Annotated in this window: 46 protein-coding genes and 3 tRNA genes (2 of these 49 only partly in view); 24 read left to right on the forward strand and 25 right to left on the reverse strand. The window is 31.6% G+C overall.

The window, feature by feature from the left end:
• The 7 genes from DW006_RS09105 to DW006_RS09140 all read right to left on the reverse strand — a co-directional run.
• Positions 1 to 7,156, reverse strand: partial view of an RHS repeat-associated core domain-containing protein gene (locus tag DW006_RS09105; RefSeq protein WP_118000000.1) — the 5' portion only. The gene continues 746 nt to the left of window position 1, outside the view; 7,156 of the gene's 7,902 nt are visible here — the first part of the coding sequence; the start codon lies at positions 7,154 to 7,156; its stop codon lies beyond the left edge, outside the window.
• A gap of 185 nt (positions 7,157 to 7,341) precedes the next feature.
• Positions 7,342 to 8,040 carry a LytTR family DNA-binding domain-containing protein gene (locus tag DW006_RS09110; RefSeq protein WP_118000001.1) on the reverse strand — a complete coding sequence of 233 codons (699 nt, stop codon included), beginning with the start codon at positions 8,038 to 8,040 and terminating at the stop codon, positions 7,342 to 7,344.
• A 5-nt stretch (positions 8,041 to 8,045) separates the two neighbouring features.
• Positions 8,046 to 9,338 (reverse strand): GHKL domain-containing protein, encoded by a 1,293-nt coding sequence (locus DW006_RS09115; protein ID WP_118000002.1) that lies wholly within the window; start codon positions 9,336 to 9,338, stop codon positions 8,046 to 8,048.
• Between the two features lie 256 nt (positions 9,339 to 9,594).
• Positions 9,595 to 10,587: a hypothetical protein gene (locus DW006_RS09120; RefSeq protein ID WP_118000003.1), complete on the reverse strand. Its 993-nt coding sequence runs from the start codon at positions 10,585 to 10,587 to the stop codon at positions 9,595 to 9,597.
• 1,097 nt (positions 10,588 to 11,684) lie between these two features.
• The gene (locus DW006_RS09130; protein WP_118000004.1) at positions 11,685 to 12,383 is read right to left on the reverse strand and encodes a LytTR family DNA-binding domain-containing protein; all 699 of its coding nucleotides are present in this window, start codon (positions 12,381 to 12,383) and stop codon (positions 11,685 to 11,687) included.
• A 5-nt stretch (positions 12,384 to 12,388) separates the two neighbouring features.
• Positions 12,389 to 13,672, reverse strand: coding sequence for a GHKL domain-containing protein (locus DW006_RS09135; RefSeq protein ID WP_118000005.1), 1,284 nt, complete (start codon positions 13,670 to 13,672; stop codon positions 12,389 to 12,391).
• Positions 13,673 to 14,472: 800 nt separating this feature from the next.
• Positions 14,473 to 14,545 (reverse strand) — tRNA-Lys (locus tag DW006_RS09140).
• Positions 14,546 to 14,833: 288 nt separating this feature from the next.
• Here DW006_RS09140 and DW006_RS09145 point away from each other — a divergent pair.
• Positions 14,834 to 16,114, forward strand: coding sequence for an AI-2E family transporter (locus DW006_RS09145; RefSeq protein ID WP_118000006.1), 1,281 nt, complete (start codon positions 14,834 to 14,836; stop codon positions 16,112 to 16,114).
• Between the two features lie 71 nt (positions 16,115 to 16,185).
• On the opposite strand, the gene trmB is transcribed toward DW006_RS09145, so the two are convergent.
• Entirely contained in the window at positions 16,186 to 16,824 is a 639-nt protein-coding gene (gene trmB, locus DW006_RS09150; RefSeq protein ID WP_118000007.1) for a tRNA (guanosine(46)-N7)-methyltransferase TrmB, read from the reverse strand.
• Between the two features lie 288 nt (positions 16,825 to 17,112).
• Here trmB and DW006_RS09155 point away from each other — a divergent pair, with 288 nt between their 5' ends.
• The 11 genes from DW006_RS09155 (at position 17,113) to DW006_RS09205 (ending at position 28,005) form a co-directional block, all read left to right on the forward strand.
• Positions 17,113 to 17,436 (forward strand): hypothetical protein, encoded by a 324-nt coding sequence (locus DW006_RS09155; protein ID WP_022165207.1) that lies wholly within the window; start codon positions 17,113 to 17,115, stop codon positions 17,434 to 17,436.
• 3 nt (positions 17,437 to 17,439) lie between these two features.
• A complete protein-coding gene (locus DW006_RS09160; RefSeq protein ID WP_118000008.1) occupies positions 17,440 to 18,495 on the forward strand; it encodes a V-type ATPase subunit in 1,056 nt (351 codons plus the stop codon).
• Positions 18,495 to 20,417 carry a V-type ATPase 116kDa subunit family protein gene (locus DW006_RS09165; RefSeq protein WP_118000009.1) on the forward strand — a complete coding sequence of 641 codons (1,923 nt, stop codon included), beginning with the start codon at positions 18,495 to 18,497 and terminating at the stop codon, positions 20,415 to 20,417. Before DW006_RS09160 ends, DW006_RS09165 begins: the two co-directional genes overlap by 1 nt.
• Positions 20,418 to 20,443: 26 nt before the next feature.
• Positions 20,444 to 20,866, forward strand: a complete 423-nt coding sequence (locus tag DW006_RS09170; protein WP_118000010.1) for an ATP synthase subunit C — start codon at positions 20,444 to 20,446, stop codon at positions 20,864 to 20,866.
• A 32-nt stretch (positions 20,867 to 20,898) separates the two neighbouring features.
• Positions 20,899 to 21,207, forward strand: coding sequence for a V-type ATP synthase subunit F (locus DW006_RS09175; RefSeq protein ID WP_022165203.1), 309 nt, complete (start codon positions 20,899 to 20,901; stop codon positions 21,205 to 21,207).
• A 15-nt stretch (positions 21,208 to 21,222) separates the two neighbouring features.
• Positions 21,223 to 21,795: a hypothetical protein gene (locus DW006_RS09180; RefSeq protein WP_118000011.1), complete on the forward strand. Its 573-nt coding sequence runs from the start codon at positions 21,223 to 21,225 to the stop codon at positions 21,793 to 21,795.
• Between the two features lie 11 nt (positions 21,796 to 21,806).
• The gene (locus tag DW006_RS09185) at positions 21,807 to 23,573 is read left to right on the forward strand and encodes a V-type ATP synthase subunit A (RefSeq protein ID WP_118000012.1); all 1,767 of its coding nucleotides are present in this window, start codon (positions 21,807 to 21,809) and stop codon (positions 23,571 to 23,573) included.
• Positions 23,574 to 23,584: 11 nt separating this feature from the next.
• The gene (locus DW006_RS09190) at positions 23,585 to 24,967 is read left to right on the forward strand and encodes a V-type ATP synthase subunit B (protein ID WP_118000013.1); all 1,383 of its coding nucleotides are present in this window, start codon (positions 23,585 to 23,587) and stop codon (positions 24,965 to 24,967) included.
• Between the two features lie 16 nt (positions 24,968 to 24,983).
• Complete coding sequence (locus tag DW006_RS09195; protein WP_118000014.1) at positions 24,984 to 25,598, forward strand: V-type ATP synthase subunit D; 615 nt, start codon at positions 24,984 to 24,986, stop codon at positions 25,596 to 25,598.
• Between the two features lie 234 nt (positions 25,599 to 25,832).
• Complete coding sequence (locus tag DW006_RS09200; protein WP_118000015.1) at positions 25,833 to 27,230, forward strand: D-alanyl-D-alanine carboxypeptidase family protein; 1,398 nt, start codon at positions 25,833 to 25,835, stop codon at positions 27,228 to 27,230.
• A 19-nt stretch (positions 27,231 to 27,249) separates the two neighbouring features.
• A complete protein-coding gene (locus DW006_RS09205; protein WP_022165197.1) occupies positions 27,250 to 28,005 on the forward strand; it encodes a tyrosine-type recombinase/integrase in 756 nt (251 codons plus the stop codon).
• A gap of 192 nt (positions 28,006 to 28,197) precedes the next feature.
• Here DW006_RS09205 and DW006_RS09210 read toward each other — a convergent pair whose 3' ends face one another.
• The 3 genes from DW006_RS09210 to serS all read right to left on the reverse strand — a co-directional run bounded on the left by DW006_RS09210 (position 28,198) and on the right by serS (position 30,913).
• Entirely contained in the window at positions 28,198 to 29,208 is a 1,011-nt protein-coding gene (locus DW006_RS09210) for a 3'-5' exonuclease (protein ID WP_022165196.1), read from the reverse strand.
• Positions 29,209 to 29,428: 220 nt separating this feature from the next.
• Positions 29,429 to 29,502 (reverse strand) — tRNA-Arg (locus tag DW006_RS09215).
• A 127-nt stretch (positions 29,503 to 29,629) separates the two neighbouring features.
• Entirely contained in the window at positions 29,630 to 30,913 is a 1,284-nt protein-coding gene (gene serS / locus DW006_RS09220; protein ID WP_118000016.1) for a serine--tRNA ligase, read from the reverse strand.
• 183 nt (positions 30,914 to 31,096) lie between these two features.
• Here serS and DW006_RS09225 point away from each other — a divergent pair, with 183 nt between their 5' ends.
• Positions 31,097 to 31,834, forward strand: a complete 738-nt coding sequence (locus DW006_RS09225) for a phosphotransferase (RefSeq protein ID WP_118000017.1) — start codon at positions 31,097 to 31,099, stop codon at positions 31,832 to 31,834.
• A 234-nt stretch (positions 31,835 to 32,068) separates the two neighbouring features.
• On the opposite strand, the gene DW006_RS09230 is transcribed toward DW006_RS09225, so the two are convergent.
• The 14 genes from DW006_RS09230 to rpmH form a co-directional block, all read right to left on the reverse strand.
• Positions 32,069 to 32,899: a LiaF domain-containing protein gene (locus DW006_RS09230; protein ID WP_118000018.1), complete on the reverse strand. Its 831-nt coding sequence runs from the start codon at positions 32,897 to 32,899 to the stop codon at positions 32,069 to 32,071.
• Positions 32,896 to 33,357, reverse strand: a complete 462-nt coding sequence (locus DW006_RS09235; protein WP_118000019.1) for a LytTR family DNA-binding domain-containing protein — start codon at positions 33,355 to 33,357, stop codon at positions 32,896 to 32,898. Before DW006_RS09235 ends, DW006_RS09230 begins: the two co-directional genes overlap by 4 nt.
• Before the next feature lie 310 nt (positions 33,358 to 33,667).
• Positions 33,668 to 34,138 (reverse strand): DUF4446 family protein, encoded by a 471-nt coding sequence (locus DW006_RS09240; RefSeq protein ID WP_118000020.1) that lies wholly within the window; start codon positions 34,136 to 34,138, stop codon positions 33,668 to 33,670.
• Between the two features lie 137 nt (positions 34,139 to 34,275).
• Entirely contained in the window at positions 34,276 to 35,217 is a 942-nt protein-coding gene (locus DW006_RS09245; protein ID WP_118000021.1) for a ParB/RepB/Spo0J family partition protein, read from the reverse strand.
• A gap of 244 nt (positions 35,218 to 35,461) precedes the next feature.
• Positions 35,462 to 36,223, reverse strand: a complete 762-nt coding sequence (locus DW006_RS09250; RefSeq protein WP_118000022.1) for an AAA family ATPase — start codon at positions 36,221 to 36,223, stop codon at positions 35,462 to 35,464.
• Between the two features lie 744 nt (positions 36,224 to 36,967).
• Positions 36,968 to 37,495, reverse strand: a complete 528-nt coding sequence (locus DW006_RS09255; RefSeq protein WP_118000023.1) for a hypothetical protein — start codon at positions 37,493 to 37,495, stop codon at positions 36,968 to 36,970.
• Positions 37,496 to 37,505: 10 nt separating this feature from the next.
• Positions 37,506 to 38,225 carry a 16S rRNA (guanine(527)-N(7))-methyltransferase RsmG gene (gene rsmG, locus DW006_RS09260; RefSeq protein ID WP_118000024.1) on the reverse strand — a complete coding sequence of 240 codons (720 nt, stop codon included), beginning with the start codon at positions 38,223 to 38,225 and terminating at the stop codon, positions 37,506 to 37,508.
• Positions 38,226 to 38,534: 309 nt separating this feature from the next.
• Positions 38,535 to 40,415: a tRNA uridine-5-carboxymethylaminomethyl(34) synthesis enzyme MnmG gene (gene mnmG, locus DW006_RS09265; protein ID WP_243002606.1), complete on the reverse strand. Its 1,881-nt coding sequence runs from the start codon at positions 40,413 to 40,415 to the stop codon at positions 38,535 to 38,537.
• A 28-nt stretch (positions 40,416 to 40,443) separates the two neighbouring features.
• Complete coding sequence (gene mnmE, locus DW006_RS09270) at positions 40,444 to 41,823, reverse strand: tRNA uridine-5-carboxymethylaminomethyl(34) synthesis GTPase MnmE (RefSeq protein ID WP_118000026.1); 1,380 nt, start codon at positions 41,821 to 41,823, stop codon at positions 40,444 to 40,446.
• A 284-nt stretch (positions 41,824 to 42,107) separates the two neighbouring features.
• Complete coding sequence (gene jag / locus DW006_RS09275) at positions 42,108 to 42,752, reverse strand: RNA-binding cell elongation regulator Jag/EloR (RefSeq protein ID WP_022164594.1); 645 nt, start codon at positions 42,750 to 42,752, stop codon at positions 42,108 to 42,110.
• Between the two features lie 11 nt (positions 42,753 to 42,763).
• Positions 42,764 to 44,008: a YidC/Oxa1 family membrane protein insertase gene (locus tag DW006_RS09280; RefSeq protein ID WP_118000027.1), complete on the reverse strand. Its 1,245-nt coding sequence runs from the start codon at positions 44,006 to 44,008 to the stop codon at positions 42,764 to 42,766.
• 11 nt (positions 44,009 to 44,019) lie between these two features.
• Positions 44,020 to 44,274 carry a membrane protein insertion efficiency factor YidD gene (gene yidD / locus DW006_RS09285; protein WP_022164592.1) on the reverse strand — a complete coding sequence of 85 codons (255 nt, stop codon included), beginning with the start codon at positions 44,272 to 44,274 and terminating at the stop codon, positions 44,020 to 44,022.
• 131 nt (positions 44,275 to 44,405) lie between these two features.
• Positions 44,406 to 44,753 carry a ribonuclease P protein component gene (gene rnpA / locus DW006_RS09290; RefSeq protein ID WP_118000041.1) on the reverse strand — a complete coding sequence of 116 codons (348 nt, stop codon included), beginning with the start codon at positions 44,751 to 44,753 and terminating at the stop codon, positions 44,406 to 44,408.
• A gap of 57 nt (positions 44,754 to 44,810) precedes the next feature.
• On the reverse strand, positions 44,811 to 44,945 hold the full coding sequence (gene rpmH, locus DW006_RS09295; protein WP_021953614.1) for a 50S ribosomal protein L34: 135 nt from the start codon (positions 44,943 to 44,945) through the stop codon (positions 44,811 to 44,813).
• A 483-nt stretch (positions 44,946 to 45,428) separates the two neighbouring features.
• Between rpmH and dnaA the strand changes: the two genes are divergently transcribed.
• The 11 genes from dnaA to DW006_RS09350 all read left to right on the forward strand — a co-directional run.
• On the forward strand, positions 45,429 to 46,841 hold the full coding sequence (gene dnaA, locus DW006_RS09300; protein WP_022164590.1) for a chromosomal replication initiator protein DnaA: 1,413 nt from the start codon (positions 45,429 to 45,431) through the stop codon (positions 46,839 to 46,841).
• Positions 46,842 to 47,112: 271 nt separating this feature from the next.
• A complete protein-coding gene (gene dnaN, locus DW006_RS09305; protein ID WP_118000028.1) occupies positions 47,113 to 48,213 on the forward strand; it encodes a DNA polymerase III subunit beta in 1,101 nt (366 codons plus the stop codon).
• Positions 48,214 to 48,275: 62 nt separating this feature from the next.
• Positions 48,276 to 48,488, forward strand: coding sequence for an RNA-binding S4 domain-containing protein (locus DW006_RS09310; RefSeq protein ID WP_022164588.1), 213 nt, complete (start codon positions 48,276 to 48,278; stop codon positions 48,486 to 48,488).
• A complete protein-coding gene (recF, locus tag DW006_RS09315; RefSeq protein WP_118000029.1) occupies positions 48,488 to 49,576 on the forward strand; it encodes a DNA replication/repair protein RecF in 1,089 nt (362 codons plus the stop codon). The genes DW006_RS09310 and recF overlap by 1 nt, the downstream gene beginning before the upstream one ends.
• 16 nt (positions 49,577 to 49,592) lie before the next feature.
• Positions 49,593 to 51,527, forward strand: a complete 1,935-nt coding sequence (gene gyrB / locus DW006_RS09320; protein ID WP_118000030.1) for a DNA topoisomerase (ATP-hydrolyzing) subunit B — start codon at positions 49,593 to 49,595, stop codon at positions 51,525 to 51,527.
• Positions 51,528 to 51,539: 12 nt separating this feature from the next.
• A complete protein-coding gene (gyrA, locus tag DW006_RS09325) occupies positions 51,540 to 54,068 on the forward strand; it encodes a DNA gyrase subunit A (RefSeq protein WP_118000031.1) in 2,529 nt (842 codons plus the stop codon).
• A 210-nt stretch (positions 54,069 to 54,278) separates the two neighbouring features.
• Positions 54,279 to 55,121, forward strand: coding sequence for a fumarate hydratase (locus DW006_RS09330; RefSeq protein WP_118000032.1), 843 nt, complete (start codon positions 54,279 to 54,281; stop codon positions 55,119 to 55,121).
• A gap of 73 nt (positions 55,122 to 55,194) precedes the next feature.
• A complete protein-coding gene (locus tag DW006_RS09335; protein WP_022164583.1) occupies positions 55,195 to 55,746 on the forward strand; it encodes a Fe-S-containing hydro-lyase in 552 nt (183 codons plus the stop codon).
• Positions 55,747 to 55,866: 120 nt separating this feature from the next.
• The gene (locus tag DW006_RS09340; RefSeq protein WP_118000033.1) at positions 55,867 to 56,580 is read left to right on the forward strand and encodes a lysophospholipid acyltransferase family protein; all 714 of its coding nucleotides are present in this window, start codon (positions 55,867 to 55,869) and stop codon (positions 56,578 to 56,580) included.
• Between the two features lie 114 nt (positions 56,581 to 56,694).
• Positions 56,695 to 56,782 (forward strand) — tRNA-Ser (locus DW006_RS09345).
• 85 nt (positions 56,783 to 56,867) lie between these two features.
• Positions 56,868 to 57,671 carry the 5' portion of a TIM barrel protein gene (locus tag DW006_RS09350; protein WP_118000034.1) on the forward strand. The gene runs 30 nt beyond the window's last position, so 804 of the gene's 834 nt are visible here — the first part of the coding sequence; the start codon lies at positions 56,868 to 56,870; its stop codon lies off the right edge, out of view.

A 57,671-nucleotide genomic window follows, 5' to 3' on the forward strand; every position in this document is an offset into this window, starting at 1 on the left:
TCCAGCTTGCTGCATCGTTTTCTTCTCCTCGGTATGTGTCCTGACTTAGAAATACACCATCCTCCGGACTATAGTATCTTGTATTCAAATAATATAATCCTGTGGTTTCATCATACACACCGCCTGTATAACAAACTTCATTTTTTATTGATGCACTTATTCTTTCGGTTGTTTCACCAAAGTCTGTATAATTATATGAATTGCGACACTCTCCTTTTTTATCTATGATGTTGGTTGTACTTCCCTGTATGTCTTTAGAATAAAAATACTCTGACTGTCCATCTGTGTATCTGATTGTTGCAAAAACATTACTTGCATCTCCAACAATATTCTGACTTGTCTTTTCACCCTTTTCATTTGTTGTATAAAGTAGCAAGCTTCCTTCATAGTAGTAGTTTATAGTTTCTGTTTTCTCTTCTGTATCGGAAACAGTAGTGTCGATTTTCTTAATTCGCTGTCCTGAACCGTTGTATTCGTTATGCTGTCTGTATTTATCTTTACCATTCTTTTTAATACTAACATCAATTAACTGGTTATCAACATTGTAAGTAAAAGTAGAATTTTCTCCCCTCTTCTCATCTACTTCTGCAATCTTGTTTCCTTTCTTGTCATACTTATAAGTCTTATGGTATGTCTTTGTTGCTGTTCCTTGAGATGATTCTACTTCGTATGAACTTATTAACTGGTTTAATTTGTTATAGCTATTATAATGGAAATTACCTTCCAGCTTTTCGTCCGTATTTGCAGCTGTATATTTAGTAGTAACTCCTTCATAAGTTCTATTTCCAAGTTTATCATATTCATAGGTTGACAGTGTAGTTTTATAAGTCAGGTTATCTTTCTTCTCAGATTTCTTAAGCTGATTTAGATTATTGTACTCATAAGTTGTCTCCTCATCTTTTTTATTATTTGAATAATTAAAGACTTCTTTTTTGTAGACTACATGTGAATTTTTATCATACTTGTAGTTATACATTTCTAATATGTTATCTACAGCTAAATTACTGAAATACTTCATGGATATAACCCTGTCAAATATATCATATTCATATTCTCTTTGTATATAATTTGAACTTTTATCCATAAAGTTATTGTAATCCTTAATGGTCTTAATTTTTCCATCGTTCTGATAAATATATTCTCTTATTTTACAAGCCTCATCTCCTGAAAATAAACCTTCTATGGATACAATCCACTTATCCTTATTATAATTGAACTTAATGCCTTTTAGTTTGTCAGATTTATTATTTGGATAATAAACTTTTTCAATAACATCATCTACATTATAAACATATTTTAATTTTGATTTTTCAATTTCATCTGCGCTAGGAGTGCTACTTCCATTCACCTCTGCCACAGATATATTTCTTCCATAATCATCATATTCATAATATGTATATCGATATGGTGTATTGGCATTTTTGTCTATATTTCTTATTAGCTGTCCCTCATCATCATAAGTAGATTCTGTTTCATTTGTCAGATTACCGTTAGATAAGTAGCTTGATTCTTTAATCTGATTTCCATCAATATCATATTCGTATTTTTTATATGAGCCATCTGCATAAATTTCCTTTATTAATTCTCCATCTTTGTCATATTCATACTCTGTTTTTATATTTCCATCAGAACTCTCATCTTCCACTGACATTATCTGATCAGAACCATTAGTTATTGTTTTGGATACGGCTCCGTTAGCATAGGTAACTAATTCTTCTATTGATTTATACTTTCCTGAAGAATCTTTATTAAATTCATCATATTTGTATGTTCCTTTAACCTCTCCATTTTCAATTACCTTGCTAATTCTTCCCTGATTGTCATATTCATACTCTGTTAAATTTCCCATTGCATCTGTTGATGATATCTGATTGCCGGCGTTATCATATTTATTTTTAGTAACAATGGAGTCATCTCCTACTTTTATTATATTCCCTTCAATTTTAGGATTATTGATTGTAGCTGTTAATCTTCCTTTTGAATCATATGTAGAAACTTCCAGTTCTCCATCTGCCACCAAATCCATATTTGTTTCATTTACTCCGCTGACGTAGGTAGTAAAAAGCTTGCCACTGTTATCATATGAATAATCAGCAAAAAGACCGGAACTCATTTCTCTAACTGTTCTTCCGTATGCATCAGTATAAGTCTTTCCTACGATTTCTCCTTTTTTATTTGTTGTAGTCACAACACTTAGATTTTCTAATAATTCTAATTTAATACCATTATTTCTATTGATGCTTCCATAGGAGTATGAAACATTATCTTCTCTGGTATCATTTCCTACAATTAATTCTGTCTTTGTAACACGATTCATAGAATCAAGTGTTGTCTTCGTTATTCTGCCTTTTTCATCTTTTGATTCTATAACGCTCCCATTATTGTCGTATTTATTTTCTGTAGTTCTTACACCTTTTCTTGACACTTCTGTAGTTTTAGTTGTTCTTAAAAATTCGTCATAATAATACTTATTTACAACCAACTTAGTTCCTTTAATGCAGTCTTTTATATTATTTACACTGCTGTCCTTTGATAATTTTGAAACTATATCATCATTGATTTCAGAATTACTTGTAATGTCTAATACAACATTACCTAAATCATCATAAATATTAACAGTCTTTTCTTCTACTGTTCCCTCTTGTGATTCTTCCTCTGTTTCATCTCCATCATCATTATACTCTGTATTTTCAACGCTTGATGAAATGGCTGTATTTTGAAAGTCTTTATCCTTTACGTTCTCTCCTAATAATTCACGAACACTTGACACTTCACCATCATCTCCATATGTATATATGGTTACAATGTTTTTTATGTAATCTGTTTCTTTTATGACATTTCCAAACTTATCATACTCATTTAAGCAATTTTCAATAACTTTTCCACTATAGTCTGTTGTTTTAACAGTTTTAGGTTGATTTCTTACCGCCTCTGACAAGTTATCGCTATAATCATAAGTATATTCTGTTACATTTCCGGCTTCATCTACAGACTTAACAATATTACCATGGGTATCATATTTAGTGTTTTCACTATTTTCCACAGATTTCAGAACTACTGTATCACCTTCTAATGTATAATAACTTTCACTGTCGGTACTCTTTGTCACTAATGTTTTATTATTGTTATCGTATGTATAAGCTGAAACATTGCCTAGTGCATCCTTATTATATGTAATTCTACCATCTGTTGTAAAATGGTACTCTTCACTATATACTTTCTTTCCATTACTAACTTTTATTAGTTTTGACATAGTCTGTGATTGTTTTGAATCATTGTCAAAACTAAACTCATTATATTCTCCGTTAGGATAAATAAATTTAGAAATACGTTCTGCATTATAATTAATGTAATATTTATTTCCCATTGCATCTGTTATTTCTGACAATTTATTGTTATTATCGTAACCATATTTATAATCTATTTTATTTCCATTTGTTCCTACAAATGTAGCCTTGCTTAATTTGCTGTTTTCATACTGGTACTCATAACTGTATGACTTGTCACTATTAGGAGCTGCAACAATTTTACTAATCAAGCCATTATCATTATATGAATATTTCACTACCTGACCTTTAGATGTATTAACACTGTCTATTCTTCCGTTTTTATTGTTGTACTCTATGTTGACAAAAGTTCCATTACTCTCTTCTATTAAAATCAAACGTCCAAACTCATCAAAACGATAAATATTTTCGTCTTTATCCATAATTTTATAATAAACGTCTAATTCTAATTCCTTTATAACTTTACCGTCTTTTTCTATTTTTCTGGATAATATGTCATCATCTATCTCTAATGATAAATCTATATTCTCTTTACATATATATTTATCATCCTTTTTTTCAAATGTGTACAAAGCATTTGAGTCGTCCACATAGTAAATTTTATCTCCAACCTCTGAAACATACATATCATACGCCTGTCTCCAGCCATATCCCATAGATGTAATTTCTGTTGATTTAGAGTTGTATGTTCTGGAAATATTTATTGGTAACTGTGGTGCAGGTAATGATATATCATCCTGAGAATAAACAAAATTTCCTTTGGATAATTCTACCTGACCGCTACCATTTGACGTTTCTAACGACATATATTCATTTAATGTATTTTCTCCTAATCGTCTTTCTGCTATATCCATTCCTATTGTTGTAGAACTTATTTCATCTGAATAATCACTATACAATGTTTCAGTACCGGTTTTTTTCACTGTTCTTAACTTGTAATAGTATGTTACATTTTCATCACCTGATATTCTGATTGAACCTTTTGATGAATAAGACTTAACAAATGTTTTTTCACTAATTACCACATTTGGTGTTGTTGATCTGTATACCTGATACTTCACATCATCTCGGTATTTTTCATTCTTTGTTGCAAATCTGAGAATTGTGTTTCCACCAATCTGTTCTGTTGCATAAACATTTATAGGTGTATAATCTTCCAAAGCATAATCTGCGGCATCGTAATAATAATTACTGCTGATTTCCTCGGACACATTTCCTGCCTTGTCTATTCCTCTTATTGTAATTTTATATTTTCCATTTTTCTTAAAGTCAGCACTTTGCAACTGACCTTCTCCCTTTGAAGTTTTTCCTAGCTCTTTATATTCCCCATCGTCTATCTTTACCTGAACACATGATAAATTATCATCTGTTATTCCATCCCATTTAACTATCGGTATCTGATTACTTGAATTAAAAAAGCCTGTCTTTGGAGTTATTCTGACAGTTCCTTTTTCCGGTGCTACTGTGTCCTTATAATATGAAAGTTCCTGTTCAGAATCATTTCCTGCCTTGTCTATGGATGTAATGTAAATGTCATTTTCTCCCTCTTCAACATTCTTTAATTCCACTTCTCCTGATGAACCACTGGTATTTATCTTTTCATCGTTTAATTCTATTTCATAACTCTTTAATGTCTTATCGCTTATTGTATATTTCAATATAGGATTTTTCCCTGAGTTATCCATTTTTTCACTATTAGTATTAGGACTAATTGACGCACTTATTACAGGTTCGTCCTCATCATAGTAATATGTAAAGCTTTTTACATCACTTATGTTTCCTGCCTTATCCACTGCTCTGATTTTTATTGCATTTGCGCTACCTGAAACAAGACTGTCTATTTCTTCGCTTCCACTGTTCTGATTACTCAAATATTTATATGCACTGCCATTTACGCTAAACTGAATGGCACTTAGATTTTTTTCCGTAACTTTCCAGCTTACTGATGGTGCTTCACTTTTATAATTGTTTGCAGAACTACTGCTAATTATTGCAGAACTAAATACCGGCTTCGTTTTGTCAACAACAAATGTAGCCCCTTTTCCTGTTCCTTTTATACCTGCTTTATCAGCTCCCCTGACATATATTTTGTAAGTTCCGTCAGTTAAAGAGCTTATATTTATGTTTTTGCTTCCTGATGCAGTAGTTCCAATATGTGTTGACTCGGAATAGCCCACTACATCTGTGCCTGATGAATTTTCAATTCTATACTGAACATAGCTTAATGCATGTGCTGATACACCACTCCATGAAACATTTAATAACTCTCCTCCGGCAATAAATGTTCTGGCTGTGTTGCTTGCACTAACGGCTTTAACACTTGTTGCTGTAGCCGGTGCATCATAATAAACCACTTTTAATTTTGGCACATAACTTGCTGCTCTTGCCCCATAAAATCTTACATACGATGAAGCTGATTCGCTACTTGCCTTAAATAAAAGACCATAACATTTATTTCCACCACCTGAACCTTTGGAAACATTTTGCGCCCATGTTTTTAAGTTAATTTCATGCTTTGCGTTCTTTTTCCCCTTTGATTTAAAAGATGCAAGCGTAGCGCTGGTGCCACCCGGCTGATTGTTCCAGTTTACGGTTCCACACTTAAAACTGTTTGCTACGGGTTTCACATAAATTGTCGAACCGCTTACGCTGTCTCCATTTTCGTATACTGTTAGTGTTGCGCTGTCTATATATTTATTTTTTACTGTGTTCGCCAGCTTCATTGCTCTAAAGTATGTACGAAAAACTCCCTGACTTCCCTTTCCTACGGAAAAAGTCTTCACGCCGCTGCTAAAATAATTTGTACTTGCCGCACTTTTCAAAACATACGCTTCCGGTAAATCCCCTGTTCCATTCCAGGTAACTGTAGGATCTATCACCACCGGGTAAGATGCATTTTCCAAATAATTTTCATCAACTACAAGTTTTAAAATATACTTATGTACGTTACTCTCTTTTTCTGACACCTCTGCTAATTCATAATGTAGTTCTTCAGAATAATTGTTTTTAGTTGCATCATTCATAAAAGGTGCTTCTATTCCACCTACAATGTCATCGTCATCTGAATATATTGTTATTTCTCCACCAACTTCATCCACTTTTGCATAGCTGTCCTGTAATGTAAAGTTGAATGAAATAATATTACTCTCAGGTTTATTGTTTAAAGTAATGGTTTCCTTTAATCCATGCTCTAATGATTCATAAGATAATTCCGTTGATTCATTCTTTCCTTCATAATTAGCAACTATCTTCTTCTCTTCCCTGCTTCCATCATAAACGTTTGTTACAGTTTTAGAATCAAGGCTTATTTTTTTAGTTTTTGCTGATAAGGCATTCTCCTCTGTTCCTTCTTCACCTTCACCTTTTACATCTGTTGGTGCAAAAGATACTACATAATTTTCCTTTGTCATTACGACTGGTGTTTTCTCTGACAGTTTGTTTGGTAAAAACTGCTTTGAATCCCCTTCGTTATTTACATAACTGTATTCTTCTTTTTCACTTCCACTTACTTCTACTGAATTTACAACCTGCTTTTTATCATTTTTATCAAGCTTAACAAACTCATTGTCATATTCCGCTAATTTGCCTTTTTCATTTTCAAAATAAATGTCATCTGAATAGTATGTTGTCTGTTTCATACCATTGGATAGCAAAAAAGTAGTAGAATCTGTTGTTCTGTCTGACATAACTTCCTCTACAACTTTCGGTTTAACTGTTTCACTGTTAACTGTGAAATTACTGTTTTCAACATTGCTTTTTTCTTCTGCCTGCTGATTTGCTTTTGTAATAAACAGACTCACGTTTGCACTGCTAACGCTTAATGTTAATGCCAATGTAAATGCGATTCCTTTCTTAAGTACATTCTTCAATTTTTTCTCCCCCCATTTTTGATTAGTAATGTAAAAAAGCACTCCCTACTTTTTATGTTTGTATATCTAAATTTAGATACGCATCACAGTATACTCACATTTCCCTTCCTTATCAATAGACTTTGCACGAACGTCGAAAAAAACGACATGAACGTTGTTTTTTTGACGTTCATGCCGTTTTTTTATTACATAGCTGCGATTTTTTTCTTTGCTGCAATATATCGTTTTTTCGTTTCTGCATATTTTCTCACGCTAACATAAGATTTCTCATTATCTTTAAAATATGCAAATTCTTTATCAATGTATTCCACCTTTGCCATATTGGTCAAATAGGATTTGTGACTTCGGTAAAACCCATACGTTTCTAACCGGTTTTCCAAGTCATTGATTTTTTCATCCGAAATAAAGCAACCCTCTTCTGTATGAATTAGTGTTTTTCTTGACTTTGTTTCAATATATAGAATTGAATTAATAGGAATTTCTCTTGTCTCATTACTTTTATGCCCTATTATGCAGGCGTATTTATTTTCATTTATTTTTTGTATTGCTCCAAAAGCTTCTTCTAATTCATTCTGCATATTTAACTTATCAATGTATCGAAATGCATTTACCAAAAATCCCTGTCTTGCACAGTCCAAATGTGTCGTAAGAATTATGACAATACTGTTTTTATTACTTTTGTTGTATTCCGTTATTGTCTCAAAGCCGTTTAAATCCGGCATTTCTACATCCATAATTACAACATCATAGTATTTGTCTTTTTTCAGGAATTCCATTCCCGAGCTAAACATTTCAATTCTGTCTTTATCTCCTGTGTAATTATTAATTACTTTTTGCGCTACTTCTCTCCAACAGCTTTCATCATCAACAATGGCTATATTCATTTTCCTTATACCTCATTATTCTTTAATGTAACTGATACAACAAAACAACCATTTTCGATTTCTATGTCTATTAACCCGTTACATGCATTGACGCTATCTTCTACATTTTTCAATCCCCAACCATGATACTGTTTTTCGGGCTTTTTAGTTTTTAGATTTTTCTTATTAAGATTATTATCACAATAAGAATTTCCAATTTCTATTATTATCTCGTTTTCCGTATAACGACATATTACCCAAACTTTCTTTATCGTGGCTTTTTCTGCCGCCTCTATAGCATTGCTCAACAGATTAGAAAATATTGTACATAAATGATATGCACTAACACTACAGTTTATTGGGAAATGTCCCTGAATCTGTATGTTAATGCCTTTGTTAATTGCTTCAGCATAATATTTATCTAATATGGCATTGGCAATATCATTTCCAACATTTACCTTAGTTCCTAACCTGTCAACGCGCTCTATAATATCCTGAAGATATTTTTCAAATTCTTCATTCTTCCCCTCTTTTTTCACTTTATCCAATAGATATAAATGATTTCTTATATCATGTCTGAATTTCTTGGTTTCGACTTCCCTTTGTTCCAGGTATTCGTAATAGTTTTTTTGTTCTTCCAAGTATTTCTTTGCTAACATTTCATTTTCTCTGTGTATATTTCTTGAAATTATCAAAGCTACTGTTGAAACTATTTGAATTATTAATCCTATGGAAACAAGTAAATAAATTATGATGTAAACAGCTTTCCCGTCATGTACAACCTGTTTCATTGTTATATATGCCAGTATTGCCAATACACAGAAATTTGCCATTATATTTATCGTCATAATTGTCCAATATTTAACAGCTATCTTCTTTATTCCGTAAATATACTTTCGTTTTATTATAATTGATAAAACAATAATGCAAATCAACGTTAATAGTGATGCTATTAGATTAGAATAATTTCTTGCATTGAGTTTTAGCATCTCTACTATTGTCTCAACAATTTGTGAAAAAAACATCTCAACACATTCCAATACCATAGAGCTTCCTATGATATATACAATTACCGTCTTATTTTTTTCAACAAAACAAATCTTTATAATTATAAATATACATACTAAAAAGCTTATTAAATCCAGCCCCGTATGTTTCATCAATACAGGATTAGCACTGAATATGGATACAATAATTGTTGCTAATATTTTTAGACCATTACTATTTTTAGATTTAGTAAACTGTAAAATATTTTCTGCAATCAATAAAATCCCCATTATATGAAAAAGATTTGCCAGTATATTACAAAATATGTTCATTGATTTCTTTGCTCCCTAATGTAAAATATATTAAATTATACCATATTTTTACATATAAGATTAATATAAATCAACTCATTTTAATAAGCTCCAAAACCAATGTACCCACTTGTACACTTCCCTTGTCCTTTCCGTATATACTGTTGTATTGCCCGGACAAGAGTTAGCATACTTCTTTTTATTTAATTGTAAATAGTTTTTGCACGAACGTCGTTTTTTTCGACATAAGCGTTGATTTTTTTCTGATTTTTACATCTTATTTGACTATATTTATATAATTTTTATACTCTTCAAATTCTGTTAAAAAGTCGTTTATTTGTGATTTTTTTACATTACCTGACATGGTAATTTTGATTTCTTTGGAAGTAATAGCACATCCAACTATGTAGTCATATTTTTCTCTGTCGTGAAGAATTTGATTGCTAATAAACTCTTTTACAGTTTTTAATTTTGCATAAGAAATTTCTCTATTTCCAAACACAATGTCCTCTGGTGAATCCACAATTTTTAATATTTTTTTGCGATTTTCACTGTTATCTCTGCATATAAAAACTTTTAGTTTCAAATCGCCATCAACCAGTGCAATCTCGTTTCCGCTATACCAGGATTCACCTTCATATTTTTGTAATGCAGTAACATATTTTTGCATCTTTTGATACCTATTGTATTGTTCTGAATAATCTGTCTTCATTTGAATATCACATTGATTAATAAGCCAATTATTAAATTCTTCAGAGATATTCTCAAAAGCAAAAGTCTTTACACTTTTATCTTTTTCATATATATTTCCAATCAGACTTCCCCTAGTTGGATTATAATTAATCAAAATATTTAACCCTTTTTTCCCATATATTTTTATTGTTCGCTTTTTGGGAGCTTCTACTTCATTTTCATCATCAGCTCCGTTTTTATTCAATGTTTTTAATTTAGATAGTTGATTATATAAATAATCAATATCATCTTTATTTGTGAATGTTATTGTTTGAATTGGTTCTACCCATGATACATCTTCCTGTGAATTTTCACCTACAACAATTTTTGAAATGTCCTTGTAAGATTTTATATTAATTTCATTTAACAAAGATTTTCCGGTTTTACCCTTGTCTTTTTTAGTAGTAGAGCTTTCATTAACTACCTGACTGTTGTCTTTTTTTGCTGCTTTACCAACTTGGAAATACGCAATTCCACTGATAATTCCAACCACCAGGCACACCACAATAGTTATGCATAATTTCTTCTTATTTTTCATATTTCCCTCCTGAATTTTGTTTTATCTTATGTTAAAACTACTGTAATGGAAAAATGTATGAAACTTGTAACTGAAACTTTTAGAAATAGATTTTGTAAGTTTTTATTTAGATATGTACTTTTTCATACTTCCCCATTATGAAATAAAGTTGTACACAAAACGCATACAACTTTATAATAATATGTATTCATATATTTGTCAAAAATTCCAGTGTTTAAAGCTACCTGCCCTGTTTTTTATGCTTTTCTATTGCACCAATAATTACGAATAGAACGCCTAACATTTGCTGCTCTCCACTTTAATTTACCCGCAAGTGCGCCTCCAGGGATGCGGTTGTCCTGTGGACAACTCTGCCCTTGGCAGAAGCATCGACCGAAATGCCAATTGAGACCTCGAACCCTGCACACCCTGAAAGCCCTAGGGCATTTTATATCAGTTTATTATGCATTATTTTGTGTTATAAAAATGCCCGCAATTCCTTTATTTATCGGGCATTGCGGGCAATATAAAACTTTATGGTATTTTATAATAAAATGTAAAAAGTTCAAGTGTTTGTGGGAAGGATTTTAGGTTTTATACTTAATTAATACATTTATCTGTAATAATTAGTTATCCATTTTTCTTTTTTATTCCAAATAATAGCTATCTTCTATGCAAAGAATGATGAAATTAGTACTATTACAATTCCTATCCTATAACATTTTATTAATATCCTTCATCAATTCTAACTTCTTTTTCTAGAAAATATTAATAATAGAATTAATATTGTATCAATAAAAAACATAATTACTGTATATTGTGTTTTCCAAAAGAAATCATCCATTATAATACTCATAAAATTAAACAAACAAATTAAAATTGATATTATCATTATCAAAAGGATAACGATTTTTTTCTTTTCAACTTTCATTATTTTACTCCTCCCTCAATCTTTGTTTCAAAACAATCTGAATATATCATTTTACTTTCATAAACTCAATATCTTTTGCCTAAATGGTATATATTTTTACTTAAATGGTAGTTCTAAATGTGAAAATGTTTATTATTAATATTTTTCCCATACTTTTGTAGCAAAAAAAAGCCACTTGCGTGACTTTTTAACCATTTGCACATTCATATTGTCTTTTCAAAAAAGCCTTTTTAAACTCACTGACCTTCCTTCTTGATATATCTATATCATTACCGTTCTTCATATATATTACTGTGCCTTTTAGTGATTCTATTTCGTCCAGATTTACTATAAACGAATTATGGCATCTGTAAAACCATTTATTGTCCAGTTTCTGTTCCATCTCCGACATACTGTCGTTACATCTTTTTACTCCCAATGTCGTATAAATCAGTACCCCATGTCTTTGTGCTTCAAAATAATAAATGTTTTTTAGCGCTACCTCCTGCTGTGCTTCTCCAACGATATTTAAGGTTATCTTTTTATCCTTTTCAAGCAATTTTTTTGCTGAATAAAACGCCTCTTTCAGCTCTTCTTTTAAATTCACTTTGTCCAAATATCTAAATGCATTTACGAGATAACCTCTTCTGCTCATTTCCGTATGTGTTGTTAATATCATAAAGATGGTATCCTTATTTTTCTCTCTGGCTTTTTTAATAGTTTCAAAGCCATCTAACTCATCCATTTCTATATCTATTAAAGATATATCATATTCATCCTTAGATTCCAAATAGGATATTGGATTGTCATACACTGTAATCGCTATTTCATTTTTCATCTCTTCCTTAATGCATTCTTCTGCCTTTTCTCTCCAGTAAGCCTCATCATCAACTATTGCAATTTTCATGTTATTTACCTTTTTATAGAAATAGTTTCCATAAACTCTTCCTTTCCTATCTCTATGTATATAAGACCATTATTCCTTTCTACGCATTCTCTAACATTTTCAAGTCCGAAACCATGATATTCTCTGTCACTTTTTGTTGTAACCAGATTCTTATTTTTAAATTGTCCATTATCCTTATAGGTATTTCTTATGTTTATAATTATGTTTTCATCGTTGTATCTGCAATCTAAATAAATCTGTTTCTTTTTTGACTTACCTGCTGCTTCTATGGCATTACTTAAGATATTTGAAAATATTGTACATAAATCATAAGCATCAATCCTACACTCTGCAGGTAAAACACCTGAAACTTTCATTTTTACACCTGAATCTATTGCCTGATAATAGTATTTATTCACTATTGCTTCCGCTATTCCGTTTCCGATGCTAACTGCATTTCCCAACTCATCTATTTTTATGTTTATTTTTTCTAAATAGTCATTTACTTCTTCATACTGTTTGCTATTTATAAGTTTTGTAAGCAATTCTAAGTGATTTCTAACATCGTGTCTGAACTTTTTTGTGTTTTTTTCACGTTCTTCAAGATATTCATAATAGTTTTTCTGCTCCTTCAAGTACATTTTTGTTTCCAGTTCTCTTTCCTGAGAAACATTTTTTGAAACCTTAAGTAGAATTACTGCCCCCAATTGTATGAATATCCCAACTATAACAGCTATGAACGCACCTGAAAATAGTAGTTTATGTTTTTCAGACAATTCAATTGTTACAACTTTTGCAACCGTCATCACCACAATGGAATTTACAACAATTAGCACTGTCAGTAATACCAGATTTTTATATTCTATTTTTTTCAATCCGTATTGATAATGTTTCCTATAAATATAGCCTACCGTATAAATAAACATTAACGATAAAACCGATGCCATAAGTTCTTCAAAGCTCTTAATGTCAAACGGTAAAAGTCCCCAAAAGAGTTTTACCAAAATTAAAAACATAGTGTCTATCATAGACATCATAAATGGAATCCATATAGAAAATAAAAGCAGTAACTTTCTTTTTTCTGCATACCATATTCTAAACACTGCATATGTTGTAACAAAGTATACAATTGAACCAATCTTCATTTTCTCATCAAAGTAAATAATACCTGATGCCAGTGCTATGATTGTAGCTATCAATATGATTTTATACTTATTAATTCTCTCTTCAAAATTTCCAAACAAATTCATTGCCATTATTATTTTTATAAAATGGCTGAAATCTGTTAATATTGCTATAAATAGATTCATATATTCCTCTTGATGTTACTAAGTTACATCCATTATAACAAAACAACCTTCATTGCAAAAGGAATATATATAATAACATTTTATATATTAATAATATGTGTTTCTAGAAAAATCTAAGAAACCATTTGTAAATGTATGAGTACAATACTTTTCCTTCCCGTATATACTAAAGTATTGTCCGTACAAGTACATATTACTTTTATTTTTTCTAATGTAAATGGTTTTTTCCTAAGTGTATGTCTTAATTTCCTAAATGGTATCAATATACGCTTAACAAAATAATTTATGAATAGATATAAGAAAATATAATCGAAAATAACATCCTTCCCACAACTTGTGGGAAGATTTGTGGGAAAGGTTTACATAACATTGATTTTTTCGAACCTTTTTCCTTCCAATTTAGTCTAATTTTTATTGATGTTTTTTAATGTTGATGTTGTTGTTACATTAATTTTTTAATAATGATTTTAAAACTGAAATATGTAGATTGGTAGTTATTTTAAGATTGTATTTTTCAGGGGAAAACAAGTTACTTTTATGTTTCAGAGAAGTTTCTGGTTTTATAAGGGATTTTGCGGAATGTGCCTTTAAATAAGGCAGTGCACAGCTCGATTGCACTTAGTTTCATCTCGCTGATGCGGCATTCGCCGCATTAAATAAAAAGAAAAAAGACGCTCTGTCTTGAATGCAAGCATTCAGACCATATCGTCCTTTTTCTTTCCATTTTACACTGCTCATTGCTTACGCACAAAGAAAAGTACCACCCCAGGCAATTTAATGTCCGAAACGGTACCCGCAAGTGCGCCTCCAGGGGCTCGAACCCTGCACACCCTGATTAAGAGTCAGGTGCTCTACCAAATGAGCTAGAGGCGCTTGTTTTATTTTTGTCACTTCATCAGCGACAAGTGTTATTATATACTAGCCTTCACACTTTTTCAAGAGTTTTTTCAAATTTTTTTAACTTTTTTGTAATTTTTTATTATTTTGCCTTACTTGATGTAGTTTCTACCTATTATATATAAATTTATTTTACCATAAGTACAACTTTTACCCTTGTACTTATTTCATTTTATATTTATACTTAACAGTGTCAAAAAGTTATTAGCCTACTTGTGCTTGCACAAAAGTGGGAAATAAAATTGAATTTTTTAGGAGACTTATATGAGCGATAACAAAAACAAATTCGAAGGTAACAGTAGATATTTTACTATTTGCATTTACAGCACTGTAACTGTTTTGATTATGGCTATTATTATTAGAGCTGTTTTCTTTTGGGAATCAACCTCAGCCACCCTTAATACTCTGTTATCTACTTTGTCACCTTTTTTTATGGGTATTTTAATTGCCTTTCTTATTAGCCCTCTTGTTTCTTGGATGAGAAAGACTGTTTTTAAGAAATGGCTTCACATTACAAATAATGCATTAAACAGATTACTTGCAATTCTTTTTTCCTATTTGCTTGTTATTTCTGTTTTGGTAGTTGGCTTGGTTTATCTTATTCCTGAGATTATTGACAGTTTGACGCAGTTACTTGACAAAATGCCTGATTGGGCAAACAGTATTATGGATTTTATTAATAATCTTTCAAAAAGATATCCTGATATTGATTTTAAATATATTCAGAATACCGTTACTAACGCTGATACTACTTTACAAAGTACATTAAGCAAATTCATTTCAACACTTACAACTACTATTGTTACAACCGGTGTTTCTGTTGTGAAGTTTGCTATTAATTTTATTGTAGCCATTATTGTATCATGCTACCTTATTATTGATGAAAAAATGCAGGCTCGTGGAATTAAACGTGTTGTTTTTGCATTTTTCAAAAAAGAACGTGCTGAAAGAATCTGGTATGTGACAAAACGTTCAATTAAAATTTTCAGTGATTTCTTTGATGGCAAAATGGTAGACTCACTTATTATTGGTCTTTTATGTTTTGTTTCAATGATTGTAATTTCGTTCTTTGGTGTTAAAGGATTTTCCGATTGTGCTTTGCTTGTAAGCATTGTTGTTTGTATAACAAATATGATTCCATATTTCGGACCGTTCATTGGTGGTGTACCAAGTGTTTTACTTCTTTGCATTTACTCGCCAAAGAGTGCATTGGTATTCGCTGTTTTAATTATTATTATTCAGCAGCTTGATGGTAATGTTATTGGTCCAAAGATTCTTGGTGACTCAACAGGTCTTAGACCTTTATGGATTATTTTTGCCATCACTATTGGTGGATGGTTTGCCGGTGTTATCGGTATGCTGCTTGGTGTTCCATGTGTTGCGGTTATTACCGGTTTAACTGAGGATGCCGTAGACAAACGACTTAAAGAAAAGAATATAGACCTACCAATTTTAACTAATGAAAAAGTACGAAAAAATAAACCTAATAAAAAATTATATAATAAATTAAAAGATAGATTTAAAAATCAGACAGAAGAAAAATAAATTTTTACTATATAAAAGAGGAAAGATTAAGTTTTTTGCTTAACCTTTCCTCTTTTTAACTTTCTAATAAATTATCTTTTGGCAATTAGCTTGTGTATTGGATTTCCCATTTGTGAAAATTTGCTTTCGTATTCAGTCATAACATTTCCCTGCATTAATCTTTCATCATTATGTAAATCCCATGTTTGTTCTATTAATTCCCAGCCGGCTTCCGGAACCTGCTCTAATGAAAACTGGAATAATAAATCATTGTCTGTTTTAAATTCAACAATACCATCTTTTTTTAGAATTACATCATAACGTTCAAAAAACTGTTTTGAAGTTAATCTTCTTTTAGCATGTCTGTCCTTTGGCCATGGATCTGAGAAGTTTAAGTAAATTCTATCCACTTCACCTTTTTCGAAAACATCACAGATATATTCTGCTTCCATTCTTATAAATCTAAGGTTAGGTACTTCAATCTCTTCACATCTTTCGATTGCTCTAATAAGTACACTTGAATATTTCTCAATTCCAATATAGTTAATGTCTGGATTTTCCATTGCAAGAGTTGTAATGAACTTTCCCTTACCCATTCCTATTTCAATTCTAATAGGGTTGTCATTTCCAAACTCTTCCTTCCACTTTCCTTTAAGTTCTGTTGGTTCATTAATTGCCATATCGTTATCGGCAATGGCTTCTCTTGAACCGGGTACATTTCTTAATCTCATGAATTTCTCCTTTTGCGTATATTTTAACAATTTTTAAAGTATTATATTCATATATTATTGTCTCTAAGAGATTTTATGATTAATTGCACAATTTTTCAAGTTTTTTATTGTAATTTCTTGTAAAAGTGCTAAAGTTAAATTGTGAGATTTATTACTCATGTATGATTTTTAAATACCGGTACAAAAACCGGTTCTTTTATATTTACGGCATATTAATTTATAAAACTTCCTATATTTATCAAATGTTTTATGAATTTGTAATGCCAATCAAAATAAGGAGGACCTACTATGAGTCAGGAACTTAACAGTATTATCGACCAACTTGCAAACATTGACTCTGCTTCTGCTAAGATAATGCAGAAAACTCAGGATGAAAAAGCCAAATATGCTGACTACATTAGCAAGGAAAAGCAGGCTTTTGACCAGAACTTAGAAGATCAGGTTAATGCGCAGGTTAATGAATACGAGAAGACTCTTGCAAAGGAAAGCGAAAAGGAAATCGCTAAATATCAGGAAGACTGCAACGCTGAACTTGCCAAGTTAGAGTCTGCATATAATGAAAAAACTGAATCTCTTGCACAGGAGATTTTTAACAATATTATTAAGGAGTAGTCAATGAAATCAGGAAAACTCACTGCTTACAGTGGTATGACTACCAAAATAAGAGCTATGAAGAAACGACTGCTTTCTTCCCAACAATACGAAGAAATTACAGGACTAAAAACTGTGTCTGAACTACTTACTTATCTTCAGACTTTTCCGGCATACTCGGAAGTTTTATCCGGAATTGATTCTACTCAGGCTCATCGTGGTGAAATAGAAAGTCGACTGACTTTTTCAACTTATCATGATTTTTCCAAGATTTTTCATTTTGCAGGAACGTCACAGCGAAAATATTTGGAATTTTATTTTATGAAATATGAAATTGCCACATTGAAAGCCTGTATGCGCAATATTATGGACAGTCGTAGCAGCACTATACCAATGTTGGTAGACAAACACTTTAAGCGACATTCAAAATTAAATATTGATAATTTGGTTAATTCTAACACAATGGAAGAATTTATAAGCAATCTAAATGGTTCTGTTTATGAGAAAGTAATTAAGGCGGTATCCAATTTGGAGAACCCTGTTTTATTTGATTACGAAATGTCTTTAGATTTATTTTTCTTTAGTTACATTTGGAATCATGCAGACTCATTTGTACCAAAGGGCGAGAAGAAATATTTTGTTAACTCCTTTGGTTCTCAGGTTGATTTGCTTAACATATTGTGGATTTACAGAATGAAACACTATTACTCAGTTTCTCATTCTCAAATCTACTCGTTTTTAATTCCAATATATTATAATCTTGACCGTTCTAACATTAAGGCTTTTGTTGAATGTGAAAGTGATGGAGAATTTTTTGAACTTCTTAACAAATGCTATTATGGCAGAACCTACGGTTTTAATGATTATGATGATATGGAAACACAATTTGGCAGCGTTTTAAATACCATATATATGAAAGATTTTAAAACTGCCCCATACTCTTTGGCAGCCATTAATGCTTACCTACATTTGAAAAGTTTGGAAGTTGCCAAAATTATTACTGCAATGGAATGTATACGATATGGTTATGACAGTGAAAACATTGCACACTATATTAATAGGAAGAAAGGGGTGTTATAATGATTGAAAAAATGAGTTTTGTCACTCTTGCCGGTCCCAAAACTGAGATTGATAATTTGGTAGAAAATTATTTAAGCAAGCATGACATTCATCTTGAAAATGCCCTAACGGAATTTAGTTCTAACGAACAATTTACTACTTTTTCTGAAGAAAATCCTTTTAAAGCTGCACTTAACAAAAGTCACGAGTTAATGCAACTTGTTAAGGAACCTGAAAAAGCTAAAGTTTCTAATATTGGTGTAAAGGATGCTGAGAAGTTCCTTTACAAAATTGATGACAGTCTGGCTGACGTTAGAAGTGAAATTGATGACTTAGACAAAGAAATAGAAAGTCTTAACACAGACTATGGCATTTTAGCACCTTTTAAGACACTTAATTATACTCTTAAAAGGATTTATGATATGGAATTTTTCAAATATCGTTTTGGTAGAATTCCAAAAAGCAGTTTCGACAAGTTTGAATCTTACTTAGATCCCGACATTAATGCGATTTTCATATCAACTCTTAATGATACGGATTTTGTTTATGGTGTTTTCTTCGCTCCATTAGATTATTTTGATGAAGTTGAGAAAGATTTCCATAACATTAGATTTGACGAAATAGCTATACCAAAGAAATATAAAGGCTTTCCTAATGACGAATGTTTGGAAATAGCTAATAAAAAAACTGAAATAGAAGAAAAGAAAAAACAAAAAGAACAGGAAATAAATCAGATTATCGAGAAGAATAAGGATAAACTGGTTTCAGCCATTAGACGAATTGAGTCAGCTTACAGCAATTTTGATGTTAGAAAATTATCTGCTGTAACAAAAGATTCAGGCGTTACATTTCAGGTTCTTTGTGGTTGGATGACAAGTAAGGAAGCTAAAAAGCTTTTAAAGGAAACAGACAATGACGTAAATGTTGTTTGTATTATAAGCGATGATGTTGAGGATCACAAAACAACTCCTCCAACTAAGCTTAAAAACTTTAAATTTGCCAAACCATTTGAACTTTTTGTTCGTATGTATGGCTTACCGGGTTACAATGAATTTGATCCTACCCTGTTTTTGACAATTACCTATGCACTTATATTTGGTGTAATGTTTGGTGATTTAGGTCAGGGCTTATGTTTAGTAATCGGCGGTGGCATTTTATACAAAGTTAAGAAAATGGATCTTGCCGGCATTGTTTGTGCCGCCGGAGTGTTCTCATGTATATTCGGTGCCCTGTTTGGAAGTTTCTTCGGTTTTGAATTTGAATCAGTTATAAAACCTTTGGATTCCATGATGACACTTCCATTTTTAGGTGAGATTAACATTGTTTTAGTTGCAGCATTTTTATTTGGTTCATTTATTATTTTAACAACCATGATTTTAAACATTGCTACAGCCATAAAACAAAAGAATTTAGGAAAAGCGTTGTTTGGACCTAATGCTGTAACAGGATTTATTTTCTACGGTAGTGTGATTCTTGTTATTCTCTTATACATGACAGGTCATCCATTACCTGGAACTGCTTTGCTGGTAGTTATGTTTGTTATACCACTAATTTTAATATTCTTAGAGGAACCTTTGAAAAACATACTGGCAAAGAAGAAACCTATTGATGATTCACCGGGAATTTTTGCAGCCACAGCATTTTTTGAATTGTTTGATTACTTAATCACTTATTTATCAAATGCCTTATCCTTCCTGCGTATTGGCGTTTTTGCAATCAGCCACGCAGCCATGATGCAGGTTGTAATGACTTTGGCAGGTGCGGAAAATGGTGGCAGTGCTAATATTTTCGTTGTAATTATCGGAAACATCATTGTTTTAGCAATGGAAGGTCTTGTAGTTGGTATACAGGTTCTTCGTTTGGAATATTACGAAATCTTTGGTCGTTTCTATGAAGGAAATGGCAGAGAATTCGTTCCATATAGAAAAAGAAACAAAAAATAATTTTAAACATCAGGAGGAATTTTAATATGTTAATTAATGTTTTATTTTCAGTAGCTTTATTACTTACAATTGTTTTACCATTAGTAGTTTACTTTGTTGGAGAACAGAGTAAAGGTCGTTTCAAAAGAACAGTTTTAACAAACTGCTTAACATTCTTTGGAACTTTCCTTTTAGGAACTATCGTTATTTTCAGTAACACAGCAAGCGCCGCTGTAACAAGTGATGCAGCTTCTTCTAACGGTTTAGGTCTTATTGCTGCAGGTCTTGCAATTGGTCTTTCATGTATCGGTTCTGGTTACGCAGTTGCAAGCTCAGCTAGTGCAGCTCTTGGAGCATTAAGCGAAGATTCAAGCATTTTCGGTAAAGCACTTATCTTCGTTGCCTTAGCAGAAGGTATTGCTCTTTGGGGATTTATTGTTGCATTCCTTATTCTTACACACGTTGCATAAATTCATTTGTACACAGTGCTTAGGAGGCTTTTATGAAAATGTATTTAATCAGCGACAATGTAGACACTTTAACAGGCATGCGTTTAGCCGGTGTTGAAGGCGTAGTTGTCCATGGTCGTAAAGAGGCAAAAGCCGCAGTTGAAAAAGTTCTGGAAGATAAAAATCTTGGAATTTTACTTATAACAGAAAAATTAAGTTTTGAAATTCCTGAAGTAATAGACGACATAAAACTTAACAAGAAACAGCCTTTGTTAGTAGAAATTCCCGACCGACATGGTCTTGGTCGCCAAAAGAATTTCATTACTAACTATATTAACGAGGCTATCGGAATCAAAATTTAGAAAGGATACAGGGCTATGACTATAGAAGAAAAGATGGAGCACTTTAGAAGTATTTCCTTAGAAAGTGCCAACAACAAAAGCGCTGAATCACTTAGTAGCTACAAGGCATCTTTAGATGATGAACTGGCAATTCACAAAGAAAATGCCACTCTTTTATCAGAAGAATCTAAACGTGCCAGAATGAATCAGGTTAAAGCTAATTCAAAAAAGGAGTTAGCTTCAGCCCAAATGCTTATTAAGAAACAAATTACAAATAAGCAGTCGGAATTAAAATCCAAAGTTTTCGAATCTGTTAGGGGAAAACTCATAGTATATAGAAAAACACCTGAATATGTTAAACAGCTTGAAAACCAAATAGATAAAATCATTAAGGAATATGGTGACTTAAACATTACTATTTACATTGATCCTGAAGATTCTCATTTACTTAACGGTTTAAATGAATCTTTTAATGTAAATATTGAAGTTTATAAAAAAGAATTTCTAGGTGGAACAAGAACTATTGTTCCTGAGAAAAATATTCTTATAGACAATTCTTTTAAAACACGCCTTATTGAAGAACAGGAACAATTTGCATTTACATTTTAGGAGGCAGTCAATTGGAGAAAACAGGAAAGATTTATGGAATTAACGGGCCTGTTGTTTATATTAAAGGTAAAACAGACTTTAAAATGGGCGAAATGGTTTACGTTAGTTCTGAAAGATTGGTTGGTGAAGTTATTGGTCTTTCATCTGAAATGACTACCATCCAAGTTTATGAAGAAACCAGTGGTCTAAAACCTGGGGAACTAATATATGGTACAGACAGTGCTATTTTCGTTACTTTAGCTCCTGGTATTTTAAATAATATTTTTGATGGTATTGAAAGACCACTTAGCGAAATAGAGAAACAGTCAGGTGCATTTATTTCCAGAGGAGTAAATGTAAACTCACTTGATATAACAAAAAAATGGGATGTACACATTACAGTAAATGTAGGTGACTATATCTCAGGCGGTACAATTATCGCCACAACTCAGGAAACAAGAGCTATTGTTCACAAGTCAATGGTTCCACCTTACATTAAGGGAACTGTTGTAAGTGTTGTGGATGATGGTCAGTATACAATTAACGACACTATTGTAACCATTAAGAAAGATGATGGTTCTACTTTAGACCTGACTCTTACACAGAAATGGCCAATCAGACAGCCTAGACCAATTAACAAACGATTTGGTACTACTGCTCCATTGGTTACGGGCCAAAGAATCATGGATACTCTTTTCCCTTTGGCAAAAGGCGGTACTGCAGCAATACCCGGTGGTTTTGGTACAGGAAAAACAATGAACCAGCATCAGATTGCCAAGTGGGCTGATGCAGATATTATTATTTACATTGGTTGTGGTGAACGTGGAAACGAAATGACTCAGGTTCTTGATGAATTTTCAGAACTTGTTGATCCAAAGTCAGGTAATCCACTTATGGACAGAACAACACTTATTGCAAATACGAGTAACATGCCTGTAGCAGCCAGAGAGGCTTCAATTTACACAGGTATTACTTTAGCAGAATATTATCGTGACATGGGCTATCATGTTGCAATTATGGCAGACTCTACATCAAGATGGGCTGAAGCTCTTAGAGAATTATCAGGTCGACTTGAAGAAATGCCTGCTGAAGAAGGTTTCCCTGCATATCTTGCCAGCAGATTATCTGCTTTCTATGAAAGAGCCGGCTATATGGAAAACCTTAACGGAACTGAAGGTTCAATTTCAATTATTGGAGCTGTATCTCCACAGGGTGGTGACTTTTCAGAACCTGTTACACAGAACACAAAGCGATTTGTACGTTGTTTCTGGGGACTTGATAAATCACTTGCCTACGCAAGACATTTCCCTGCCATTCACTGGCTTACAAGTTACAGCGAATATGCTGATGAATTAACTAATTGGTACAACACAAACGTTGGACCTGATTTTTCATCCTGTAGAGCACAGGTGCTTTCTCTTTTAAATCAGGAAAGTTCATTAATGGAAATTGTAAAATTAATTGGTAGCGACGTTTTACCTGATGACCAGAAACTCACTTTGGAAATTGCCAGAGTAATACGTTTAGGATTTTTACAGCAGAACGCATTCCATGATCAGGATACATGCGTTCCACTAAAGAAACAGCTATTAATGATGAAAACAATTCTTTATTTATACGAAAAATCATCAAAACTTATAGCAATGGGAATACCTATGTCCATACTTAAACAAAATAACATTTTTGAAAAAGTTATTGCCATTAAATATGATATTCCTAACAACAAACTTTCAATGTTTGACGATTACAAAGTAGCAATTGATGATTTCTACGCAAAAATTATTGAGGAACAGGCATAAGGAGGTGCAACATGGCTATAGAATATTTAGGATTAAGCGAAATAAATGGGCCTTTAGTTGCTCTTGAAGGTATAAAAGATGCCGCTTATGACGAAATTGTCGAATTTAAAATGAACGATGGAGAAGAGAAAAGACTTGGACGTATTATCGAAATCAATGAAGACAAAGCTGTTATTCAGGTTTTCGAAGGATCTGAAGGCATGTCTCTTACCAATACACATACAAAACTAACAGGACACCCTATGGAAGTTGCCCTGTCACCGGATATTTTAGGCCGTACTTTTAATGGTATAGGTAAGCCTTTAGACGGGCTACCACCTATTAACGGAGAAAAAAGAGACGTAAACGGTATGCCTCTTAACCCTGTTAGTAGAGAATATCCTAGAAACTACATTAGAACAGGAATCTCAGCCATTGACGGATTAACAACTTTAATTCGTGGGCAGAAGCTTCCTATTTTTTCAGGAAACGGTTTGCCACATGACCAGCTGGCAGCCCAGTTAGTTAATCAGTCATCTTTAGGTGATGACACCAATGAAAAGTTTGCTGTTGTGTTTGCAGCCATGGGTGTAAAAAATGACGTTGCCGATTTCTTCAAACGTTCTTTTGAAGAATCAGGCGCCTTAGAACATACTGTAATGTTCCTTAACATGGCAAATGATCCTGTGGTAGAACGTCTCATCACACCAAAAGTTGCTTTAACTGTTGCAGAATATTTAGCTTACGAAAAAGATATGCACATTCTTGTTATACTAACCGATATGACTACTTTTGCGGAAGCTATGCGTGAGGTTTCCTCTTCAAAAGGTGAAATTCCTTCAAGAAAAGGTTATCCAGGTTATTTATACAGTGAACTTGCAACTATTTATGAACGTGCAGGTATTATAAAAGGTGCCAAAGGTTCTGTTACACAGATTCCTATTTTAACAATGCCAAATGATGACATTACCCATCCAATACCTGACTTAACAGGTTACATTACTGAAGGTCAGATTACGTTGGATCGTTCATTATATGGTCAGGGCATTTATCCGCCTATTAATGTTCTTCCATCACTTTCACGTCTTATGAAGGACGGCATCGGTGAAGGATTTACAAGAGAAGACCATCAGGATGTTGCTAACCAGCTTTTCTCTGCTTACGCAAAAGTTGGAGATGCAAGAGCCTTGGCTTCAGTTATCGGTGAAGATGAATTGTCACCAACTGATAAAAAGTATCTTGAATTTGGTAAAGCTTTTGAAGCCGAATTTGTTGGTCAAGGTGTCGGTGTTAATAGAAACATTATCGAAACATTAAATTTAGGTTGGAAATTACTTCATATTCTTCCTAAAGAAGAACTTGATAGAATTGATACAAAGATTTTAGATAAATACTACGACGCATTTACAGATTAGTTAGGAGGTGGCACAATTGAATTTGAATACAGTACCTACTAAGGGTAATTTAATGGCCGCCAAAAGTTCACTGGCTCTAGCACGACAAGGCTTCGAACTAATGGACAAAAAAAGAAATATTCTTATACGTGAGATTATGGACCTAACAGAAAAAGCTGAATTAATTCAGCATGAAATTGATAAAACTTTTACAGATGCTTATGCAGCTTTAGAAAAAGCCAACATTGAGCTTGGCATCAAAAACGTAGAGACTTTTGCCTTTAACGTTCCGCCTGAACAGGATATTCACATAAAAACACGAAGTGTTATGGGAACTGAAATTCCACTTGTAAAACATAAAGATGAAGTTCAAAATCCTGTTTATTCATTTTACGGAACAACAGAATCTTTAGACGAAGCAAAATCTCATTTTGAAAAGGTAAAAGACCTTACAATTAGATTATCCATGATTGAAAATGCTGCATACCGCTTGGCATACAACATTAAGAAAACACAGAAACGTGCTAACGCTCTTCAAAACATAACAATACCTAACTATGAGGTACTTGTTAAAACTATTGAAAATGCACTTGAAGAAAAAGAACGTGAAGAATTTACACGACTAAAAGTTATAAAATCAAGAGTTCATTAATAATAAGTTTTTAAGCTTATTTTTGAAGTGGAAGTTGCATAACAAAAAATTTAAATAAGATTAGGGTGTTTTTGCATTCTAATCTTTTTTGTTTTTTTAATCTTTTCTTAATTAAGTTAACCACACATTTTTCATACTTTTTTCACTATTTTACCAGGGGGATTACTGTTGATTTTTTTACATGTTCCTAGTAAAATAATATGAGACATATAAAAAGAATTAAAGAGGATTTAAATGAAGAAATTTTTATCATATATATTATCAGTTTTTATGCTTGTTACTTTTGTGGGGCAGGCGTTTGGTGGCTGGCAAACAGATGTGTCTGCCGCTACTAAGAAAAGTTTACCAAAAGCTCCATCTATTATTGGAGAATCAGCAATTCTAATTGAACCAACAACAGGTACAATTATTTACGAAAAGGATCCACATAAGAAAATGTATCCTGCAAGTATTACAAAGATTATGACTGCTTTACTTGCAATAGAGAATTGCAAAATGAATGACACTGTAGTTTACTCAAAGAAGAATTTAGACAGTCTTACTGCTGAGGATTCTAACATTCAGTGTCAGGTTGGTGAGAAAATGAGTGTTAAGGATTGTTTATACGCATTAATGCTTTCCTCAGCCAACGAAACAGCTACAGCCTTAGCAGAACATATTGCAGGAAGTTCAGAGGCTTTTGCCAAGCTAATGAATGAACGTGCAAAACAGGCAGGTGCTACAGATACTCATTTTGCAAACCCAAATGGTTTACATGATGATAACCATTATGTAACAGCTTATGATATGGCAATGATTATGAAAGCTGCCATACAGTACCCTGTTTTTTTGGATGTAATTCATACAACTGAGTATACAATTCCTGCAAATAATAAGAGAACTGAACCTTTCCAGTCATATCAGAGACATAAGATGCTTTTTACAACCAGTCCATATTATGACGCAGATGTAATTGGTGGCAAGACCGGTTACACAGACCAGGCTGGAAAAACACTTGTGACTTATGCAAAACGTGGAAATGTTTCACTTATATCCGTTGTGATGAAATCTAACGGTGATCAGGTTTTCGACGATACAAAGAAATTACTTGATTACGGTTTTGATAATTTTAACTACGAAAATGTATCCGAAAATGATAGTCGATTTAACTTCGACACTTCTAATGATTTTATATCACCTTTTTCTGATACAATTTCAAATATTACAGTAGACAAGAATGCATCAATTCTAATTCCAAAAGGAATTTCATTTAGCGATTTAGACACTAATGTATCTTTCAATTTAACTGATGGTTCATTTGCAACAATTACCTATAAATATGGGGATATGGTTCTTGGAACTGCAAATATTAACTATATACAGTCTAAAGACAATGATGAGACTAAAGCTGAGGAAACTACTTCAACTAATAACATAGTAACAAATGCTGTTAGTACAACTACTAAGGCTCTTGAAAAAACCAATAATAGTAAAACAACTACAAATAATTCAAAGAAAACATCATTTAATTTTCTTCCAATTATTTTAATTGTTTTATTTATTGCAATAGTTGCTGCGGCTATCATTGCTATTAAAGCACATCAAAGAAAATTAAATAAAATTCGAGATATGAAAAGACGTTATAGGCATTAATATTTTAGGAGGTATTTATATGAATTGGGTTGCACCTATTAAGGACTATGAAACACTAGAAAATTTTAAGAAGGTTCTAAAAGATATTGATTACAAATATTATATTATGTTTGAACTTGGTATCGGTACAGGTCTTCAACTTCAGGATATTCTTACATTTAAGAACAAAGATGTTAGAGGTAAATCTGAAATCACTGTAAAAATTGGAGCAAAGAATATTGAAAACACATTTACAGTTCCTGAAGAATTACAAAAAATTATTACAGACTATACAGAAGGAAAGGATCCTGACGCTTATCTTATTTTAGGTCACAAGACACAGAATCGTCCTGTTTGTCGTGAACAGGCATACAGAGTGCTTCGTGCAGCCGGTCACAAAATTGGACTTAGCTCAATTGGTGCCCAGACAATGCGTAAGACATTCGCTTGGAACTATTATAAGAAAACAGGAGACATTTATCATCTTCAGCATTTATTTAATCACGCTTCACCATCTATTACATATAGATTTATTGGTGAAAAGCCAAATATGGAAGTTGTTTTAAAGAAAATGACACCACAGGAAAATGCACGTAGCAGATATATGTTATATCTTAACGGAAGTGGTAAAAAGAGACTTACAGATATAATTGATACTCTTACATCTATTAAAGAAGATTTTGACAACCCTGCAAACAACGATGCATTCTACGGAACAGTTGAATGTCTTCTTGATGAATTAGATGCACTTATTACTAATTACAAAGAAACAAGAGAATCAGAAAATCCATTCTAAGGAATTTATATTATATAAGAATGTCGCTTGGGACATTCTATGTGCCGAGCGCGTGTTGCTTTAGCAACATTTTTCCATTCGCGGGAGTGCGCATCCATAGTGGAACGTTTTTTATGTAATAAGAAATTCTGAAGGAATTTCTTATTACATAAAAAAAGAGCAGTTAATCATAATTGATTTACTGCTCTTTTTTTAATCGTCGTCTTCTTCGTTTTCATCCCATATTTCTTCAACGACTATTTCTTTATCCAGAGACCTCTGTCTTCTCTCTCGTCTCTTTTCCCTAATTGATTCCTGTTTTTCATGTATTGAATTAGCACCTTCATCATCAGTAGATTTCATAATCTTAATAGCAAAGAAACTGTCTTCTTCTAATTTTTTTACTCTAATCTTTCCCCTAACATAACCATGCTCAGGACATTTTCCTAAACAATAGTATGTTCTACCGCTATCAGAAAACCAGTCGATAATAACTTCAAGTGGTTTATCGCACTTATTACATAACATTGAACTGATTTCTTCTTCTTTGAACATTTCGTCTTTGTCCAAGAATTCTCTTGTTACTAACTTAGTATACTCATCAAATCTTACAAAGATTTCTTCCTCTTTGATTCTTGGAGAATAAAAAGTATCAATTGATAATCTTCCCTTATACTTTTCATAGTCCATTTTTTGTAATACTTTTGCGGTATAATAAGCATCACTTAATGCTCTGTGGAACTCTCCGTCCTCCGGAATTTCCAAATATTCAACTGCGCTTGTCAAAGTTCTTTTCATGTGTCCATCATCATATCGTAGACTAAACATTTTCTGCAAATCCACGTAAAATAACGGAAAATCTAAAATTCTCTCTAACTTATAATGCTTCATATTTCTTTGGAGTTCTGTTAAGTCCATGGAGCCCCATGTACAAAACATGTAATCATCACCACACCAGTCCAAAAAATCCAAAACGGTTCTTTTGAAATCCTTACCATGACTTAATTCCTCATTAGTGAAATGAGTAATCTCCTCAATCTTATGATGAAGTTTCTTATATACTCTTGGCTTAATTACCTGTTGATAAGAATCTATTATCTCTTTCCTATCACCACTTACTTTTACCGCGCCAATTTCTATAATTTCAAATGGTAAATCTGAATGTTGATGACTTTTTCCGTAAGGATTTTGGTTCCATTCCAAATCCATTACAATATATTCCATATTTTTTCTCCATTTATATTATTAGCATATTTATAAGTATACATTACTTATATTTCTAAATGTACGTTACTTCAATATACTAAAGCCTCAAGCTTTATAATACCATTTAATAGTATGTTTTACAAGTATGCATCCCTAGTGGAACGTTTTAATATAATAGTAAATTTATATGAAATTTACTATTATATTAAAAAGCAGCTACATAGTAGCTGCTTTAACCCGTCCCAGACAGGAATCGAACCTGCGACGTTTCGCTTAGGAGGCGAACCCTCTATCCTACTGAGGTACTGAGACATTTATAATCAATTACGGCAAAGAAACATCTTCGCCGTAACTAATATATCATATTAACATTTTATTAGGTATTACATATTTTATTATCATAAATATAAATTGTATAGAAAATATGTTAATAACTTAATTATTTTACTTCGATTTTTTCTTTTCCACCCATGTATGGTCTTAAAACTTCAGGTATGTTTACGCTTCCATCAGCATTAAGGTTATTTTCTAAGAATGCAATAAGCATACGTGGTGGAGCAACAACTGTGTTGTTAAGTGTATGAGCAAAGTAGTTTCCATCTTTACCCTTAACTCTAATTCCAAGTCTTCTTGCCTGAGCATCTCCTAAGTTAGAGCAGCTACCCACTTCAAAATATTTCTTCTGTCTTGGTGACCATGCTTCAACGTCAACTGACTTAACTTTAAGATCTGCTAAATCACCTGAACAACATTCTAATGTTCTAACAGGAATATCCATGCTTCTGAATAAATCTACTGTATTCTTCCAAAGCTTGTCATACCACATCATACTGTCTTCAGGTTTACAAATAACAATCATTTCCTGTTTTTCAAACTGATGAATTCTGTAAACTCCTCTTTCTTCAATACCATGAGCTCCTTTTTCTTTACGGAAACATGGTGAATAACTTGTAAGTGTGTATGGAAGATTTTCTTCATTTGTATGTGTTCCAATAAACTTACCAATCATTGAATGTTCGCTTGTACCGATTAAGTAAAGGTCTTCACCTTCAATCTTGTACATCATCTGATCCATTTCATCAAAACTCATAACACCTGTTACTACGTTACTTCTAATCATAAAAGGTGGTACACAGTATGTGAAACCTCTATCAATCATAAAATCTCTAGCATATGAAAGAACTGCTGAATGAAGTCTTGCAATATCTCCCATAAGATAGTAGAAACCATTTCCTGCAACATTTCGTGCAGCTTCTAAATCTATGCCATTGAATTTTTCCATAATTTCTGTATGATATGGAACTTCAAAATCAGGAACAACAGGTTCACCAAATCTTTCAAGCTCAACATTTTCGCTATCATCTTTTCCAATAGGAACTGATGGATCAATAATATTTGGAATAACCATCATTCTCTTCTTAATTTCTTCTGCTGTTCTCTTTTCTTCTGCTGTAAGTTCATCAATCTTATCATTTCCGGCAGCAACTTTTGCCTTAATTTCTTCAGCTTCTTCCTTCTTGCCTTCCTTCATAAGTCCACCAATCTTCTTTGATAAACTATTCTTTTCAGCACGAAGTGATTCAACTTCTTTTTTGATCTTACGATTCTGATCATCTAATTCTATAACTTCATCAACTAATGGAAGTTTCTTATCCTGAAATTTGTTTTTAATATTCTGTTTAACAATTTCCGGATTTTCTCTGACAAATTTAATATCTAACATATTTATTACCACCTATTTTCTATGTTTTTTCGCGCTTTTTTATTATTAAAACGGTATTTCGATTATACCCCTATCATAGTATTTTTGCAAGGTATAGCCTTATTTTTTCAAGGATTGTAGCCAAGATTTTTTAATTGTGATATACTAATTTGGAATGTAAATATATATCTAAGAGGTTTACTTATGAATTTTGAAATAATTAACACAAGACGCAACAATAAAATATACACTAATGGAATTGATACATATAAGGTTTTCAACGAAAACTATGACAAAAGATTAGTTTTTTTAGAATCATTTATTACAACCGAAGTTGAAGCCGCAGGTGTCAAAGTTCCTTCTATTAAAGAAGTAACTTTTAACGACAACCACTGGTGTTTTAAATCAGATTCCATTAAAGGGGACACTTTATTTTCTTTAATAAAAAATGATCCTGACAATGTTGATAAATATTTAGACAAAATGGTTGAAGTTCATACTTCTATTCATAAATTTAAATGTCCTAAACTTCCAATTCAAAAGGACAAGCTTACTGATTACATTAATTTATCAGATTTAGATGAAGGAATGAAAATTGATCTTTTAGATATGCTTAACACATGTCCAAAACACAAGAAACTTGTTCATGGTAATTTTACACCACATAATATTTTGTTATCTGATAATGGTGATTACATTTTAGATTGGAATCATGCAGCCCAGGGCAGTGCCAGTGCCGACGTAGCCCGCACTTATATTTGGATGAAGACGAACATGCCAGAATACGCTGATTTATATTTAACAAAATTCTGCGATGCAACTAACACAAGTTCAAAGTATGTTCATAACTGGATTCCAATTGTAGCAGCAGCAAGACTTGGCAAGAAGAATCCAGGAGAAGAAGATTTGTTAAATAGCTTAATTTCTATTATAGAATATTAAAATAACTCTTTTAAATATACATTAATTATATTTCTAATTATTGTAATATGCTAATTATTTATAAGATTACATCTAATTAATTTATATAAAATAAATATTTAAATTATTCAATATTAAAAGACCCGAAGATTTAATCTCCAGGTCTTTTCTTTCTAGTTATTCTTCAACTCTATATTATTACTTTTTTAATATTAAACTATGTATCATTACTTTAATTAATTTATAATCTTATATTTATACTCTGATAATCTCAATTCCTCCGGCTATTATCTTTCCACTAATTTCTAAGATAACATCATTTCCTGCTGAATCAATATTACCAGGTTCTTCTACAGCACCCATTATACAGTCTACATGATTTTCAAGTTTCCAATTTCTTGGAATATAAATTTCAATTCCCCCTGCATAACATTCAATTCTCATATAAACTTTATCTCCTGCCGCTTTAGCTTTATCTAAATAAACTTCCATACCTCCTACCTTATTAATAATTTCAACACTTTTCAAATTTTGAGAATCAATATATTTTTCAGTTCCAGAAAAACGATTTATATGATATACATGCTCCCCATCTTCATAACTTCTATTTGGTTGTGCTGTTCCATATGTTGTATTTTTCTCTGTAGTACTATTATTTTTCCATTGCTCTTTATTATTATCATTTTCCCACTCTGTTCTATTTTCAGTAGACATTTTTTTGTAGTTATTATCAAAATTATGATGTTTTCTAAATTGATTTTCTTCCCATTCTTTTCTGCCGTTTTTTTCGAAAATAAATGAGAAACCAATTGTTAAAAGAATAGCTGCTCCAATTATCGGCCATGGTGTGATTGCTTCAATTCCAAGTTCTTTGTCCCAAACAATTGCCAAAAAAGCTAGTGACATAAATACAACAAAACTTTTTCTTTGAATAAGTCCTTTAATCAACCAAGCTCCCCACAATGCTGTAAATACAATATGACCTAAATTTATATTTCTCATAACCCCTAATTCATTTAACATCCATAAAATTGCTGTAGCAATTATTAAGACACCAACAATTATATTTTCTGATTTTTTTTTCATATTACACTCCTTATCTCTTCAATTTTATTTTTTAACGGTTTAAAATAACCTCTTGATACGAAAACATGTTTATAAGTATCTTTAAATTCTATTTTTGAAGAAGCTGTTATGTTTTTTGAAATAGAATAAATTTCTTTTACATTAACTATAGCAGACTTTGATATTCTGCAAAAATAGTATGGTAAAATCTGTTCCAATTCATATAATCTATTTTTCGTCATAAAAATTTCATCTCTTGTGTGAGCTTTTACCACATCACCTTCCGTTTCAAAAAATATAATATTCTCCAAAAATTCGTAATATACAACATTTACTTTATACAGTTTTATCTTTACATTTTTGCTTTTGTATGTCGATATTACTTTTTGTAATTCAATTATTTCTTCATTAATTTTCGAACATTTTATAACAACTTCATTTTCTATGTAGTTTTCGTCTAAATCTACCGTAATTTTCATTGGCTCCCTCTTAAAATTTATTAAACATGCATTTATTTTATTGCTTTATTCTTAATTAGTAAATATATTTTCTGTAAGTGGTAAAATTATAGCGCTAAGTGGTAAAAAAAATCTTACAAATTCCAAATCGTTACTTTGTTTGTAGTAACTTTTGGTTTTTGTAAGATTTTGATTCAATGTAATTTTACTTATATATTAATTTTGATTCAATATAATTTTACTTATATATTATTTTTCATTTAATATACAACGAATTAAATTATTAAAACACAATTGTCTTATTTCATTACCATTAATTTTAATTTTCAAATTAACTATTCATTGCTTTTTCCAAAGCTTCTTTTTCTTCTTCGCCTAGTGTAGCATATGATTCACCTTTAGTAATTTCCTTAATATAAGTATAACTACTGTCTCTACCATGCATTGTATTTAAGATAAATCCTGTGTTTGAGTCATCAAGCATGCAGAGAGCAAAACTTAAATTTCCACCCATTTCCTTAAAAGCATCATACTTTACAATTCCTAATTTATGGAATGTTGATGTTAAATTATGCAATGTTTTATCCATTTTTTCTTCATTAGATGTGTATGCCTGCTGAAGTTTATCCATCTGCTGGAAGTTTTCTTCAATTGCTGCTGATAAATTTTCAGCATTCTTACCTTTCATGAACTTTTCATATCTGTTCATAAGTTTTGTAATTCTGTTGTTTTGCTTAATATGTAGAATTAAAAATACTACAAACATTACCGCTATTATTCCTAAATAAATATAATCTTTCATTTTCTACTCCTTTTGTTTTGTTATTTTTGATTAATATCTGATACTATTTTATTTTATTAATACGAAGTATCATTCGATATCTTATTTCCATTTGGATTAATTCTTCTTACTATCTATCTTATTTTTTTTGATAATAATTACTCTTTAATATCATCAAACATTTCAAGTAATCTTTCTAATTCTTCCTGTGAATAGTATTCAATTTCAATTTTTCCTTTACCATTTTTCTTGTGATTAATTGAAACTTTTGTGCCCATTTTTTCTCTTAACTTATTAGCTATAGCATCGTATATAGCTGCTTCTGCTGATGGAATTGGAAGTTTAACCTGCTTTGGATTAAGAATTGACTTTACTAATTTTTCAGTATCACGTACACTTAATCCCTTGCTAACAATAGTCTTTGCTGCTTCAATTTGTAAATCTTCCTGATCTAAAGTCAACAAAGCTCTCGCATGTCCCATTGAAATTTCGTCATTAATCAGCATATTTTGAACACTATCTGTTAATTTTAACAATCTCATAGAATTCGCAATTGCAGTTCTTGACTTTGACACTCTATTTGCAAGTTCTTCCTGTTTTAAACTATATTCATCAATTAAACTCTTATAAGCTAAAGCTTCTTCAATAGGATTTAAATCCTTTCGTTGAATATTTTCTATTAAAGCAATTTCCATTACTTCTCTATCTGAATATTCTTTTATAATAACAGGAACTTCCTTTAATTTTGCAAGCTTTGCGGCTCTCCATCTGCGTTCTCCTGCTATAATTTCATAATAATCATCTTTCTTCTGTACAACAATTGGCTGAATAATTCCAAATTGTTTAATAGAATCAGCTAATTCCTGTAAAGCTTCCTTGTCAAAATTCTTTCTTGGCTGTTCTCTATTAGGTTCTATGTCTGATATTTTCATCATTGTATCTCCAGAAACCGGAACTTTTACTTCTTTAATTACTTCCTTTACAACCTCTTTGACAACTTCCTTCTTCTCTGTTTTCTTTTTAGGCGTAGACCTTATAACATCAGTTTCAGGAATTAAGTTATTTATACCTTTCCCTAATCCTTTTCTTTTTGCTGCCATATAAACTCCTTTTCATGTCGTTTATATATGTACATTATCTTTGTAACTATAAATAAATAGATAAACAAACGAACATTTACCTGTAATTTTATATATGTACATATATTTTATTAACATTTTACCATATAATTTCTATATTTATGATCATATTTTGATAATTTTTCAACCTTCTTTTTATAAAAACTTCTATACTATAATACGAAATAATAATGTAATATAATATAATATAATAAAAACTGATAAATTATTCTTCTGCTATAACTTCCAATGCCAGATTGTTATAAGCAATAGCTCCAGCCGATTTACCATCATACATATGAATTGGTAATCCATAGCTTGGTGCTTCTGCTAATCTAACATTTCTTGGTATTACAGTATCATAAATCTTAATTTGTATGTTTTCTTTAACATTTTCAATAACTTCTGTTGATAAATTAGTTCTTTTATCAAACATTGTGAATACAATACCATCTATTTCGAGATTCTCGTTTAATCTCTCTTGAATCAGATTAATAGTATGTATTAATTGAGACAATCCCTCTAATGCATAATATTCGCACTGAATTGGAACTATAACTGAATCAGCTGCCGCCATGGCATTAACAGTTAAAATATTTAAAGATGGAGGACAGTCAATAATTATATATTCATAAAGATCTCTCACCATCTCTAAAGTTTCTTTTAATATAAATTCTCTTCCATCAACGCCTATCAAATCAATTTCTGCCCCTGATAAATTAACATTTGAAGGTAAAACGTTTAAGTTTTCCACTACACTTTGTGTTAAGCACTCAGAAATAGTGCATTCTCCCAAAAATAACTCATATATTGTATTTTCAAGATTCTGTTTTACTATTCCAACTCCACTTGTTGCGTTTCCCTGCGGATCTATATCAACTAATAATACTTTTTTTCCATTCTCTGCTAAACAAGAAGATAGATTAATTGCTGTAGTTGTTTTGCCTACACCACCTTTTTGATTTGCAATTGCAATAATTTTACCCATTCTCTATCTATCATTAGTATAACTAATGCCTTTCTTTCTTATTTTTAAGTCAAATTTCCCCATTTAGCTATTTTACCACAATAATATACGCTTTTCTATATATTTGTAAGATTAATTAGTTCCTTTTGGCATCTATTATATATTTTTAACTGTATTTTTTCCAAAATGTTTCACGTGAAACATTTTTTTATATTTTCTCGTATCTAATCCACTTATATATATTAGATATCTGTATATATTTATATGTATTTATATTTATTTATTTATCTATTTATATTTATATTATTATATTTGTATATACATCTCTTACATTTTTTATATTTTATTGATTCACATTAAATTTAACAATATCTATATAATTGATTTTGTATTTATACATAGATATTGAATGTTTCACGTGAAACATTCAATATTTGCAGTTTTTTAATAATAAATAGTTATTTATAGATGATTTGATAGTATTTCTATATTTTTTACAATATATACTTATTTTTTTTTATATGTATGTTATTTATATGATTTAGAAGATAATTTAAATATCTATTATAGTGCGAAAAGGAAGTTTCTTATCCACATTGCACTAAATATTACATATTCATTATTTTTATTCTGAATCTTACCCCGGAGTAAAGTTTAAAACTATTATTTTATATTAGCTTACACCTATTATATAATATTTTAATGTTATACTACTTATAAACAGCTTCATTTGACATAAAAATAAGATGTTTCACGTGAAACATCTTATTTTTCTAACATATTTATTACTTCCCGTATTTTATCTTTGGCTTTATATTTATCAATTTCTATAAGATTTAAACTTTCTGCCAAATTATCAATAATTTTATTATTGTCTATATTCAGATTAGTATGTATACTACTTTTAACAGTATTATTTTCTTTCCTTTCATATAATTTAGTTTCTTTTATATCAAATGTTTCACGTGAAACATTCGATATTTCTTCTAAACAGGTATCAATTATACTGATTTCATTGGATAATTTGCTAATTTTATCTTTTAAACAATCATTTTCAGTTAAATATGATGATATATGTACTTCTAACTGGTTAATTTCCTGATTATTTAAACCACTATCACCTCTTCCTCGTACGGAAAAGATTTCAGAAGCTTCATCAACCATTGATTCTAAATGGTCTATTTTATTTTTAGACTCAACAATTGAATACATATTATCATTTAATTTATCTTCATATATCTTTAATTTTTCTTGTAATTTGCTTTTTCTATTAAACAGATAATCTTTTGTCACTATTTTCTCCTTATCTTATTGGTTTCTTTGATGGTACACCTGCTTTTCTTGGGTATTTATTAGATGTAGAACGCTCTTTTTTTATTACAACAAAACTCCTATTAATATCAGAATGTGGTAATTCTTCAATATAAGTGTCTTCAATCTTTCCACCAAGAACTTTTATAGCCTTTTTTGCATTATCAGTTTCTTCTTCACTGAATTCAGACTTGTAACTTATAAATATTCCACTCTCATTTATAAATGGAATACAATATTCAGATAAAGTTGATAAATTAGCTACGGCTCTTGACACACATAAGCTAAATTTTTCTCTATATTCATCCATATGTGCAATATCTTCAGCTCTCCCATGAACAGTTGTTATATTTTTTAAGCCTAATTCATCAATTACATTATTTAAAAACTTTAATCTTTTATTTAATGAATCCAATAACACCACTCTAATTTCAGGAAACATAATCTTAATTGGAATACCTGGAAAACCTGCACCGGTTCCTACATCTATTAGTGAATCAAAATTATTTACATTAATTTTCTTTGCAACTAATAAACTATCAATGAAATGCTTTATTATTACTTCATCTAATTCTGTAATTGCTGTAAGATTCATAACCTTATTAGTTTCTATTAGCATTTCATAGTATTTCATAAACTGGTTAGCTTGTTCTACACTTATTTCTAATCCAATCTTTTCTATTCCATCAATTAACAATTCTTTGCCGTTCATATAATCTCCTAAATTTTTATTGCATCCAAATAAATACATTAAATTAAATTAAATTACATATTATATATTTCCAAATATTATATATGTTCATATATTACTGTATTCATACACTCATTTATATAATCATATACACACTCATATACTTACTCATACATTTACTCATTTACATATTCATCTAATTATCCAATTACTTATTAATATATTCTAATTAACTTTCGATAACTCTTTACATAAATAAATGTATTTAAATAATATTATTTAAATACATTTATCAATCACTATATTAACTTATTACTCTATAAAAAACAATTACTTACTTTTATGTTGTTCCATATGAATTAACAACACTGAAATATCTGCAGGAGAAACCCCTGAAATACGTGAAGCCTGACCAATACTTAATGGTTTATAGAATTCCAGCTTCTGTACAGCTTCTTTTCTTAAACTATTTACCTTTGTGTAGTCAAAGTTTTCAGGAATTTTTTTGTTTTCAAGCTTTTTAAAGTTTTTAACCTGTTTCTTTTGTCTTTTGATATATCCATTATACTTAATATTTATATTAACCTGTTCTTTTACATCATATGACAATTCAGGTCTTTCCTTATCTAATGGAGCAATCTTTTCATAGTCAAGCTCCGGTCTTCTTATTAATTCAGCTAATGTAGTTGCTGTTTTTAATGATGAACTACCTAAATCTGCCAAGATATCCTGATTTTCTTTTGCTGCTCCAATTTTATAATTTTCAAGTCTGTTAATTTCTTCTTCTATTAACTCTTCTTTTCTGCAAATATAATCATAACGTTCCTTTGGAACAAGACCTATTTCATATCCTAACTTAGATAATCTTAAATCAGCATTATCTTGTCTAAGTAGTAATCTGTATTCAGCTCTTGAAGTCATCATTCTATAAGGTTCATGGCTTTCTTTAGTTACCAAATCATCAATTAACACACCAATATAACCTTGTGATCTGTCAATAACAATGCCTTCTTTTCCCTGAACAAATCTTGCAGCATTAATTCCGGCAACAATACCCTGAGCTGCAGCTTCCTCATAGCCTGAACTTCCATTAAACTGACCTGCACTAAACAAACCTTTTATTGTTTTGAACTCCAAATTTGGAAGCAACTGACCATAATCAATACAATCATATTCTATTGCATACGCATTTCTAACTATTTTGGCATTTTCAAGTCCTGGTACTGTGTGATACATTGCGTCCTGAACATCTTCAGGAAGTGATGATGACATACCACCTAAATACATTTCATTTGTATAAAGTCCTTCAGGCTCAATAAACACCTGATGTCTGTTTTTATCAGCAAACTTAACAACCTTATCTTCAATTGAAGGGCAGTATCTTGGACCTGTTCCCTCAATCATACCTGAAAATAAAGGTGATCTGTCAATGTTATCTCTTATAATTTCATGTGTTTTTTCATTTGTATAAGTCAACCAACATGAAACCTGTTCTTTTTGAATACTTTCCGGATCTGTTGAAAACGAAAATGGAACAATTCTTTCATCTCCAAACTGTTCTTCCATTTTTGAAAAATCAATTGAACGTTTATCTACTCTGGCAGGTGTACCTGTTTTGAATCTTCTCATCTTAATTCCGTTAGCAACTAAAGAATCTGATAAATGATTTGCTGCCATAAGTCCGTTAGGACCAGTATATTCACAAACATCACCGTAAATACACTTTGATTTCAAGTATACACCTGTAGCTAAAACTACTGCTTTTGCATAATAAGTTGCACCTGATACAGTTTTAACGCCCTTAATAACACCATCTTCAACTATTAATTCTGAAACTTCTCCCTGTTTAATAGTTAAATTATCTGTATTTTCCAGAGTGTGTCTCATTTCTCTAGTATAATTCTGTTTATCAGCCTGTGCTCTAAGTGAATGCACAGCCGGTCCTTTTGACTTGTTAAGCATTTTAGATTGAATAAAACTTTTATCAATATTTTTACCCATTTCTCCACCTAAAGCATCTATTTCTCTAACTAAATGTCCTTTAGATGTTCCACCAATATTAGGATTACATGGCATAAGTGCGATACTGTCTACACTTACCGTAAAAACTATAGTATCAAGTCCAAGTCTAGCTGATGCCAAAGCAGCTTCACAACCTGCATGTCCTGCACCAATTATTACTACATCATAATTTTTTTCAATCTTTAACATTTCTTCTCTCTTCTCTTCACTAAATTTATTATTTTCCCATACAGAATTTTGAGAAAATTTCATTTACTAAATCATCTTCTACGCTTTCTCCAATTATAAGTCCCAGTTGTTCGTAAGCATCCATCAAATCTATTGTATAAAAATCTTCCGGCATGCCTGCATCAACAGACTCTTTGACATTCAGCAAACTATTGTAAGAATTTTCTAATGCTTCTTTGTGTCTTGCATTTGTAATGTAAACCTGGTCATTAAAAGTAATCTCACCTGAATAAAACATATCTTTTATTTTTTCTTCAAGTTCATCCATTCCCAAACCAGCTTTTGCTGAAAATTCAATAATATCCTCTTTAGGTATTTCATTTAATTGTTCTATGTCCACAACGCGATCAATATCAGTCTTATTTAATAAAACAATAACTTTTTTATTTTTTATAATTTCTAATATTTCCTTGTCATTTTCATCTATGTCTTTTGAACCGTCAACTACATAAATAATAAGGTCTGCACCTTCGGCAATCTCTTTAGCCTTATTTACACCAATCTGCTCAACTTTATCATCAGTATTTCTAATACCTGCAGTATCAATAATTTTCAAAGACAAACCATTTAAGTTAATATTTTCTTCTAAGGTATCTCTTGTTGTTCCCTCAATATCCGTTACAATGGCACGTTCTTCTCCTAACATTCGGTTAAGAAGTGAAGACTTTCCTGCATTTGGCTTACCTAAAATAACAGTTTTTATACCTTCCTTCATTATTCTACCATTGTCAAAAGTATCTATCATTTTCTTTATCTTGCTTATATTCTTATTAATCATTTCAGAAATTTCATTATCGTATCCATCAAGACTAATATGTTCCGGATCATCTAATGCTGACTCAATAAAAGCAATATGGTAAATCACATCACTTCTAATTTCTTTAATTTTTTCAGAAACTCCACCCTTTAACTGTTCAATGGAACTGTTTAACGCAAAATCATTTTGAGAATTGATTAAATCCATAACAGCCTCAGCCTGAGACAAATCTAATCTGCCATTCAAGAAAGCTCTTTTAGTAAATTCACCTGGTGCAGCTGACTTAGCACCATTCTTAATTACTAAATCCAAAACTTTTTTCAAAATCAACATACCACCATGACAGTCAATTTCTACTGTATCTTCACCTGTATATGAATGTGGATTTTTCATTACAAGAACTAAAACCTGATCAAGAACCTTTTCCCCATCTACAATATTTCCGTAATTAACTGTATGAGATTTAACATTAATTAATCTCTTTCCTTCTTTATTTGACTTAAAAATTTTATCAACTATTTCAATGGCTTCGTCTCCGCTAACACGAATAATTCCAATACCCGAATTACCTGTTGATGTTGAGATAGCCGCAATTGTATCTGTAATCTTCATAAATCACCTTAAATTAATATTATTTATAATTGCATAATTACCTAATATAAGAGTATACCACATTCTCATTATTATAAAAAGGGTAAAAAGAATGTCCCTTGCAACATTCTACGCAACCAGCGCGTGCCTATTTAGCAACATTTTTCCATTTACGCAGGGTGCATCCATAGTGGAACGTTTTTTATGTAATAAGAAATTCTGAAGGAATTTCTTATTACATAAAAAAACCTGTCAGGTTTAATCAGGTATATCCCAACTTAACCTAACAGGTTATTTAAAACAAATTATCTGTTATTGTTTCTCTTCTTAAGCATTACTACTACGTGTCTGTAAGGTTCTTCGCCCTCTGACTTTGTAGTACAGAACTTATCATTTTGTAAAGCTGAATGAATAATTCTTCTTTCATAAGGATTCATTGGCTCTAATGCTACAGGTTTCTTAATTCTCTTAACTTTTAAAGAAATATTTCTAGCAAGATTTTCAAGTGTTGCTTTTCTTCTTTCTCTATAGTTTTCAGTATCAAGCTTAACTCTGTTAAACTTATCGCTTTCCTTGTTTACTACAAGGCTTACAAGATACTGTAATGAATCAAGTGTTTGTCCTCTCTTACCAATGAGAATTCCCATATCATCACCAATTACATTAATGTTGATTGTGTTTTCCTTTTCACCTTCTTCAACTTTAATGTCTAACTTAACTGTAAGTTCCATTGCACTGAAAACTTTGTTTAAAAATTCAGTTACAATGTCTTCTACTGATTCATTTTTTCTAGCTTTAATAATAGCAGGTTTACTACCAAATCCTAAAAAACCGTTTGAACCTTTTTCTACAACATCGTAATCAAGTTTATCAGCTGCAATACCTAGAGCGACGCATGCATTAGTAATTGCTTCGTCAACGTTTTTTCCTTTATATTCTACATATTCCATCTTTATTACCTCTATTTGCTGTGTTTCTTATTATAATCACTGACCATATTAGCTTTTGCAGCCAATGAACCGGCCTTTGCATTTTCTTTTGATTTTCTGATTTTTTCTTCTTTTTCAGCTGCAGTCATGTTTGAACTACTTTGAACGCTTCTTGTATTTGTTTTTGAAGCCTGTAAAACCTGTTCTCTGTAAATTCCCTGCTTTGCTTTTCTCTTTTCTGCTTTTTCAGCTGCCTTTTCCCTATTTGCTTCTATAATATCATTTACATCCATCTTACCCAGATACAGATTAATGATTACCTGTTGAAGCATCATAATCAACGAACCTGCCATCCAGTATAAACCGATACCTGCTGATAAAATCCAGCACATATATACTGAGAATAATGGCATCATAATATTCATTGCCTTCATAGAGCCTGCCATTGGATTATCCTGTGTACTTGCAACACCATTGATTTTCTGTGAAAGCTGTACACTTAATAACTGGAATATACCGGCAAGAATAGGAATAATTAAAGCAACGATTAATGTTACTGTTCCTGCCTTAAACATTGCACTTGGTGATATGCCAAGGTTTAAACCAAAGAAACTGTTAAGACTGTTAATCTTGTCCACAGCACTTGTGTTTGATGAAGCTGATAAAACATTGCTTGCATCAACACCCTTTGCCAAATTAATAGCACCTTTAGTTCTTGATGAATATCCTGTTAAAGCATCAATACACTGTGTAATCTGTGAAGCTTTTAACTTTGAACCTGCTGTGTTAATACCAAAGAACTGGCTCATCTGTGATGCATTTAAACTTGTGATTACAGAAGCATATAATTCTTTAATAGGCTGAACATACGCAGGTATATTCATAATTACTCTGTATAATGCGAAAAGAATAGGCATCTGAATAATAAGCTGTAAACAACTACCTGTTGGTGATGTTCCATATTTATCATAAACAGCCTTCATTTCTTCCTGCATTGCTAACTGTGACTGTTGATCTTTCTTATCCTTGTACTTTTTCTGAATTGCCTGAATTTCAGGTGTCATAACAGAATTCATTTTTGTAAATTTCTGCTGCTTAATTGTCATTGGTAACATAAGCATTCTAACTACAAAAGTAAATACAATAATTAAAAGACCAATATTATAAATACCAAAAAAAGCAAAACCATCATATAAAACTTCAAGAATTTTTCCTAAAATCCATGCAAATGGTTTTAAAATACCACCAGTCTGAGTGGCGATAATCAAATTATCCATTTAATCCTCCTTTAAGGAACTGGATCGTATCCTCCTTTATGGAAATGATTGCATCTCAATATCCTTCTTATTGCAAGATATGATCCTTTTAAGGGTCCATATTTTTGTAAAGCTTCTATTGCATACTGAGAACATGTAGGAATGTATCTGCAAGATGGCATTCTTTTCATAGGTGAAATATACTTCCTATAAATTCTAACCATTCCAATAAGAATTAAATTAATAAATTTTCCTATCTTCTTAAAAATTTTCTTAACCTTATCCATAACATTATTCCTAATATTTACTCACTAAGTCATTAGCACTTTATTTTCCATTTAGTTACGAACTTCATCCTGCCAAACTAATTACGTCCAATATTAAATAATACTTCACTTTATACTAAATAACACTTTCTTTAGTTTGTATTTTTCTGCAAGATGTTCTGAATCTTTCCTAAGTGCATTAAAGCACTTTCTAATGAATGATAATTTTCGTCCCTAGCAGTGGTTCTCACTACTACGACTATGTCCAAACTACTATTGAACATATTACTATTTAGTCTATAGCTTTCCCTGATTAAGCGGGTTAGGTGATGTCTTACTACACTATTTCCTACTTTTTTACTAACGGATATACCTAATCTGTTAATGCCTAAATCATTTGGTAAAACATACATTACTAAATATTTGTTAGCTTTTGATTTTCCTTCCTTATATACCTTTTGAAAATCGATATTCTTTTTTAATGAAGTATAATCTTTCATTTTCATATTTCACCAACCTCTCAATTGCATATAAAGAAAGGTCACATTATCTGTGACCTAAGCTGATAATTTCTTTCTTCCTTTTGCTCTTCTGCTAGCAAGAACTTTTCTTCCGCCTGCAGTGCTCATTCTCTTTCTGAATCCATGAACTTTTGATCTCTGTCTTTTCTTTGGCTGAAATGTCATTTTCATAATACGGCACCTCCTTTTCTGTTCTATAGTAAAACATCATTACAATTACCATAATAAAAATAATCGCAGTCATTTACTGATTAAACCACAATTTCCATATAATTTCAAGTGTTTTAAATTAATTTTTTTATGTCCTTTAACACACTATGATGAAAAATGGAGTAATTATCAAAAGTTATCAACTAAATGTTAATAACATGTTAATAACTTTTGCTGTTTTAGCCTTTTTTTGGGTATTTTTTCTATTTTATTATCTCAAATGTTAATAACTGTAAAAAAGTTATTGTCATTATTTGTCGAAAAAAAATTTTTGTTATTTTGCTGTTTTCTTATGATTTTTGTAACTTTTTAAGATTTTTACTTTCTTCCTATTATAATATATATGTTTATTTCTTTTTTGTAATATTGAAAATTTGCCCTTTTTGATGTATTATATTTTTATATATGGGCTTTTGGGCCTTTTTATACTTTGAGGAGGACAATATGTTAGATAATTTAAAGGAAAAATGGCCTGAAATATTGGATTATTTAAAAAAAGAATACGACATCCAGGATATTACTTTTGAAACGTTCATTTTACCCTTAAATGTACAATATTATAAGGACGGATTAGTCAAACTTGTTTTCACAGGAAATAGTGGTAGCAGTGGACTACAATATATTAAGAAGAAATATTTTGATTTTCTTAAACTTTCCCTTGCCCATTTTTTAGGTGAAAACACAGATTTACAGATTTTATTACCTGGAGATGCTTCTTTAGAAGACTCTTCTGACGAAAGCGACGAAGAAAACGCAGCCAATTCAGAAGACTTAATTCTTGAAAGAAGAATTTTAGAAGCTAACCTGGACAAGAAATACACTTTTGATTCTTTCGTAGTAGGTAACAACGCCATTGCACAGGCAACTTCACTTGCCGTTGCAGACTCACCGGGTGAAGCCCACAATCCATTATTTATATTTGGAGGGGTTGGTTTAGGTAAGACACACCTTATGCAGTCAATTGGTAACTATGTACTTAAGTCAAATCCTAATTCTAAGGTTTTGTATACTACAACAGAATCTTTTACTAATGAAATTGTTGATTTGCTTGGTAAACAAAAGAAAGACCAGGACGAAATTATTCAATTTAGAAAGAAATATCGAAACGTTGATGTTTTATTAATTGATGATATTCAATTTATATCAGGAAAAGATAGAACACAGGAAGAATTATTCAACATTTTCAATGAATTATTCTTAAAACATAAACAGATTGTTTTTACATCAGACAGAAAACCTAATGAAATAGAAGATATTGCAGATAGACTTACAACTCGTTTCCAGCAGGGACTTACTGTAGATATACACAGTCCTGACTATGAAACACGTATGGCTATCTTAAAGAAGCATGCCCTTTCTAAAGGAATTAAGGTTACTGATGACAAAGAAGATGTAGATAATGCTAATTTATTAGAAGCTTTAGATTACATTGCTACTAATTTTGTATCCAATGTAAGGGAACTTGAAGGCTCTCTTAATAATGTAATAGCTTTTTCAAAAGTTAATCGTGTTCCTATTACAAAAGAATTTGCAATGGAAACATTAAAAGTAGACACTACTGAAGAAAAAATAACCTGTCAATCAATAATTAATACAGTAGCTGAACATTACCAGATTTCAGCAGCTGACATTTGTTCTAAGAAAAGAAGCAGCGATGTTGCTTTTCCAAGGCAGGTTTGCATGTATTTATGCAGAGTTTACACTGACGAGAAGCTGGAAACTATTGCAAAATATCTAAGAAAGAAAAACCATGCCACTGTTAGCTATGGTTATAATGAAATAAAGAAGGCTATGGAAACAGATCCTTCCATTAAAGCAACTATTGAAGTTCTTAAAAAGAAGATTAATCCTAATTAATGTTAGTAACTTTGTTAATTAGTGCCGATTTTAGGTTAATAACTACGTTAATAGTACATTAATAACTTGAAATTTCAGATTTTTTTATTATAGCTTTTTGATTATAATTTTTAAGAAGTTGTTAATTAAATTTGAGTTATTAACATGTTATTATTTTAGGAACTTCCCATAAATAGGGCGTTAAAACGTTTTTTTAACATATTAACGTGCCTTATTATTATTATTATCTTAATATTTATATATTTATACGAAATTTGAAGGAGATTTACCCATGAAGTTAATTTGTAAAAAATCAGATTTGATAACTGGTATTAACATTGTAATGAAAGCTGTTTCATCAAAAACTACAATGTCTATATTAGAATGTATCCTTATTGATGCCACTGAAGGTATTATTAAATTTACTGCTAATGATATGGAACTTGGTATTGAGACTACAGTACAAGGTGAAATTGCTGAAGCAGGAAGCATTGCTATTGATGCAAAGATTTTTTCAGAAATCGTAAGAAAGCTTCCGGACAATGATGTAACTATAGAAGTAAAGGATGAAAGTACTGCTAATATTACATGTGAAAATGCTAAGTTTAACATTCTCATAAAGTCAGCAGAAGATTTCTCATATCTACCTGTTATTGAAAAGAAAGACAAGATTACTATTTCACAGTTTTCATTAAAGGAAATTATCAGACAAACAAGTTTCGCAATTAATGATGCTGAAAAAAATAAATTACTTACAGGTGAATTATTTGAAGTAAACGGAAGTAAGCTTAAAGTTGTAGCTTTAGATAAATTCCGTATTGCAATTAGAAATATTGAACTAAAAGAAAACTATGGAAATTACAAAGTATTAGTTCCAGGTAAATCACTTAATGAAATCAGTAAAATTTTAAATGGTGGAGTAGATGATGATGTAAATATTTACTTTACTTCAAATCATATTCTTTTTGAATTCGATGACACTATTGTAGTTTCAAGATTAATTGAATCAACTAACTTCTTTGATACAGACAAGATGATTAGCAATGATTACAAAACAAGAATTACAATTAACAAGAAAGAAATGGCTGATTGTATAGACAGAGCAACTCTTTTGATAAAAGAAGGAGACAAGAAACCTGTATTCTTATCAATGAAAGATACAGAAATGGAATTAACTATTAATACATTTATAGGTTCAATGGATGAAAGTATTCCAATTACAAAGGATGGAGACGATTTATTAATAAGCTTTAACCCTAAGTTCCTTATTGATATTTTGAAAGTTTTAGATCAGGAAGAAGTAAGCATGTTCTTTACTAACCCTAAAGCTCCATGTTTTATTAAAGATGAAGAGGGAAGCTATATTTACATTGTTCTTCCTGTAGTTCAGTAAAAGTCACAATCAGACTAAGACAAGAAAGGAATATTATTCAGCACTGAATAATTTGGATAAAAATGGAAGATTTGAGTATTACTATAAAAGATGATTTTATAAAATTAGGCCAGGCTATGAAATTAGCAGGCATTGTTGGTTCTGGTGTGGATGCAAAATTCTTAATTCAGGATGGACAGGTAAAAGTGAACGGTGAAGTTGATACAAGAAGAGGTAAGAAACTTTACCCTGGAGATACATTTGAATTTGAAGGAACTGTGGTTTTAGTTAAGTAATGATTGTAAAAAAAGTAGAATTAAGTAATTTTAGAAATTACAAATTATTGAAACTTGATTTAGATGAAAAAACAAATATTTTATATGGCAACAATGCCCAGGGAAAAACAAATATATTAGAATCAATATATGTTTGCAGCACTACAAAGTCTCATAGAACTAATAGGGACGCTGAATTAATTAACTTAGATTCAGGTGAGGCACACATTAAGTTATATTTGGAAAAGAACAACAGGGAACAGAGAATAGATATTCATTTGCGCAAGAATAAAACAAAGGGTATTGCCATAAATGGAATACCAATAAAAAAGGCAAGTGAACTTTTTGGGCTTTTTAATGTTGTTATTTTTTCTCCAGAGGATTTGGAAATTATCAAGAAAGGTCCATCGGAGAGAAGAAAGTTCGTAGATATGGAATTGTGCCAGTTAGACAAAATATATGTTTATAATTTAACCAACTATAACAAAATTATTGCTCAAAGAAATAAATTATTAAAAGATATTTATTTTAAACCAGAACTAAAGCAGACACTTGATGTTTGGGATGGACAATTAGCACAGTATGGTTCAAAAATTATTGAAAGAAGAACCAACTTTATAGAAAAAATAAACGAGATAATTAAACCAATACACAAACAACTTACAGGTGGATTGGAAGATATTAATATTGTTTATAACAAAAATTGTGAGGCAGAAGATTTATTAAGGCAACTTGAAGAAAACAGAGACAGAGATATTAAGTATAAGTCAACATCCATTGGTCCACATAAAGATGATTTGTTATTTTTTAATGACGACAAGAATATCAGAATTTATGGAAGTCAGGGACAGCAAAGAACAATTGCTTTATCTCTAAAGTTAGCAGAATTAGAGTTAGTAAAGAATCTAATAAATGATACACCGGTATTGTTACTTGATGATGTTTTGTCGGAACTTGATTCAGAGAGACAAAATCATTTACTTAACAGCATTGATGATATTCAAACTATTATTACATGTACCGGGTTAGATGAATTTATAGAAAACAGATTTAAAATAAATAAGGTTTTCCAGGTAACAGAAGGAAAAGTAGAAGAAAAGACAGTTTAACTGAAAGGAGTTACTAATGGGTAACAACACAAATGTAGAAAATGAGTATGGAGCAGATCAGATTCAGGTTTTAGAAGGACTTGAAGCAGTTAGAAAAAGGCCGGGAATGTATATTGGTTCAACATCTTTAAGAGGTCTTCATCATTTGGTTTATGAAATTGTTGATAATGCAGTAGATGAAGCTTTAGCCGGATACTGCGATACAATTGATGTGCAGATAAATGAAGATAATTCAATTACAGTAAAAGATGACGGCCGTGGAATTCCTACAGGTATTAATACAAAAACAGGAAAATCAGGAATAGAGTTGGTATTTACAGTGCTCCATGCCGGAGGAAAGTTTGGTGGAGGCGGATATAAGGTTTCCGGTGGACTTCATGGTGTAGGTGCGTCAGTAGTAAATGCCTTATCAGAATGGCTTGAAGTAAAAGTATGTCGTGATGGAAAGATTCATCACCAAAAATATCAAAGAGGTCATGCATTAGGTGGACTTGAAATAATTGGAGATTGCGATCCTGAATTTACAGGAACAGAGGTAAAGTTCTTACCAGATAAAACAATTTTCGAAGACACAGTTTACGATTATAGCGTGTTAGAAACAAGATTAAGAGAAACTGCGTTCCTTACAAAGAACCTTAAGATTATTTTAAGAGATGTAAGACCTGAGGAGCCAATTGAAAAAACATTCCACTATGAAGGTGGTATTAAGGAGTTTGTAACTTACTTAAACAAGGGCAAGACTCCTTTGTATGAAGATGTAATATATTGTGAAGGCACAGTAAACAATGTTTATGTTGAAGTGGCAATGCAGCACAATGATGCATATAACGAAAATTCTTTCAGCTTTGTAAACAACATTAACACACCGGAAGGTGGTATGCAGGTTGAAGGTTTTAAGAGAGCTTTAACAAAAACATTAAATAACTATGCCCGTCAAAATAAGATTTTGAAAGAAAAAGAAGATAATCTTTCAGGTGAAGATTTCAGAGAAGGCTTAACTTCAATCATTAGTGTAAAAATCGAAGATCCTCAGTTTGAAGGTCAGACAAAACAGAAATTAGGAAACAGTGAAGCCAGAACTGCCGTTGATAGTGTTGTAAGCGAACAGCTTACATACTTTCTTGAACAGAATCCTGGTGTGGCAAAAATAATTTGCGAAAAAGCTGTACTTGCACAGCGTGCCAGAGAAGCAGCAAGACAGGCAAGAGAAACTACACGTAGAAAAACAGTTTTAGATGTAGCAGCACTTCCTGGAAAATTATCTGACTGCTCAGATAAGGATCCAAAAAAATGTGAAATCTTTATAGTAGAGGGAGATTCTGCCGGTGGCTCAGCCAAAAAGGCAAGAGTTAGAGCAACTCAGGCTATATTACCTCTTCGAGGAAAAATCTTAAATGTAGAAAAAGCAAGATTAGACAGAATTATGCAGAACGAAGAAATCCGTTCAATGATTACAGCATTTGGTACAGGAATTTATGATGAATTTGACATTAGCAAATTACGTTATGACAAGATTATCATTATGACTGATGCCGATGTTGACGGTGCTCATATTGATACACTTATGCTTACATTCTTTTATAGATTTATGCCTGAACTTATTAAGGATGGCCATGTATATTTAGCAATGCCACCACTTTATCAGGTAACAAGAAATAAGAAAAATTATTATGCATACAGTGATGCAGAACTTGATAAGATTCTTACAGAAATTGGACGTGACAATCAGAACAAGATTCAGCGTTACAAAGGTTTGGGAGAAATGGATGCATCACAGCTTTGGGATACAACAATGAATCCTGAAACAAGAATTTTAAAACAGGTAAAAATAAACGAAGATACATTAACAGAAATGGATTTAACATTTACAACTCTTATGGGCGATGATGTTGAACCAAGAAGAGAATTTATTCAGGCAAACGCAAAGTTTGTTCAAAACTTAGATATATAGGAGGAACATTAAGTGGACGATAAGATATTTGATAGAATTCATGAAGTAGACTTAAAGGAAACAATGGAAACCTCTTATATTGATTACGCCATGAGTGTAATCGCAGCAAGAGCTCTTCCTGATGTTAGAGATGGTTTGAAGCCGGTACAAAGACGTGTACTTTATTCAATGGTTGAACTTAACAACGGACCTGACAAGCCACACAGAAAGTGTGCCCGTATCGTTGGTGATACAATGGGTAAATTCCATCCACATGGTGATAGTTCAATTTACGGAGCATTAGTAAATATGGCTCAGGACTGGAGCACAAGATATCCATTAGTTGATGGTCACGGAAACTTTGGTTCAGAAGATGGTGACGGCGCTGCCGCAATGCGTTATACAGAGGCACGTCTTAGCAAGATTTCCATGGAAATGGTTAGAGATATCAACAAAGATACTGTAGAATTTATACCTAACTTTGATGAGACGGAAAAGGAACCTTCAGTATTACCTGCAAGATATCCAAACCTTCTCGTTAATGGTACAAGTGGTATTGCCGTAGGTATGGCTACTAGTATTCCACCTCACAATTTAGCTGAAACAATTAATGCAATCGTTAAGATTATTGATAACAGAGTTCAGGAAAACAGAGACACTGAAATTGAAGAAATCATGGAAATTGTAAAAGGACCTGATTTTCCAACAGGTGCTACAATTCTTGGTAGAAAAGGAATTGAAGAAGCTTACAGAACAGGTCGTGGAAAAATAAAAACGCGTGCAGTCTCTGAAATTGAAACAATGGATAATGGTAAGAGCAGAATTGTTGTTACTGAACTTCCATACATGGTAAATAAAGCAAAACTTGTTGAAAAGATTGCAAGTTTAGTAAAAGAAAAGCGAATTGATGGTATCACTGACCTTCGTGACGAATCAGATCAGGAAGGTACACGTGTAGTTATTGAAGTGCGTCGTGATGCAAATGCAAATGTAATTTTAAATCAGTTGTATAAACATACACAGTTACAGGATTCATTTGGTGTAATAATGCTTGCGTTAGTAAACGGAGAACCAAAAGTTCTTAATTTACTTCAGATGTTAGATGAATATTTAAAACACCAGAAGGATGTTGTTACACGTCGTACAAAATTTGAATTAAATAAAGCTGAAGAACGTGCTCATATTATTGAGGGCTTATTAATTGCACTTGATAATATTGATGAAGTTATTCAGATTGTTAGAAATTCAAGAACAACAGCAGATGCCAAGGCAAAATTATCTGAAAGATTTGGTTTATCAGATGCTCAGGCACAGGCTATTGTTGATATGAGAATCAGACAGTTAACAGGTTTAGCAAGAGAAGACCTTGAAAATGAATACAAGGAATTAATGGAAAAGATAGCTTACTTAAAGTCTATACTTGCAGATGAAAATAAACTTTTAACTGTTATTAAAGAAGAAATTGAAATTGTCAGAGACAAGTTCGGTGATGATAGAAGAACAAAGATCGGTATCGACATTGATATGGACGATGAAGATTTAATTCCTGAAGAAGATACAGTTATTGTAATGACTAATTTAGGCTACATAAAGAGAATGACTGTGGATAACTTTAAGGCACAGAACCGTGGTGGTAAGGGTATTAAGGGAATGCAAACTATAAATGATGATTTTATGAAAGACATGTTTATGGTTTCAACTCACGACTATATTTTATTCCTTACAAATACAGGTCGTATATACAAATTAAAAGGCTACGAAATTCCGGAAGCAGGAAGAACTGCCAGAGGCATGGCTATTGTAAACTTATTACAGCTACAGCCTGGAGAAAAGATTTCTGCAATGGTCCAGATGAGAGAATTTGAAGATAACAAGTATCTCATTATGGCTACAAAGAATGGAACAATTAAGAAAACACCTATTAATGCATATACTAATATTCGTAAGAGTGGTATACAGGCTATAACTTTACGTGAAGGTGATGAATTAATTGATGTGACAATATCAGATAACACACATAACATTATGCTTGTTACAAAGAATGGTCAGGGAATTAAGTTCCGTGAAACAGACGTTAGAGAAACAGGTCGTTCAGCAATGGGTGTTAGAGGTATTGAACTTAAAGGTAACGATGAAGTTATCTCAATGCAAATTGACACAGAAGGAGAATATATTCTTATTGTTTCAGCAAACGGAATGGGTAAACGTACACCATTTACTGAATTCAAATTACAGAATCGTGGCGGTAAAGGTGTTAAGTGCTACAAGATTACAGAAAAAACAGGTGAAGTTGTTGGAGCAAAGGCTGTTAATGATGGCAACGAAATAATGATGATTACGAACGAAGGTATTGTAATCAGAATGTTTGTAGATGATATTTCAGTTTTAGGTAGAGTAACTTTAGGCGTTAAGCTTATGAATACCGGAAACAAAGATGATATTGTCGTTGCAAGCATTACAAAAGTAAAAGAAAGTGTAACTCAGGCAGATGCAGAAGAAGCTGAAAGATTAGAGGCTGAAAATTCAGAAGAAACAGATGAAGAAAATTCTGAAAATGAATAATTCAAAATGCCAAATGTTTGAAAAGAAGCGGCATTATGTCGCTTCTTTTTTGAAATACAAAATAAAAACACACATAATTAAATTAACAATGTATTATTAAACTTCTAAACTAAGCTATTTATAATCGTTTGATAATTATAATGTTAATTAAAACTAATAACTATTAAGTTTTTTCAAGGGAATGTTAATAACAAAGGAGAATTACATAAAATGAGAGAGGTCCATTCAGAAGAAATAACCAAAAATATAAAGGAAATGTGTATAGAAGCAAATCATTTCCTATCACCTGATATGAAAAAAGTATTTGATAATGCAAGAAAAAATGAAAAATCACCATTAGGATGTCAGATTCTTGAGCAATTAGATGAAAACCTGAAAATTGCAGGTGAGGACATGATACCAATCTGTCAGGATACAGGCATGGCAGTTGTTTTTATTGAAATTGGTCAGGACGTACATATTGTAGGCGAGAATATTGAAGATGCAATTAATCAGGGAGTTAGAGAAGGATACGTGGATGGATTTTTAAGAAAATCAGTAGTAAAAGATCCAATTTTAAGAGAAAACACAAAGGATAATACTCCGGCGGTAATCCATTACAGCATCGTACCTGGCGAAAATGTGAAAATAACAATTGCACCAAAAGGTTTTGGAAGCGAAAACATGAGTAGAGTATTTATGTTAAAACCTGCCGACGGAATAGAAGGTGTAAAAAATGCTGTCCTTACAGCAGTAAAAGATGCAGGTCCAAATGCATGTCCGCCGATGGTAGTAGGTGTAGGCGTGGGTGGAACTTTTGAAAAGTGTGCAATTTTGGCTAAAAAAGCTTTAGCACGTCCAGCCGACAGTAGCTCTAAAATTCCATACGTAAAAGAAATGGAAGAAGAGTTGTTAACTAAAATAAACAAATTAGGTATTGGTCCGGGAGGCTTAGGTGGAACTCAGACAGCACTTGCTGTAAATGTGGAAACATATCCTACACATATTGCAGGTTTACCAGTTGCAATAAATATTTGCTGTCATGTAAACAGACACGTAACAAGAACAATATAATTAAAGACTAATATACTTTAGCGAATAGAATCAAAGCTTATTAGATGTAATAATAGTTTTAAAGGAGAATTAAATGGACAATAATATAAAAGCTCCAATTTCTGATGAAGTTGCAAAAGAATTAAGAGCAGGAGATTATGTATATATAACAGGAACTATTTACACTGCAAGAGATGCTGCACACAAAAGAATGTGGGAAGCATTAGAAAAAGGCGAGCAGTTACCAATTGAAATGAACAACAATATTATTTATTATATGGGACCATCACCGGCAAGAGAAGGCAGACCAATTGGTTCAGCCGGTCCTACAACGGCAAGTAGAATGGATAAGTATGCCCCTAAGCTTTTGGATTTAGGTTTAAAAGGCATGATTGGAAAAGGCAAACGTTCAAAAGAAGTAATTGACGCAGTAGTAAGAAATAATTGTGTATACTTTGCTGCAGTAGGTGGAGCAGGTGCAATTTTATCAAAATCCATAAAGAAAAGTGAAGTTGTAGCTTATGACGATTTAGGAACAGAGGCTATAAGAAAACTTTATGTGGAAAATTTTCCTGCAATAGTTGTAATTGACAGCGAAGGAAATAACTTATACGAAACAGCTATAGAAGAATATAAAGAAATCTAAGGGCAGTAGCAACTACAAAAAAGTGTAATTATTATTGGAATATTTTGACATTAAAAATATTGTTAAAGATAATAACCAGTATAATAATCAGCATAATAATAAAAAGAATGGAACATATTCATGAAAGTAAATAGAATTGCATATTTAGTAACACGAAGATTTTATAAAGTTCCCTGGCTTTTTCATCAAATAAAATTAGCCGGCAAAGAGAACAAATACACAATTGATGAAAGATACAAAAAGGTTCACGATGTATGTCACAGAGTAAATAAATATGCTCATGTAAACATAACATGCACAGGACTTGAAAATCTTCCAAAAGAAAACGGATACATCTTAACACCAAATCATCAGGGCTTATTTGACGTCCTGCTTATTTGTGATACACATGAAAGACCAACATCTTTTGTAATTAGAAAAGATTTGGAAGACGTAATCTTGCTAAAGCAGGTAATAAAAGCACTTGATGCAAAAGCATTGGACAGAGATGACCCACGTCAGGCAATGAAAATAATAAAAGAAATGACAGAAGGAATAAAACAAGGCAGAAACTATATAATATTTCCTGAAGGAACAAGAAGCAAAAACGGAAATATACCGGGAGATTTTAAAGGTGGTTCTTTTAAAAGTGCCACAAAAGCCAAAGCTCCAATTGTTCCGGTAGCACTTATAGACTCTTTCAAACCTTTTGACATAAAAGATACATCAGAAGTAGATGTGCAAATTCATTACCTTGAGCCTTTATATTATGACGACTACAAAGACTTAACAACAGTGGAAATTGCAAAAACAGTTAAGGAAAGAATAGAAGCAAAGATAAAAGAGTGTGTATAGAAATTTACAAAGAGTTGAAAAAGAAAAATAGTGTTTGACAAATAAAAACACCTATATTATAATAACAAATGCACTGCGAAGTGCGTAATTAAATACTGATAAATAATCAGGCAAGGAGAAGTACTCAAGTGGCTGAAGAGGCGCCCCTGCTAAGGGTGTAGGTCGTTTGCGCGGCGCGAGGGTTCAAATCCCTCCTTCTCCGTTTAAAGCTCAGACAGTTTTGTCTGAGCTTTTTACATATAATAAAATTTATAAATATAAAAAATGATATTTGTTTAGGAGAAAAAATGAAAAAAATTTTATGCTCTACAGGAGCATTAATAGGAATGCCTAATAATCGTGATTTTTCATTAATAAAAAAATGTGTGCCAAACATAAATAGTGATGGATTTGAATTTATGATGTATAGCACATGGTATGACAAGGTTCCTAATTTATTGAAAGAATTAAAAAAATGTGAAACTGAATTTCCAGTTATGCACTGCGAAAAGCACATAGGCGAAGATTTAGGAAAAAATGCAGACGGTAATTTTTATACAGCCAAAGAAAAATTCAAAGTAAATTGTAAAATTGCAAATGAAATCGGTGCAAAAAGAATGGTAATGCATCTATGGGATGGAATATATTCAGATACTACAATAGAAAATAACATAAAAGGCTATGGAGAATTAATAAAAATAGCTGAAGAAAATGAAATAGATTTATACATAGAAAATGTAGTTTGCAATCACCATGATCCATTAAGTAATTGGAAGAGACTACTTAATGAATATCCTGATGCAAAATTAATATTTGATACGAAAATGGCAGCTTTCCATAATCAAATGGAAGACATATATGAAAATCAAAATAAAAAATTATGGGAAAACAACATAAAGCATTTACATATAAATGATTATAATGGCGGTTATATGGAGTGGAGCAAACTTAAAACATTACCTGTAGGTGAGGGCATTGTGAACTTTAACAAATTTTTTGATTTCATAAACAACATTGGATACAAAGGAGACTATACAATAGAATCTACAGCATTCCAAAAAGATGGCTCCATAGATTTTGATATGTTAAACCGAAATATATCAAAAGTAAGA

The organism is Eubacterium sp. AF36-5BH (assembly GCF_003460505.1).
Classification (GTDB): Bacteria; Bacillota; Clostridia; order Lachnospirales; family Lachnospiraceae; genus Eubacterium_G.

Bases quoted from the DNA above. Each gene is read 5' to 3' on its own strand.
- DW006_RS09235 (WP_118000019.1), bottom strand. From the start codon at position 33,357: ATGAAAATTACGGTAGATTTAGACGAAAACTACATAGAAAATGAAGTT.
- DW006_RS09250 (WP_118000022.1), bottom strand. From the start codon at position 36,223: ATGGGTAAAATTATTGCAATTGCAAATCAAAAAGGTGGTGTAGGCAAA.
- DW006_RS09145 (WP_118000006.1), top strand. From the start codon at position 14,834: ATGAGCGATAACAAAAACAAATTCGAAGGTAACAGTAGATATTTTACT.
- dnaA (WP_022164590.1), top strand. From the start codon at position 45,429: ATGTTAGATAATTTAAAGGAAAAATGGCCTGAAATATTGGATTATTTA.
- DW006_RS09160 (WP_118000008.1), top strand. From the start codon at position 17,440: ATGAAATCAGGAAAACTCACTGCTTACAGTGGTATGACTACCAAAATA.
- DW006_RS09205 (WP_022165197.1), top strand. From the start codon at position 27,250: ATGAATTGGGTTGCACCTATTAAGGACTATGAAACACTAGAAAATTTT.
- DW006_RS09165 (WP_118000009.1), top strand. From the start codon at position 18,495: ATGATTGAAAAAATGAGTTTTGTCACTCTTGCCGGTCCCAAAACTGAG.
- DW006_RS09110 (WP_118000001.1), bottom strand. From the start codon at position 8,040: ATGAATATAGCCATTGTTGATGATGAAAGCTGTTGGAGAGAAGTAGCG.
- DW006_RS09200 (WP_118000015.1), top strand. From the start codon at position 25,833: ATGAAGAAATTTTTATCATATATATTATCAGTTTTTATGCTTGTTACT.
- serS (WP_118000016.1), bottom strand. From the start codon at position 30,913: ATGTTAGATATTAAATTTGTCAGAGAAAATCCGGAAATTGTTAAACAG.
- DW006_RS09175 (WP_022165203.1), top strand. From the start codon at position 20,899: ATGAAAATGTATTTAATCAGCGACAATGTAGACACTTTAACAGGCATG.
- mnmG (WP_243002606.1), bottom strand. From the start codon at position 40,415: ATGTTAAAGATTGAAAAAAATTATGATGTAGTAATAATTGGTGCAGGA.
- jag (WP_022164594.1), bottom strand. From the start codon at position 42,752: ATGGAATATGTAGAATATAAAGGAAAAAACGTTGACGAAGCAATTACT.
- recF (WP_118000029.1), top strand. From the start codon at position 48,488: ATGATTGTAAAAAAAGTAGAATTAAGTAATTTTAGAAATTACAAATTA.
- mnmE (WP_118000026.1), bottom strand. From the start codon at position 41,823: ATGAAGATTACAGATACAATTGCGGCTATCTCAACATCAACAGGTAAT.
- DW006_RS09180 (WP_118000011.1), top strand. From the start codon at position 21,223: ATGACTATAGAAGAAAAGATGGAGCACTTTAGAAGTATTTCCTTAGAA.
- dnaN (WP_118000028.1), top strand. From the start codon at position 47,113: ATGAAGTTAATTTGTAAAAAATCAGATTTGATAACTGGTATTAACATT.
- gyrB (WP_118000030.1), top strand. From the start codon at position 49,593: ATGGGTAACAACACAAATGTAGAAAATGAGTATGGAGCAGATCAGATT.
- DW006_RS09340 (WP_118000033.1), top strand. From the start codon at position 55,867: ATGAAAGTAAATAGAATTGCATATTTAGTAACACGAAGATTTTATAAA.
- DW006_RS09190 (WP_118000013.1), top strand. From the start codon at position 23,585: ATGGCTATAGAATATTTAGGATTAAGCGAAATAAATGGGCCTTTAGTT.
- trmB (WP_118000007.1), bottom strand. From the start codon at position 16,824: ATGAGATTAAGAAATGTACCCGGTTCAAGAGAAGCCATTGCCGATAAC.
- DW006_RS09230 (WP_118000018.1), bottom strand. From the start codon at position 32,899: ATGAAAAAAAAATCAGAAAATATAATTGTTGGTGTCTTAATAATTGCT.
- DW006_RS09330 (WP_118000032.1), top strand. From the start codon at position 54,279: ATGAGAGAGGTCCATTCAGAAGAAATAACCAAAAATATAAAGGAAATG.
- DW006_RS09210 (WP_022165196.1), bottom strand. From the start codon at position 29,208: ATGGAATATATTGTAATGGATTTGGAATGGAACCAAAATCCTTACGGA.
- DW006_RS09115 (WP_118000002.1), bottom strand. From the start codon at position 9,338: ATGAACATATTTTGTAATATACTGGCAAATCTTTTTCATATAATGGGG.
- DW006_RS09135 (WP_118000005.1), bottom strand. From the start codon at position 13,672: ATGAATCTATTTATAGCAATATTAACAGATTTCAGCCATTTTATAAAA.
- DW006_RS09170 (WP_118000010.1), top strand. From the start codon at position 20,444: ATGTTAATTAATGTTTTATTTTCAGTAGCTTTATTACTTACAATTGTT.
- DW006_RS09240 (WP_118000020.1), bottom strand. From the start codon at position 34,138: ATGAAAGATTATATTTATTTAGGAATAATAGCGGTAATGTTTGTAGTA.
- rsmG (WP_118000024.1), bottom strand. From the start codon at position 38,225: ATGAACGGCAAAGAATTGTTAATTGATGGAATAGAAAAGATTGGATTA.
- DW006_RS09130 (WP_118000004.1), bottom strand. From the start codon at position 12,383: ATGAAAATTGCAATAGTTGATGATGAGGCTTACTGGAGAGAAAAGGCA.
- rnpA (WP_118000041.1), bottom strand. From the start codon at position 44,753: ATGAAAGATTATACTTCATTAAAAAAGAATATCGATTTTCAAAAGGTA.
- DW006_RS09245 (WP_118000021.1), bottom strand. From the start codon at position 35,217: ATGGCAGCAAAAAGAAAAGGATTAGGGAAAGGTATAAATAACTTAATT.
- DW006_RS09310 (WP_022164588.1), top strand. From the start codon at position 48,276: ATGGAAGATTTGAGTATTACTATAAAAGATGATTTTATAAAATTAGGC.
- yidD (WP_022164592.1), bottom strand. From the start codon at position 44,274: ATGGATAAGGTTAAGAAAATTTTTAAGAAGATAGGAAAATTTATTAAT.
- DW006_RS09120 (WP_118000003.1), bottom strand. From the start codon at position 10,587: ATGAAAAATAAGAAGAAATTATGCATAACTATTGTGGTGTGCCTGGTG.
- rpmH (WP_021953614.1), bottom strand. From the start codon at position 44,945: ATGAAAATGACATTTCAGCCAAAGAAAAGACAGAGATCAAAAGTTCAT.
- DW006_RS09155 (WP_022165207.1), top strand. From the start codon at position 17,113: ATGAGTCAGGAACTTAACAGTATTATCGACCAACTTGCAAACATTGAC.
- DW006_RS09335 (WP_022164583.1), top strand. From the start codon at position 55,195: ATGGACAATAATATAAAAGCTCCAATTTCTGATGAAGTTGCAAAAGAA.
- DW006_RS09280 (WP_118000027.1), bottom strand. From the start codon at position 44,008: ATGGATAATTTGATTATCGCCACTCAGACTGGTGGTATTTTAAAACCA.
- DW006_RS09225 (WP_118000017.1), top strand. From the start codon at position 31,097: ATGAATTTTGAAATAATTAACACAAGACGCAACAATAAAATATACACT.